This is a genomic window from Aliiroseovarius sp. S1123 (assembly GCF_023015885.1).
Classification (GTDB): Bacteria; Pseudomonadota; Alphaproteobacteria; order Rhodobacterales; family Rhodobacteraceae; genus Aliiroseovarius.
Window position 1 is genome coordinate 57672 of the sequence record NZ_JALKBE010000010.1, and the last position, 56975, is coordinate 114646.

The following is a 56975-nucleotide window of genomic DNA, read 5'->3' on the forward strand; positions in this document are numbered from 1 at the left end:
TCACATAATCGGCAAAGCCTGCATGGATCGCATCACCCGGTGCAAGGCGTGCGCCGGTCATACCGATATATTCGCCCAAGCGGCCCGGCGCATGGGCCAGGATCATCGACCCACCCACATCCGGCACCAGACCGATCCCGCATTCTGGCATCGCCATACGTGACGAGCGCGCCATGATCCGGTGCGAGCCGTGACAGCCAACGCCGACGCCGCCGCCCATTGTGAAGCCCTGCATGAAGCTGACCACCGGCTTGGGGAACTCGAACAGGCGCGCGTTCATGCGGTATTCGTCGCGCCAAAATTCCTGCGCACGGGTGTGATCGCCCGACAGGCCGATCTCGTAGATCTCGCGGATGTCGCCACCGGCGCAGAAGGCGCGGTCGCCCTCGGCATCAATCAGGATCAGCGCGACCTCGTCATCATCGGCCCACTTGATCAGGGCCGCGTCGATCTTAAGGCACATGTCATAGCTAAGTGCATTCAGCGCCTCGGGGCGGGTCAATGTGATCCGCCCAGCCTTGCCTTCCTTTCGAATATGAATGTCTGTCATTAGCCGCGGTCGCGTTCTACCAAAAGCTGACGCCCGACAATCAGGCGCATGATTTCATTGGTGCCTTCCAAAATCTGATGCACGCGCAAGTCGCGCACGATTTTCTCGATGCCATAATCAGACAGGTAGCCATAGCCGCCATGAAGCTGCAAACAGCCGTTCGCAACTTCGAAGGATACATCCGTCACCATCAGCTTGGCCATCGCGCAGAACTTGGACGCATCATGCGCGCCGTTGTCCAGCTTCCACGCCGCCTGACGCAGGAAGGTGCGCGCGGCTTGCAGCTTGGTTTCATATTCCGCCAGACGGAATTGAAGCGCCTGGAACTGGTCGATGGTTTTGCCAAACGCTTTGCGCTCGCCCATGTATTGCAGGGTCAGATCCAGCGCCTTTTGCGCGCCACCCAAGGCGCCTGCCGAGATGTTCAGACGTCCACCGTCCAGACCGGCCATCGCATAGGAAAAACCTTTGCCCTCTTCGCCCAGCAGGTTCTCATGCGGGACAAGGCAATCGTCGAACTGCACCTGCGACGTCGGCTGCGCCTTCCAGCCCATCTTGCGTTCATTGGCACCAAAGCTCAGACCCGGCGTGCCGTTTTCCACAACCACGGTCGAGATACCCTTGGGGCCATCGTCGCCGGTGCGGCACATGGTAACGTAAACGTCTGAATAGTTGCCGCCCGAGATGAACGCCTTGTTGCCGTTCATAACATAGCCCGCGTCGGTCTTTTCGGCGCGGGTTTTCAACGCCGCTGCGTCCGATCCCGATCCCGGTTCGGTCAGGCAATACGAGAAGACTTTTTCCATCGAGCACAGCGCAGGCAGCCATTTCTGTTTGTCTTCTTCCTTGCCGAATTTGTCGATCATGCCGCCGCACATGTTGTGGATCGACAGGAACGAGCCGACAGACGGGTCAGCCATTGCCAGCGCTTCGAAAATCAGTGTGGCATCAAGGCGCGACAGGCCCGAGCCGCCGTATTCTTCGGACACATAGACGCCGCCAAAGCCCAGCTCGGCCAGTTGCGGCCACAGCTCTCTTGGGATGGTGCCTTCGGCCTCCCATTTCTCGGAATTTGGTGCAATGTTTTCTTCGCCAAAGCTTTTGGCCATGTCGAAGATAAGGGTCTGCTCTTCGGTCAGCGCGAAATCCATCTGGTCCTCCCGTCCACGTGTCTAAGCACAGGTTATGGCGCAATCCTTACAGGAGTTTTTCAAGACCCGTCACTGTTCCAACGCGTCACGAGAAAACAACGGGCCTAACCCATCGAAAAACCACGCAGAAATCCCGAAGGGTCAAAGTCCGTCGTGGAAAGAATCGACTAGGTGGCGGACCACATCGCGCAGGGCCTCTTCTTTCGGTTTTTCGGCCTGAACGCTGTCTTGATACACCGCGCGTTGCCGGTCGGCTGCCGTTCCGCCTGACAGGATGGTGCGGGCGCGTTCGACCTCGGCCTCGCATCCCAGAAATTGTGCATCCTCGGCGATCAGCTCGATCATCTCGTCCATTAGGGCATCAAAGCCCACGATCTCGCCCAGTCCAAAATCGATCAGCCCGCCCGAGACGCCATAGCGCTGGGCGCGCCAACGGTTTTCTCCGATCAGGAAGTTGTCATATTGCCGCCAGCGCTGGTTCCGGGCTTTTAGCCGCCACAACATTCGGGTCAAACACTGGATCAAAGCGGCCAGCGACAGCGTGTCTTCCAGCCGGGGTTGGACGTCGCAAATACGCGCCTCGATCGTAGGGAAGCGGGCCGAGGGGCGCAGGTCCCACCAGATTTTCGAACTGTCCTCGATCACGCCGATATCCACCAGCGCCTGAACCGAGCGCTCATATTCTGACCAACTGCCCAGTTGCGGGGGCAAGCCGGTGCGGGGCAGGTTGTCGAAAACGGTCAGGCGATAGGATGCCAACCCCGTATCCTCGCCCTGCCAGAAAGGCGAACTGGCGGACATCGCCAGCAGGTGCGGCAGAAAATAGGACAGCTGATTCACAAGATCGATCCGCGTGTCGGGATCGGGAATACCCACATGCACATGCATTCCGCAAATCAGCATCCGACGCACAACGCCTGCCAGATCGCGGCGCAGGTCATTGTAGCGATCCTTGTTAACGTGGTGTTGATCTTTCCAGCTGGCAAACGGGTGGCACGAGGCTGCAATCGGGGCCAGCCCGTAATCCTTGGCGTGTTTGGCGACACCGGCGCGCAAGCGTTTCAAGTCGTCGCGCGCCTCGGTCACGTTGGCGCAGACACGGGTGCCGATCTCGATCTGGCATTGCAGATATTCGGGGCTGACCTGACCTTCCAGCTCTGCGCGGCAGGCCTCCATCATCTCGTCCGGGGCTTCGCGCAGGGCAAGGCTGTCGCGATCCACCAGAAGGTATTCTTCCTCGATCCCGATCGAAAATGTGGGGGCTGTTCGGGCCATGGCCTGTCCTCCTGTCAGCGTCGCGCGGGACCACTTTGGCAAGAGAATGCCGCAGGGACAAGCGGGCAGAGCCCTTAAACGCAAAACGCCCCGGCCAGTGACCGGGGCGTTTCGTGTAAATCGCGCGTGGGCTTAGTCCATGGCTTTGAAGTTGAACTCGCCACCTTCTTTGATGCCCGACGGCCAGCGCTGGGTCACGGTCTTGGTGCGCGTGTAGAACTTGAACGCGTCCGGGCCGTGCTGGTTCAGGTCACCAAAGCCCGACTTCTTCCAGCCGCCAAAGGTGTGGTAGGCCAGCGGAACCGGGATCGGAACGTTGATGCCGACCATGCCGATGTTGATCCGGTTGGCGAAGTCACGTGCAGTGTCACCGTCACGGGTGAAGATCGCGGTGCCGTTGCCGTATTCGTGATCCATGGCGTGGCCGATGGCCTCTTCATAGCTTTCAGCGCGAACCATCGACAGAACAGGACCAAAGATTTCCTGCTTGTAGATGTCCATGTCGGTGGTGACGTTGTCAAAGAGGTGCGGACCTACGAAGAAGCCGTCTTCATAGCCTTGCAGGCTGAAGTCGCGGTTGTCGACAACCAGGTCAGCACCCTGTTCCACACCCGAGTTGATCAGGCGCAGGATGTTTTCCTTGGCGGCCGAGGTCACGACGGGACCGTAGTCGACATCGTCGCCTGCGGTGTAAGGGGCGACTTTCAGCTTCTCGATACGCGGCACAAGGGCGTCGCGAAGCTTGTCTGCGGTTTCGTTGCCAACCGGAACAGCAACCGAGATCGCCATGCAGCGTTCGCCAGCGGCGCCGAATCCAGCGCCGATCAGCGCGTCAGCTGCTTGTTCGATGTCCGCGTCGGGCATGATGATCATGTGGTTCTTCGCGCCGCCGAAGCACTGCGCGCGCTTGCCGTTGGCGGTGGCACGCGAGTAGATGTAGTGCGCGATCGGGGTCGAGCCAACGAAGGCCACGCCCTGCACGGTTTCGTTGTCCAGAATGGCGTCAACCGAGTCTTTGTCGCCGTTCACAACCTGAAGTACGCCATCGGGCAGTCCAGCTTCTTTGCACAGCTCGGCCAGCATCAGCGGAACCGAGGGGTCACGCTCGGACGGCTTCAGGATCATTGCGTTACCAGCGGCCAAGGCCGGACCCATGCCCCACAGAGGGATCATGGCGGGGAAGTTGAACGGCGTGATCGAGGCCACAACGCCCAGAGGCTGACGCATCGAGTACATGTCGATGCCGGGGCCAGCGCTGTCGGTGAACTCGCCCTTCATCATCTGGGCAGCACCGATGCAGTATTCGATCACTTCCAGACCACGCTGAACGTCGCCTTTTGCGTCGGGGATGGTTTTACCGTGCTCGCGCGACAGGGCTTCGGCCAGCTTGTCCATGTCACGGTTCAGAAGGCCAACCAAGGCCATCATCACGCGGCCGCGTTTCTGCGGGTTGGTGGCGCCCCAGGCTTTCTGGGCTTCAGCGGCTTTGGCGACGGCGTCGTCCAGCTCGGCTTTGGTAGCCAGAGCAACCTGTGCCTGCACTTCGCCAGTGGCGGGGTTGTAGACGTCGGCGTAGCGGCCCGACGTACCTTCGACCATCTGGCCGTTAATCCAGTGTCCAAGTTTTTGCATGGTAAATCTCCCAAATTTCATGGGCAGGATAGTCTTGCAGAATTGCCGGGGAAAGGGGTAGTTTTCCAAAAGCGTTTTGCGTTTTTGCAATGATGCGTGTGTGGGTGAGAGATGGGGCAGGGGCTTTGCCCCTCGGCCTGACGGCCTCACCCCAAGGTATTTGGTGCAAGAGGAAGAGAGGGTGGCGGTGGATTGGGATGATCTGAAAGTGTTTTTGGCGGTCGCGCGTGGGGAAAGCCTGTCGCGCGCTGGGCGTATGTTGAAGCGGGATGCGGCGACCGTGGGGCGGCGAGTATCGAAGCTTGAGGCGGATCTGGGGCTGCCCTTGTTTACGAAGTCTTCGCAAGGGTATGCGCTGACCGATGCGGGGCTGCGCTTGTTGGCCCATGCGGAGCGGGCCGAGCAGGCGGTGATGTCTGGGGTGGACGAGTTGGCAGGGCAGTCTGGCCAGTTGTCCGGGCAAGTGCGGATCGGGGCCACCGATGGGGTGGCAAGTTTCATCCTGCCGCAGGTCTGCGCTGCGATTCAACGTGATCATCCTGAGCTGGAGTTGCAGATTGTGGCCCTTCCGCGCGTGATCAACCTATCAAAGCGCGAGGCCGATATGGCGATTACGGTTTCGCCACCGCAGACTGGGCGGATCACAGTTCAAAAGATCACGGATTATCATCTGCATCTTGCCGCGTCGCACAGCTATTTGGCGCAAGCGGCGCCCTTGGACAGTTTGGCCGATCTGCGCAATCATCCAGTGGTCGGGTATATTCAGGACATGATCTCGTATCCGGAGTTGGACTTCCTCGAGGATCTTGGGGTCGAGAAGACAGCGCTCGCATCGAACCTCGTGTCGGTTCAACTGGGGCTGGTGAAGCAGGGCGGCGGGGTTGGCGTGACCCATGATTTCATTCTGCCCTCGGCGCCAGAGTTGAGGCGCGTCCTGACAGATGAATTGTCGATCAAACGGTCATTCTATCTGGTGCGCCACGAAGGAGACGCGCGTATGGAGCGGTTCGCCCGCGTGGGCGAAGAGCTGTTGCGCGGCATCCGCGACGAAGTGGCCCGTCTTGAAGGAATGGTGCAAGTTTAGTGCTGCAGGTGCAAAGAGCTCTTGACATTTTGTTGCGCTAAGGGTGACGCTGGGGACAGAAAAATACAATACATACAGACAGGAGGGCGCCCATGCTCATTCACCAGATCCTCAAAGATAAAGACCTCGAGGGCGTTGCAACGGTCAAGCCGGGCAGCAAGGTGGCAGATGCAGCACAGCTTTTGTCTGAAAAGAAGATCGGCGCGGTCATCGTGTCTTCAGATGGCGTACATCCGGCGGGTATTCTGTCCGAGCGCGACATCGTTTCTGAGCTGGGCAAGGTCGGCACGGGCTGTCTGGATCAGCCGGTCGATGACCTGATGACGGCGAAGCTGATCACCTGTTCGCCGGGCGATCGGGCCATTCAGGTGCTGCAGACCATGACCGAGGGCCGCTTCCGCCACATGCCGGTGATGGAAGGCGACGAGATGGTCGGGCTGGTCTCGATTGGAGACGTGGTCAAAGCGCGTTTGGAGGAGCTTTCGCAACAGGCGGATGCGCTGAAAAACATGATCATGGGTTACTGACAGCCAATGGAAGCGTTTCGGGTTTGACCTGCGAAGGGAAAAGCCGAAACGCAGTGCTAGATATCCGTGTTGCGGGCGTTTCGAAACAAACTTGAGGCCCAAGTTTGCTCCGAAACGCTTTACGTAGGAATACGCTGCACTGCGGAAAAAGCTTGCATTTGGGCGCGCCATAATGTTGCGTGCGCCCACTGCAAGGAGACCAGATCATGCGCATCGGATTGTATCCCGGAACTTTCGACCCGATCACTTTGGGGCACACCGACATCATTCGTCGTGCCTGTGCACTGGTGGATCGGCTGGTAATTGGCGTTGCCATCAACACGGGTAAGGGGCCTTTGTTCTCGCTGGAAGAGCGCGTGGCGATGGTTGAAAGCGAATGCGCAAAGCTGGCCGCCGAAACCGGGACCGAGATTGTTGCCCACCCATTTCAAAACCTTCTGATTGATTGCGCCCATGATGTTGGCGCGCAGATCATCATTCGGGGTCTGCGCGCTGTGACGGATTTTGAGTATGAATATCAGATGGTTGGCATGAACCGCGCGATGGATGACAGCGTCGAGACTGTGTTCCTGATGGCCGAAGCACGCTATCAGGCGATTGCGTCGAAACTGGTGAAAGAGATCGCCAAGCTGGGCGGCGATGTCAGCAAGTTCGTCCCCGAAGATGTGCGCGGACAGCTTCTGGACAAGATCAACTAAAGCGCACTGGCGCTGGAGTGAAGGTGGTAAGTGGCGGCCCCACCGCAACCGTCGGGGTCTGAATTCCCGAGGACCTGTATATACAGGTGGGCGCCGGGTAAGTGGACCACGGCCCAAACAGAGCCAGCTCCCTCGGAATTGCTTAAGGCCACCGGAATTTTACCCGCATGTGACGCGAAGGGCAGAAGCCGCCTTTGCCTAGATAGGCGCATGGCGAGCAGGGCGCAAGGGCGCGCGCGAGTCTGTCTGATCCATTGACAATTTGTTCACGAAATGTTCGGGTGGATGTATGGCTGTAACTGACCAATCCTTGATGCCCGGACAATTGCTGGCGCGCGGCGTGTGCCGCCACATGCTAAGCCATGGGTTCGTGACGGTCGAAGAGCTGGTGCCCACGCGGGGTCTGCGGGTCGACGTGATGGCATTGGGGCCAAAGGGCGAGATCTGGGTGATCGAGTGCAAATCATCGCGTGTGGATTTCACGTCAGACAGCAAATGGCAGGGGTATCTGGAATGGTGTGACCGTTATTTCTGGGCTGTTGATTCCGATTTTCCGACCGAATTATTGCCCGACGACACAGGGCTAATCATTGCAGATAGCTATGACGCCGAGATTCTGCGTATGGGGCCGGAAGACAAGCTGGCACCGGCCCGGCGCAAAGTGATGGTGCAGAAATTTGCGACTCATGCCGCGCGCCGGTTGCAAGGTTTTCGCGATCCCGGCGTGGCGGCTTTGGTCAACGTCTAGAAAACGTTACTTTTTCGACTTGGCGCTGTCTGCCAGCGCACGTGCCTGTTTGGCAGCGGTCAACAGCTCTTCCGCGATTTCTTCGGCCTCTTCCGGTTCGAAATCCATCGGCAGTTCCACGCCGCCACCTTCCACATAAAGGCGCACCATTCCAATCGAGGTCGGCCCGATCTGAAGGTTTGCGTCGATGTCACTTTCGTCGTTGATGCCCATGTGTGGCCTCCTGAATTTCTTCTGATCGGGTTAGTGCGCTTTCGTACATTTTTCAACCCGCGACCTCTTGCAAAGCCCCGCAGGTGGGGGTAAACGCATCCAGCGTGCCGACATAGCTCAGTAGGTTAGAGCGCTTGATTGTGGATCAAGAGGTCCCCCGTTCGAGCCGGGGTGTCGGTACCATCCCCCCCTTTTGAAATTTGCGAATGGTTCAGCGCAGTTTGATGCGGTTTTGAAGCTGTCCGTCTGTACCGTAGATCAGAATCTCGTCCCCCGAGACGATACCGATCCAGTCGCGGCCCAGTGTGACAGCCTCTGCCGTCACGCCCTCTGGCAGGGTGATCTGATCTGGCAAGGGCAGAGGTGATGCCTCGGACGCGGTCTGAGAGAATCGCAGCACCACAACGGTGATCAGCACGATCATCCCCAGAATCGTTGCCACCGTCATTGCCGTGACAATCGTTTTCAGATAGCGCACGGTGCCAAGGCCCACGCTGTCTTCCAGGGCTGCGTCCAGTTCCTGTTCAGGAGTTTTATCCATGTCTACCTCGCACCGGATTGTCCGGGTCATCATAGCCGAGAACCCGCCCAAGCGTCTTGATAAGGCGATTGCGCGCGATGTGCCAGAGGAAGCAAACCTGTCGCGGTCCCGATTGGCCAAGCTGATTGCCGATGGGGCGGTCATGATGGACGGTCGGGTTATGGATGATCCGCGAGGGAAGCTGGCGGAAGGCGACGAATTGGAGATTCGGGTGCCCGAGGCCAATGAAAGCCATATTGGCCCCGAAGATATCCCGCTGGACATCGTCTATGAGGACGACGATCTGATCGTGGTGAACAAGCCTGCAGGCATGGTGGTACACCCCGCGCCCGGCACGCCCACGGGCACGCTGGTCAACGCGCTGCTGCATCACTTTGGCGGCAACCTGTCTGGCGTCGGCGGCGAAAAGCGCCCCGGCATCGTGCATCGGATCGACAAGGACACTTCAGGCCTGCTGGTGGTCGCCAAATCCGATGCGGCGCATCACGGGTTGGCCAAGCAGTTCGAAGCACACTCGGCCGAGCGGCATTATCTGGCCGTCACCCACGGCGCGCCGGATCAGGCGGACCCGCGTCTGGGCGGCATCAAGGGGACAAGCTTTGAGAAGGGCAACATCCTGAAGATCACCACCCAGTTGGCGCGGCACAAAACGGATCGCCAAAAGCAGGCCGTACTGTTTTCGGGGGGGCGCCATGCGGTGACGCGGGCACGGATCTTGGAAAGCTTTGGCACGCCGGTGCAAGCCGCGCTGATCGAATGCTGGTTGGAAACAGGACGGACCCACCAAATTCGTGTGCACATGGCCCATGCGGGACACGGGCTGATCGGAGACCCCACCTATGGCGGGCGGCGCAAGTTGAACGTGAAGGTGATTGGCCCCGACGCTGTCGAAGCTGCACGCACCTTCCCGCGCCAGGCGCTGCACGCAGCGACGCTGGGGTTCGTGCATCCGGTCTCGGGTGAAAAACTCAGCTTTGAAGCCCCAATTCCTGACGATATGCTGGAATTGATCGAAACCCTGCGCGCGGGCTGACCCTCGCACGCTTCGTAAGAGGTAAAGCGAGCATGTTCGAGATTTCCTGGGCACTTACCTGGGGCAGCACTTGGGCTGTCCTTCTGGTGCTTTTGGACATCGCAACCATTGCTCGTGCTGTGACCCGAGAACACCGCTCGGCGGCGTCGCGGCTGGCGTGGGTCGTTGTGATCATGTCACTGCCGCTGGTTGGAATCATCGCGTATTTCTTTCTTGGGGATACAAGTTCGGATCGTAGATCAGATAAGAAACTCAAAGACTTGCGGCGCGAGCTTCCCAAGCGCCCCAAGGGGGAGTTGCAACCACCAGAGCTGCCTTTGTTATATCGCCAATCTTTCGCGCGTGCGGCATCGGTCAATGGGTTTCGGCCGGTGGCGGGCAATCACGCCAAGGTCACGACGAATAGTGACGAAAGCATTGATTGGCTGATTGCAGACATCGAAGCGGCCCAAGATCACGTACATCTGCTGTTCTATATCTGGCTCACCGATCGCAACGGGACCCGCGTGGCCGAGGCCTTGATGCGCGCGGCTGCGCGCGGTGTAACCTGCCGTGTTATCGTGGACGGGCTTGGGTCGCGTGGCCTGCTGGCCGATCCTTTGTGGAAGAGAATGAAAGAGGCGGGGGTAGAAACCGTCGTGGCCTTTGCCTTCCGCTTCGCCCTTTTTGCAGCCTTCTTCCGCCGGCTTGATATCCGCAACCACCGCAAGATCATCGTGATCGACCATGACACGACCTATGTGGGCAGCCAGAACTGCGCCGACGCGGCCTTTCTGGTGAAGAAGAAATTCGCGCCCTGGGTCGATATCATGATGCGCATCACCGGCCCGGTGGCATGGCAGTCGCAACGGCTGTTTGTGTCGGATTGGATGGTGAATGGCGGGGCGGATATTTCGTCCGTTCTGCAGCGCGAAACGCCTGTGCGAGAAGGTGGGTTTCCGGCCGTGGTCGCCGGGACGGGGCCGAACATCAGCGTGCAGGGCGTACCGGATATGGCGCAGATGCTTCTGGCCTCGGCACAGGAGGAGGTGGTGATCACCACGCCCTACTATGTGCCATCCGAAGCCCTTCAGCAGCAGATTTGCGCCACAGCCGTCCGAGGCGTGCGGGTGCGGCTGAACGTGCCCGCCAATAATGACAGCCATTTCGTAGGATTCGCTTCGCGGAGCTTCTATCGTGCGCTGTTGAAAGCTGGAGTCGAGATCCATGAGTTCCAGCCCGGCCTTCTACACGCGAAGATCCTGACCGTGGACGGGCAGGCGGCTTTGGTTGGGTCCCCCAATCTGGACCGGCGGAGTTTTGATCTGAACTATGAAAACAGCATGATGTTGGCAGATCCGGCAACGGTCGGTGCGATCGTTGCCAAGCAAGAGCTGTTCCTGAAGGCCTCTCTGCCCGTGTCGCGAAAGAAGGTCGAGAGTTGGTCGATTTCCCGGCGGGTTCTGATCAACGCGGTCGGAATGATGGCCCCGCTGCTTTAATTTGCATTTGCAACTTTCTGCACGAAGACGTGAGGCAATGTGTCATCCTCTTACAATTGCCCTCATAGGTTCATACTCTGGTAACGAAATTCGACGACACCCTCTTGAAAACCGTGTTGTAGGGCTTATTTCGATGTTAAGCCCCTAAACATGAGGGGAGCGGACAGGAGACGTTTGCCACGATGAGCAACTATAAAAATTTACCGGCCCCGACGCCAGAAGGCGGTTTGAACCGTTATCTTCAGGAAATCAGGAAGTTCCCGATGCTGGAGCCGGAAGAGGAATATATGCTGGCCAAACGCTGGGCGGACCATGAAGATCGCGATGCGGCGCACCAGATGGTCAACTCGCATCTGCGTCTGGCGGCCAAGATCGCCATGGGCTATCGCGGCTATGGTTTGCCGCAGGCCGAGGTGATTTCCGAAGCGAACGTGGGCCTGATGCAGGCTGTGAAACGCTTTGACCCGGAAAAGGGCTTCCGCTTAGCGACCTATGCCATGTGGTGGATCCGTGCCTCGATTCAGGAATACATCCTGCGCTCGTGGTCGCTAGTGAAGCTTGGCACGACATCGGCCCAGAAAAAGCTGTTCTTCAACCTGCGTAAGGCGAAGGCGCGCATCGGTGCGCTGGAAGAGGGTGACCTGCGTCCCGAGAACGTTCAGAAAATTGCAGAAGATCTGAACGTGACCGAGGAAGAGGTGATTTCCATGAACCGTCGCCTGTCGGGTGGGGATGCGTCGCTGAACGCGACTGTCTCGAACGACGGCGAAGGAGCTATGCAGTGGCAGGACTGGCTGGAAGATGAAGATGCCGACCAAGCGGGCGACTATGCCGAAACCGATGAGATGAACGTCCGTCGCGAGCTGCTGGCCCAAGCCATGGACGTTCTGAACGACCGCGAGAAAGACATCCTGACCCAGCGCCGTCTGCAGGACAAGCCGGTCACGCTTGAAGACCTGTCGGGGGTCTATGACGTCAGTCGCGAGCGGATCCGTCAGATCGAAGTGCGCGCCTTCGAAAAGCTGCAAAAGCGCATGCAAGAGCTTGCCGCCGATAAGGGGCTGCTGGAACACGCATAATCTAGACGAGAAACGATAGAACGGCCCTAAGCAACCTGCGCGGGGCCGTTTTCATTTATGGGGTCAGCTGTTCAATCGACAACGGCCCAAGCGCGCTGAGCGCCTCTTGCACCAACCCGCGCACTTGAAGCTCGGGGCAGATTGCTTCGACCGGAAGATCGGGCAGACGAAGTGCAATACGCCGCCATTCATGCAGCAAAACCAGTCGAAGCGCGGCGCGATCCAGCGGGGGTAGGTCGTGCAACGCATCTAGTGGAAGGCGGTCAATTGTTTTTCGCAACTGATCCGAATCCATTTGCAACTTTAGCGGCGCGAGCGTTGCGATGACCCAACTGGGCAACTCGGCATTCGGATCGGAAAGATGCAGGGCGTCGGGGGTGGCTTGCGGGGCAGCGGTACCCAAGAATACGCCGGGCGTAAGCTCGCTGAACCCCTCAGCGATCAAGGTGTCAAAGCTGCCGTCATCCTCTGCCTGAGGCGGCAGGACCAGCAGGTGCCATTGAACAGGTGCGCGGCGGGCCGGGCCATAGATGCGATCGGCCACAGCCTTGGTCTGGGCCAGCCCGTCCGGTGTCAGGTGATAGACCGACCGGCGGCCGTGCCGCGTGCTTTCAATCCAGCCATCCTTGCGCAGCCGGTGCAGGGCCACGCGGGTGGCTTCGGGGCGGATGCCGAGGGCGGACATGACCTTGCCCAAAGCCTGACCGGAAACGCCGGACGCATCAGTATCCGGCGCACCCATAACGGTCAGATCCCCCATCAAGGTGACGATCACCGACCAGACGCGCAGATCACTGCTGTCGCGCAGGTGCGTCAGTGTATCCTGAAGCGGGTCGGTCAGTGTCATCGGGTCCTCAATAGGCGTTCATTGTCAGCAGCTCGTATTCTGCCACCAAGTCGTCATCCTGGTTGGTCAGGGTGACATGCCAGCGCACTTCACCATATTCATCCGTGCGGCGCGTTTTGGCCTTCACGGTCAGGCGCACTTTCATGCTGTCACCAGCCTCTACCGGCTTCATAAACCGCAGGTTGTCAAGTCCGGTATTGGCCAGAACGGGGCCTTCGTTGGGCTCGACAAACAGGCCAGCGGCGAAGGACAGCAGCAGATAGCCATGCGCCACGCGATCCGGGAAGAACGGATTTCGCTTGGCCGCATCGCTGTCCATATGGGCATAGAAGGTGTCACCGGTGAAATGCGCGAAATGCTCGATATCGTCCAACGTGATCTCGCGCGACTTGGTGTGCAGCGTCTCGCCAATCGACAGCTCACCATATTTGCGGGTGAACGGGTGGGCGGGGCCTTCGATTTCCGTCGCGCCAGGCACCCAGCGCCCGCCGATCGAGGTCAGGATGTCGGGGCTGCCCTGAATGGCGGTCCGTTGCATGTAGTGTAGTACACCACGGACACCGCCCATTTCCTCGCCGCCGCCAGCACGACCCGGACCGCCATGCACCATATGGGGCAGGGGAGAGCCGTGGCCGGTGGATTCTTTCATCGAGGTTGCGTTGTTGAAATACAGGCGACCGTGGAAGGCGCCGGCCCCCATAGCAACTTCGCGCGCTACGTCGCCCGATCCGGTGATAACCGAGGCGACCAACGAGCCTTCGCCCTTGTTTGCCAATTCGATGGCGTGGGCGATGTCTCGATAGCCCATGATGGTCGACACGGGGCCGAACGCCTCGCATTCATGCACAATGGTGGCGGTGTCGGGGTTTTCGCAGTGGAACAGCATCGGCTTCACGAAAGCGCCTGGATCAACGTCGCCTTCGAAATCGATGTCATCTGGGTTGCCATAGACCATCTTGCTTTCCGATCCGATCGCGGCGGCCTTCTGCAACACATCCGTTTTCTGTCCGGCCGAGACCAGTGCACCCATGCGCACGCCTTCTGCACGCGGGTCACCGATGACGGTTTTGTCAAGACGGGCCGACAGGGCCTCGATCACGTTCTGAACCTGTTCTTCCGGCGCGATGATGCGGCGGATGGCGGTACATTTCTGACCGGCCTTCGTGGTCATCTCGCGATGTACCTCTTTGATAAAGAGGTCAAATTCCGCGGTGTCCGGCGTGACATCCGGGCCCAAGATCGACGCGTTCAGGCTGTCCTGTTCGGCCACGAACCGCACCGAGTTCTTCAGGATGTTCGGGTTCGAGCGCAGCATCGACGCGGTCTGAGCCGAGCCGGTGAAGCTGACGATATCCTGCGGGCCAAGACGGTCCAGAAGGTCGCCTGTGCCGCCCGAGATCAGCTGCAGCGCGCCTTCAGGCAAGATGCCACTGTCCAACATGATGCGTACGGCGGCTTCGGTCACGTAAGATGTGGCCGTCGCGGGTTTTACGATGGCTGGCACACCAGCCAGCAGGGTCGGGGCCAATTTTTCCAACATGCCCCAGACCGGGAAGTTGAACGCGTTGATGTGGACGGCCACGCCTTGCAGCGGGGTTGCAATGTGCATGCCAAGGAAGGTGCCGTTGCGCGACAGTTGCTCGATCTCGCCGTCGATATAGACTTTACCGTCCGGCATCTCGCGTCGACCTTTAGAGGCAAAGACGAACACAGTGCCTACACCGCCGTCGATGTCGATCATGTGATCCGATTGCGTGGCGCCCGTGTCGAAGCTGAGGTCGTAGAGTTCCTGCTTGTGCTGACCCAATTCCATTGCCAGTGCTTTCAGCATCTTGGCGCGGTCATGAAAGCCCATTTCGCGCAGGGCTGGGCCACCCACATTGCGCGCATAGTCGATCATCGCCTGCATATCCAGATCCGCGCCGCCGGCTTCGGCAAGCGGCAGCCCGGTGATGGCCGAGGCGATGGGGCGGGCATTTGCGCCCGGTGCGATCCATTGACCAGCCGCGAAGCTGGAGACTTTCATCAGGGTCATTCTCTGTCCTCTGTTCGTATGCGGTCGGGCGGCGCTTAAGGCGCGCTCAGCCCAAGTTTGTCCAATGCGGTTGCCGCAGCGGCTTCCCATTCTTCGCGCAGTTCCGCATTCGAAGAATGGCGCAGCCCAAAGGCTTGCAACTGGCTGGCGCGGGTCGATACATCTTTACCGAAGCTTGCGGCGACGCGGGGCCACCAATAGTCGACGCTGGCTTGCAGGTCGGCCATACTGGTTCCAGTTTCCACAAGGCGTTCAATGCCCTCGGCGGCCAATTCAGCGTGACGGGCCTCGACCGGTGCAACGGCGCGGAAGGCTTCAGCCAAAGGCGCATAAGAGACGCGTTTGAACTCGCTCATCTGCACGCCAACGGCCAGACCCATAAGAAGGTTCATGACCACGGCATCCGACCAGCCCTGCATGGGATAGTTGAAGACCGACAGACGCATGTCCGTGTCGGTGCGCGAGGTGCCGATATCGGCGTCGCGCGCCACACGATCCGTCCACGGGTGGTGGTTGGCATAGCGTGCGGTGTTGGCGCCAAAATCGCCCATGATCGACAGAACCTTGTCGGCGTTGTCGGTCTTTTCCAGAACGATCTTGGCAGCCGCGATGCGTTCCTTGATGCCCGGACCTTCGTTGATGATGTCGGCGAAGCCAGCAGCGCCTGCCAATGCGCTGTCGACGAAAGTGGCCATCAGGCGCATCAGCTCGGCGCGATAGCGCGCCGGGACGTTTTCGGGATTGGTCAGGACACCGCCCTGAGCCAGATAATCGGTGATGCTCATATCAGACATTGGGGTCTCCTTACTGGTCGAAATCGACGACGACTTTGCCCGAGCGGGCATAGGATTGGCAGGAAAGGACATAGCCTTTCTCGACCTCGTAATCTTCCAGCGCGTGGTTGGTGATCATGTCCACGTCGCCTTCCAGAACCTTACAGCGACAGGTCGAGCAGACACCGGCCTTACAGGCATATGGCGCGTCCATGTCATTGGCCAAAGCCGCATCCAGGATCGAGGTCTCGCCGTCCATGGTGATGGTGCGGCTTGCGCCGTCCATGGCGATCACGGCCTCGATGCCTTCGCCAGAGACAGCAGCTTTGCTGGAGGCTTTCTTGGCCGCACGGCCCGGTTGGCTTGAGGCAAACAGCTCGAACTTGATCTGGGCATCGTCCAGCCCATGATCGCGCAGTGCCTTGGCAATGCCCAGCATCATTGGTTCGGGACCACAGATGAAAGCGGTGTCGACGGATTTGATGTCAATCCAGTTCTTGAAGAGAGCCGCGCATTTCGCCTCGTCCACCAGACCGGTGAACAGGTCGATTTCCTGCGCGTCGCTTTCCAGAATATGGATCACGTTGAAGCGGCCCATATAGCGGTTCTTCAGGTCTTCCAGTTCCTCGCGGAACATGATCGTGGTCACGGCCTTGTTGGCGTAGACCAGCGTGAATTCCGATTGCGGTTCGCGCGCCAGCGTGGTTTTGATGATCGACAGAACCGGCGTGATGCCCGACCCGCCTGCAAAGCCCAGATAATGGCGGTTGGTGGTCGCATCCAGCGGGATGTGGAAGTTGCCCATGGGGGGCATGGCTTCGATCATCGCACCCTCGGCCAGCTCTTCATTGGCCCAGGTCGAGAACGCGCCACCATCGACACGTTTGATGCCCACCTGCAGCTTGCCGTCGTCCAGACCCGAACAGATCGAGTAAGAACGGCGCAGTTCCTGCCCGTCAAAGTCGCGACGGAAGGTGAGGTATTGGCCTTGGGTGAAGTCGAAAGCTTCAGGGTCGTCAGGGGTGAGCGTTACAACCACCGCGTCACGGATGGTTTTCTGGATATCGGTCACAGTAAGATTGTGGAAGCGCGCCATGGGTGTCTCCTAGATGCACTTGAAGTAATCAAAGGGTTCAAGGCAGTCGCGGCATCGCCAGAGCGCCTTGCATGGGGTCGAGCCGAATTGGCTGGTGCGTTCCAGATCATGGCCACCGCAATTGGGGCAGCGATCGGGTTCGCCTTTGGGGGAAGGGGGGGCGATGCCGAATTTCTCCAGCGCCGCTTTGCCCTTGTCCGACAGCCAGTCGGTGGTCCACGGGGGGGACAGTTGCTGTGTCAGGGTCAGCTTCTCGATTCCGCGGTCGCGCAACGCGGTCTCGATATCGAAATTGATCACGGACGTGGCCGGACAGCCGGAATAGGTGGGGGTGACGGCGACCTTCAAGGTGTCGCCTTCCCACTTCACATCCCGGATGATGCCCAGGTCGACCAACGAGATCACGGGGATCTCGGGGTCGGGCACCTGGTCCAACCAGTCCCAGATCGTATCTACCGACGGCTGACCCATCTTACCAGGTCGCGCCGGGATAAGCGCGCTGCAACCACTGCATGGAGCAGAGCAGATGGCCCAGATGCTCGGTGTGCATATAGCCCGTGCGCCCACCCTTGTGGTGGAACGTGTCGGTCGGGATGGTCAGGGTTGCTTGGCCCAAAACCTTGCTCACCAGCGCGTCATATTCTTCGCGCAAGCTGGCGGGATCGGGGGCAATGCCTGCCTTGACCATGGCCGCGTCAACCTCGTCACCGTCGAACATTTCGCCCACATAGGGCCAGAGGTAATCGAGTGCCGCCTGCATGCGGGCGTGGCTTTCCTCGGTCCCGTCGCCAAGACCAACCACCGTGTCGCCCGAGCGTTCCACGTGATAGGCAACTTCCTTGGAGGCTTTGGCCGCGATCGCCGCCACACGTTCGTTCGACGACGTCATCAAGCGGCCCAGCATCACCGACGCCCATGCGTCATAAAGGAACTGGCGCATCAGGGTCCGGCCGAAATCACCGTTGGGCAGCTCACACAGCAGAACGTTGCGGTAATCCCAAGCGTCGCGCAGGAAAGCCAGATCGTCAGCCGAGCGGCCTTTGCCTTCGACTTCACCCGCAAGGCCCAGCCAGAATTGCGTCTGACCAATCAGGTCAAGCGCGGTGTTGGCCAGTGCGATATCTTCTTCCAGCACCGGCGAATGGCCACACCACTCGCTGACGCGGTGGCCAAGGATCAGGCTGTTGTCGCCCATCCGCAGCAGAAATTGAAAAAGAGCGTTGTCAGCCATTACATGTGCCCCACTTCTTCGGGGATGTCGAAGAAGGTCGGGTGACGATAGACCTTCGAGTTCGAAGGCTCGTAGAGCGGGCCTTTTTCTTCAGGCGACGAGGCTGCAATGTGCTGTGCTTCCACAACCCAGATCGACACGCCTTCGTTGCGACGGGTGTACACGTCACGGGCGTTCTTGATCGCCATTTCAGCGTCCGGTGCGTGCAGGCTGCCCACGTGACGGTGGCTCAGGCCATGCTGACCGCGGATAAATACTTCCCAGAGGGGCCATTCTTTCGACATGTGATCTCTCCTTATTCGGCGGCTGTGCGTGCAGCGGCTTTTTTGCGGCCATGGGCCAGAAGACCGTCGCGCACCCATGCGCCGTCTTCCCAAGCGTTGGTCCGGTCGTTCAGACGGTCCACGTTGCAGGGGCCTTTGCCTTTGATAACGTTGAAGAACTCGGTCCAGTCGGGGTCCGAATAGTCATAGTGACCGCGTTCTTCGTTCCATTTGATGCCGGGATCGGGCAGGTCCAGACCCAGATACTCGATCTGAGGAATGGTCTGGTCGACAAATTGCTGACGCAGGTCGTCGTTCGAACGCACCTTGATCTTCCAGGTCATCGACTGTTCCGAATGCACGCTTTCGCTGTCCGACGGGCCGAACATCATGATCGCGGGGAACCACAGGCGGTTCACGGCGTCTTGTGCCATGGCTTTCTGAGCAGGCGTGCCAAAGGCCATCTGCATGATCGCGTGATAGCCCTGACGTGCGTGGAAGCTTTCTTCCTTACAGATACGGATCATCGCGCGGCTATAGGGACCGTACGAGGTCCGCTGCAGCGCCACCTGGTTCACGATGGCCGCGCCATCCACCAGCCAGCCCACGGCGCCGATATCGGCCCAGTTCAGGGTGGGGTAGTTGAAGATCGACGAATACTTCATCTTACCTTCGTGCAGCAGCTCGACCAGCTCGTCGCGCGATACACCCAGCGTTTCCGCGGCCGAGTACAGATACAGACCGTGGCCTGCCTCGTCCTGAACTTTTGCCAGCAGGATCGCCTTACGCTCCAGCGTCGGGGCGCGGGTGATCCAGTTGCCCTCGGGCAGCTGGCCGACAACTTCCGAGTGCGCGTGCTGGCCGATCTGGCGGATCAGCGTTTTGCGATACGCCATCGGCATCCAGTCTTTCGGCTCGATCTTTTCGTCGCGGTCGATCCGCGCCTGAAACTCTTCAAGCAGCTTGGGATCCTCGTCCGAGGCCTCGGCTGTGATCATCTGTGCATACATCGTCAGATCCTTTCCAGAATAAGGGCAACGCCCTGTCCCACACCTACGCACATGGTGCACAGCGCATAGCGCCCACCGGTGCGTTGCAGTTGATATGCGGCGGTCAGTACAAGGCGCGCGCCGGACATGCCCAGCGGGTGGCCCAGTGCAATCGCACCGCCATTCGGGTTCACACGCGGATCATCATCCGCGACACCCAGTTCGCGCAGCGTGGCAAGACCTTGGCTTGCGAACGCTTCGTTCAATTCTATCACATCGATCTGGTCGATGGTCAGACCGGCCTTGTCCAGCGCCTTGCGGCTGGCCGGAACCGGGCCGATGCCCATGACGCGGGGCGCAACACCTGCCGCTTGCATGGCGACCACACGGGCCATCGGTTTCAGATTGTTTGCGTTGGCTGCGGCTTCCGAGGCGATCAGCATCGCGGCCGCCCCATCGTTCACGCCCGAGGCATTGCCCGCGGTGACCGTCAGGTCTGGACCGTTCACGCCGCGCAGGCCAGACAGCTTCTCAGCCGAGGTGCCGGGGCGGGGATGTTCGTCGGTGTCGACAACAATCGGATCGCCCTTGCGCTGTGGGATGGTCACGGGAATGATCTCGTCCGCGAAGGTGCCTGCCTCGTGCGCGGCGGCCCAGCGGGCTTGGCTGCGGGCGGCGAATGCGTCTTGGTCTTCGCGGCTGACGTTATAGTCCTCGGCCACGTTGTCCGCGGTTTGCGGCATCGAATGGGTGCCGTGCAGTTTGTCCATCTTCGGGTTTACGAAACGCCAGCCGATGGTGGTGTCGTAAACCGCATTGGCGCGGGTGAAGGCGCTGGTGGCTTTCGGCATCACGAAGGGCGCGCGGCTCATGCTTTCGACGCCGCCAGCGATACACAGGTCATAATCGCCCGCTTTCACGCCACGTGCTGCCATGCCGACCGCATCCATTCCCGAGGCACATAGACGGTTGATCGTCGTGCCCGGAACTTCGACCGGCAGACCGGCCAGAAGGGCCGCCATGCGCGCCACGTTGCGGTTGTCTTCGCCTGCCTGGTTGGCCGAGCCATAGATCACGTCATCAATCGACGCCCAGTCCACATCTGGGTTGCGCTCTTTCAAAGCGGCGATGGGCAGTGCGGCTAGGTCGTCGGCCCGAACGCTGGACAGCGCCCCGCCATATCGACCGATCGGAGTGCGCACCGCGTCGCAGATGAAAGCTTCCATATATCCCTCCCGGAATGTCCAAGCGCGGCGCGGGATAAGCTTGCGGCGGCTTGGAGTATTGCTGACCGTTTGGTCGAATATAGTCCGAATGACGATTCGCCACAATAGATATGTTACGAGAAATTATTCTCGTACTTCTATTGGTAACAATACCTAGGAAGGCAGGTGCAGAATGGATCAGGCAGCGCCCAAAAGGGCAAGCCAGCCCCAGACGGTAAAGATGGACAGCGCAGTGCCCACCAGTACCGTCGTGGCCGCCACGCGTTTGCCAACGCCATAGAGGTTCGCAAAGACATAGGCGTTTATGCCGGGGGCACTGGCGGCGGTCAGGATGGCGGATCGGAAGGCGTCCGTTTCCAACGCGAAGGTGCTTCCCAAGGTCCATGTGATGGCGGGGTGTACGATCAGCGAGATGAGGCAAAGGAACGCCACGATCTTCAGATCGCCCTCGGGCCGGTACAGGTACAGCACCCCCCCAAGGGCAAATAGTGCGGTCGGAAGGGCCGCGCGACCCACAAGGGCCAAGGCTTCGGCCAGCACGCCGGGCAAGGGGAAGCCGGTCAGGTTAACCACAAATCCTGCGGCAATCGCCATGACCAGAATGTTGCGCACCATCGCACGACCGATCTGGCGCAGCGTTTGCAGCGCGCCGTTTCCTTGCGCGCGTGCGATCTCCATCGCGGTGATACCAATCGCATAGCAAAACGGCGCATGCAGAGCGATGATCGCATAGTTCCCGGCCAAGGCATCAGGGCCGAAGGCGCGTTCGGTGATGGGCAGGCCCAGCAAAAGCGAGTTTGAAAAGAGCGAGACAAACCCGATGGCCACCGCGTCCGTCCAAGGTCGGCCAAACAGATACCGCGCGGCAAAGAGGCCTGCGAAGAATCCGGCCAATGCACCTGTGTAGAAGCTGAGAAGCAGGGGTGCATTGAACTCGGCTTTCAGATCCAAACGGGCAATCGCCAGAAACAGAAGGCAAGGGATGGCAACGCTTTGGGCGAACTTCATCAGCCCATCAATTGCACCATCCGACAACACATTGCGCCAACGCACGACATAGCCAAAACCGACCACCAGAAAGACCGGCAGGACGATGTCGATCAGAGCGTTCATGAATGCCGAATGGGCAGGACCATCCCGTCAAAGGCCACGGTCACATTGTCGGGCGTTTCCGCGAGGACCGTGTCATAGTCCAGATCAATATGCATATTGGTCAGCACGCCCTGTTTGGTCCCGCTGCGGGCAATCCAGTCCAGCGCATCATCCAGATTGAAATGGGTTGGGTGGGGCGAACGACGCAACGAGTCGATGACGAAGGTCTCAAGCCCTTGCAGCACATGGGTCACGTCCTCGGGGATCTCGCTGACATCGGGCAGATAGGCCAGATCGCCGATGCGAAACCCGAGCGAGTCCATATTGCCGTGGCGCACTTCGAACGGGGTCAGGCGGATCGGGCCACCTTCGCCGTCGATCACCACGTCTCCGTTAATCGTGTGCAGATCCAGAATGGGGGGATAGTTCGACCCTTCGGGCTGCACAAACGCATAACCAAAGCGCGACATCAGCGCGGTCTGCGTGGGGCTGTCGGCCCAGACCGGCACGCGTTTGCGCATGTTATAGACGATCATCCGCAGATCATCGATGCCATGCATATGGTCCGCGTGGCTGTGGGTATAGACCACCGCATCCAGCGCGCCGATGCCTGCATCCAAAAGCTGGCTGCGCATGTCAGGTGAGGTGTCGATCAGAACGCGTGTGGTGCCACCATCCTCGCCGACGCGAGTCACTAGTGCCGAACAGCGCGTGCGACGGTTTTTGGGGTTGTTGGGATCGCAATCGCCCCACTGGCCGCCCAAACGCGGCACGCCGCCAGAGGATCCACAGCCAAGAATGGTGAAATGGGTGCCGGTCGTAAGGTCCGTCATGCGGGCACCTCATATGCGGCCGCCTTGGCGAAGAGGCGCTCGAAGTTTGCCTCGGTCTGGGCGGCGAAATCTTCGTAGCTGAGGCCATATAGTTCGGCGCCCACTTTGGCCGTGTGCACGGTGTAGGCAGGTTCGTTGCGCTTGCCGCGGTAGGGCGGGGGCGCCAAATAGGGCGCGTCGGTTTCGACCAGAATGCGATCGACGGGTGCGGCCGCGAAAATCTCGCGCACCTCTTTGCTGCGCGGGAAGGCGGCGATGCCGGACATGGACAGATAAAACCCCAGATCCAGCGCGGCTTTGGCCAGGTCTGGGCCGGAGCTAAAGCAATGCATTACGCAGTCAAACGCGCCTTTGGCGTGTTCTTCGGTCAGGATGCGGGCCATGTCGTCATCTGCATCGCGCGAGTGGATGATCAGAGGCAGGCCCGTCTGGCGTGCGGCCTCGATATGGATCAACAGGCTTTCAATCTGCACGTCGCGGCTTTCGGCGGTATAGTGATAGTCCAGCCCGGTTTCCCCGATGCCGACGAATTTGGGATGAGCGGCAAGGGAGACCAGTTCGTCGACCGCGACCATCGGCTCGGACGCCACGCTCATCGGGTGGGTGGCGGCGGCGAAGAAGACCGGGGAGTGCGCCTCAGCAATGGGTTGCACCTGCGCCAGATTGGCCATTTTGGTGCAGATCGTCACCATGCGCGCAACGCCTGCTTCTGCGGCGTTGGCAATCACCTCGTCCAGACGACCTTCGAAATCGGGGAAGTCCAGATGGCAGTGGCTGTCGGTGATTTTTGGCGTGCTCATTGGGGGGCGTCCTTGCCTCAGGCCGCCAATTTCACGGCCGTGTCGTTGATCTTGAAAACCATATCAAGGATGAGCGCAGCCGGGTCAAGGTTCACTGCCCGCCCATGGCCTGCGCGGGCCGACAATTCCTGTTGCAGGCTTGCCCAAGAACGCGCCGCAAAGGGGTGAGGCGATAGGCGTGCAAGGCAAGCCGCTTCGCCCGGAGCCGCCTCGGCTGCGGGGTGAAATCCCGTCCCTTGGCGGGCCAATCGTGCCAAAAACAGGTTAAACAGATGCAGGATCAGTTCGTACCGTTCGGCATTGGCCTTGCCGGCAGCACTTTCCGCCAGTTTCAGCGCGCGGGGGCGGTCGAACTCGCGCGATTGAAAGATCTGAATCAGATCAGCGTAGGTGCCCAGACCGTTCAGATGGGTAAGGCGCAGTGCGTCGCCCGCCGATCCAGCGGCCAGCTCGTTCAGGCGAAGAACGTCTTCAGCAGAAGGCGTTTCGTCCAGCCCCGCCATGACCTCGGCAAGCGCATCAGGGGACAAAGGCGGCAGGCGCAACTCGCGACAACGCGAGCGGATCGTGGGCAGAAGGCGCGAGGGTTGATGGCTGATCAACAGCAGCACAGCGCCCTCGGGTGGTTCTTCCAGCAGCTTCAACAGCGCGTTGGCGGCGTTGGTGTTCATCTCGTCCGCCACGTCGACAATCACCACACGGCGTCCACCACCGGCAGCAGAGAGCGCGAAGAAGCTTTTCAGCTTGCGCACCTCGTCCACTGTGATCTCGCCCTTCAGGCGCTTGGCTTTCTCGTCCCATGGGCGGCGCAGCAGGAAAAGGCCGGGTTCCGACAGCGCCGCAATACGGTGTGCGATCGGGTGGTCCGGCGAAATGTCCAGCGTTTCGGGGGCGGGGGCGGCGAACATGCCACCATCATCCGGCGGGGTGGCCAGCAGGAAGCGCGCGATGCGCCACGCCAGCGTTGCTTTTCCCACGCCGCGCGGGCCAGTGATCAGCCAGCCGTGATGCATCCGGTCCGAGGTATAGGCCGTCAGAAATGCCTGTTCTGCCGCGTCCTGCCCGATCAGGCGCGTTGCTTCGCGCGGGTGCGGGGCGCCTTCGATCCGGTCGGGCTGGGGGATGTCTTCGGGATCGGTGCTCATGCGGTGCGGGCCTTGATTTCGTCCTGCGCTGTAGTCAGCACATCGGCTGCGACCACATTGATGTCGCGGGTGCCGTCGATCACGCGGAACCGGTCGGGGTGGTCCTGCGCCAGCTTCAGAAAGCCCGCGCGCATCTTGTGTTGAAGCTCGGCGCCGAAATCCTCGAACCGTTCTTCGGTGCCGCCGCGCCCCTTGGCGCGGGCGTGGCCCAGATCCGGGTCCATGTCGATCAGGAAGGTCACGTCCGGTTCGCAGCCGATCATCAGATCATGCAGCGCGTCAACCTGCGCACGTTTATCGCCCGAGCGCGTGCCCTGATACATGCGCGTGCTATCGGCAAATCGGTCGGTGATGACGATCTTGCCCTCGGCCAGCGCCGGGTTGATCAACCGTTCCAGATGGTCGCGGCGCGCTGCGGTGAAGAGCAGAAGTTCGGTTTCCGCGGACCAGCGGTCGGGGTCACCTTCCAGCACCAGCGCGCGGATTTCCTCGGCCCCGGCGGATCCGCCGGGTTCGCGGGTCAGGACCACGTCGTGACCGGCGTGCTGCAGCGCCTCGGCCAGCAGGCGCGCTTGCGTCGACTTGCCCGAGCCGTCGATGCCCTCGAAACTGATGAATAACCCGCCCATGTCAGGTCAGTTTGTGGCTGAGGTCACGCTGGAAGACGCCAGCGGGGGTGGGGCGTCGCCACCCATGACCAGTGTCAGAACCTTTCCGGCGGCCGTGGTCAGGCGTTTGGTGTAGCCCGCATTACCCACGCCGTGCTCTGCATAAAGCGGAATAACTGTGTCGCTCAGCCCATCGCGGCTGATCACCATCTGGGCCAGCTTCTGTCCCTGCGCAATCGGCGCCGGGATCGGTCCCGTCCAGTTGACTGTTGCGGTGATGGCGCCACGCTGTCCTGCCGGGATCAACAGGTTCACATCTTCGGCAGGAACCAGTCCGACCGTTGCGCTGGAACCCAACCAGACGGGGACCTCGGCCACGCGTTGACCGGCTTTGACGGTGGTTTTCATGGTGAACTGACGGAAGGCCCAGTTGACAATGGCCTCGGCCTCTTCGGCCCGTTCTTTCTCGGACAGCATACCCGAAATGACGAATACGATACGACGATCCCCCTGACGGGCTGACCCAACCAGACCATAGCCTGCTTCCTGCGTGTGGCCGGTCTTCAGGCCGTCCGCACCGATGCCAAGCCGCAAAAGCGGGTTGCGGTTGAAGCGGTTGTCCGGGGCGCGGTCTTTATAGTGATACTCAGTCTGCGAGAAATAGCGGTAGTAATCCGGGAACTCGACAATCAGGTGGCGCGCCAGAAGGGCCAGATCTTTCATCGACATGCGCTGCATCGGATGTGGCCAGCCCGAGGCATTCCCGAAGCTGGAGTTTTCCAGGCCCATATTGCGAGCGCGGTCGGTCATCATGCGGGCAAACGCGTCTTCCGTGCCTGCCAACCCTTCGGCAACAGCCACGCAGGCGTCATTGCCGGACTGTACGATGATCCCTTGCAACAGATCCTCGACCGTGGGGCGGTCGCCTTGGGTCAGAAACATTGTCGAACCGCCCATGTTGGCGACCCGGTCGGACACGCCAAAGGGTGTAGAGAGCGTCACCCTTCCATCTGCCAAAGCTTCGAACAGCATGTTGACCGTCATAAGCTTGGACATAGACGCAGGCGGCAAAGGAACTTCTGCGTTCCTCTCGAGCAGCACAGTGCCCGTGGTCACATCCAGCACATAGGCCGACGTGGCGCGCGTATCAAAAGCACGCGCGGGCAGCGCTGCAAGGAAAACCAACGCCACAAGGGCCGAAATGCGCAAGGTCAGGCGACGAAACATGGTCAGGTAGTGTCCTTTGGTTTCTCAATGGGGCCGTCTGGCCCAGGATCTGCTATCTAGCGTTAGTTGGTGACGGCATAGGCGTCGACGAAGCCAAGCCCTTTGATCTTCTTCAGCAAAGCTGCAAGATCGGCCTTGTTTGTCGCCGGTCCCGCAACCACCCGCCAGAATTCCTTGCCGTTGGAATTGCCCGGTTTGACGGTCGGTATGATGCCTATGCCGCGCAGAGACTCGGCCGCATTTTCCGCGTTCTTTTCAACCGAGAAGATGCCGATCTGGACGAAAGGTTTTGACAGGGTGCCCGAGGGGGCAGGGGCTTCTGGTTTGGCTGCGGCAACAGGTGCGGCTGCGGCAACAGGATTGGCAGTCGCAGGTTTGGCGGCAGGTTTGGGTGCGGGGCGCGTACCAACACGCGGCGTCGATTTCTCGGTACGATCCAGCGCGGCTTCAGCAGCAGCAATCGGATCATCGAGCGTCGATTGCGAGATCTTTTCAGGATCTTCAAGAACCGGTTCGGCCTCGGGCGGGGGCGCCACAGGGACCTTCTGTTTGCGCAGGGCCGTGACAGATAGTTCGGCAGGCGCACCGGCCAACAGTCCAAGCTCGGCCGCCGCTTCGGACGACACTTGCAGGCGTGGCCCCGGAATTTCACGTTCACGTCGGAAAAGCGCCGCCACAGCGGATTTCCCATTCGCCGGATTTCGGATGATAACGCGTTCCGGATCTTTCGCGCTGGGATGTGCGACCCAGACACCACCAAGGCTGGGGCGTCCATCCCAAAGGCCCTTCTCGGTCACTTGAAAAACCTCGGGCGCTTCGACATCACGCTCGATGACTTCCCCTTGGCGGGCGGTCGTTTGCGCACTTCTTTCGCCAGAGTTGGCGTTTTTCATGAAGCCGGGAAGGTTGGTGTCGTCGCACGCTGCAACAAGAATGGCACCTCCAAGTGCCATGGCCACTTTCAAGGTGGTCTTTATCGACATATCGCGCCCCTAGTTTCTCTGATTTAGGATCTTCGGATCCAGACTGCTCGGCCAGGGTATCCCCCGGATTTGCAGGCAGTCTAAACACAACATTGGCGCGAGAAAAGAGCAGCAATCGCTTCAATGTCACATGAGCACCTTCTCGCGTGAATTCTTCACTTTAAGAATCGCGCAAGGGAAGTTAAGCGTCACCTTGTCGGAGGAGTGGCAGAGTGGTTGAATGCACCGGTCTTGAAAACCGACGTAGGTGAAAGTCTACCGTGGGTTCGAATCCCACCTCCTCCGCCATGGCGCCTCTATAAGATGTTGAAATATAAAGAGCATCAAGGGGATTGAGCGTATTGTTCCCACATGCGTACCCACACTTGGCGCGAGTTTGATTTGGAAAAATCCGCCGCATTCCTCATTCGCTTTCACCTGTAATCAGTCGCCTTTGGTCATCTCGGCTGATTTGTCCGTAGCTTCGTAGCGTGGTGAGCGGGTCAGTGTGGCCAAGGTTCTGGGCGTTGGCGATGAACTCTGCCACTGTTTTGCTGTTTTTCGCAGCATGACGGGCCAGCATATGACGGAATGCGTGTGGGCCATAGGCGGGCAAGCCTACAGTCTCGAAGGCTGTGTTGACGACCCTGCGCACGGGTTCAGTGGTCTTCCAATGGGCGCGGGTGTGCTTGAACTGTTCGGTCAGAAAAACGGTGGTCCGAATTCGAGCGAAGCCCTGGAAGCGGCAAGTGACAGCTTCCAGGTGATGGTTATGGCCAATGAAACAGCTACTGATGCGTATCGCGACCTGATGGAAAAGCAGATGCAAATTTTTCGTGACGTGACCAGCGAAGCAACCGCACTCCTCCAAGCCGATCCAACCAAAGATCCAGCCGTGACGTATCAGCAAGCAGTGCAGCGCGCACTTGCGATAATGGCTGAACTGTCCACTGCGACCAATCAAGCCAATCAGCAGGCCTATAACGCAATCAAGAGTCAGGTTGATTTGGCACTCAAGGAAATGCGTAAAAAAGGGTGACAGGGGGTGCTTGTCCGTCGTCAGAGTTTTTGGACCCAAGAGCGGCGTAAACTAAGTGAGTGTTCGGCTCATCTGGTCGGATTGATTATGCTGCGCGTTTGCGGTTTGCTTGCGCGTCCAGAAGATCACTCACCTGGGCAGGAGTGTCCTGATCCAAGACCGATTTCTTGATCAACGCAGCCTGTGTTTCGGGCGCCAAGCCTCCGCTGGGGGGATCTGTGTCGAGGTTTGTTGGGAACGAGTAGCCTTCAGCCGAGGCCGCGATCACCGCATCCAGTTCAGCCGACGACAGCTGCCTTTCACGCCACTTTGCCGAAAGCGGGGCAAATAGTTTTTTGCACATGCCCAACCGGTCCACGCTCTCCATCGCCCGTCCAAAGGCCGACGAGATTTGAAGCAGGTTGACCATTCGATGCACATCACTGCTGTAGTTCTCGCCCGCCGCGTGAAATAGCGCTGGATTGAAGAAAAGCGCGTCACCTTTTTCCAAGGGCAGTTGGACGTGATGCGCTTCGAAATAAGCGCGGAAATCCTCTCGGCGCCAAGCAGCATAGCCCGGTTTGTAGAGTTGCGAGAACGGAAGCAGCTTGGTTGGGCCGCTCTCGATCGGGATGTTGCAATGTGCGATCCCACCCTGCAGCGTCATCAGCGGTGACAGGTCGTGAACGTGGGCCGGGTAGGTGGCGCTGACTTCAGCCGTTTGGAACCCAAGGTGATAGTCGCGATGGGCTTGCTGGGCTTGGCCGCCGGGACGGACCAGATTGATTTGCGCTGTCATCTGATAGTTCGGGCCAAGCCAGCTTTCGGCAGCTGCATCGATGGCAGGCGCGGCGAAATAGGGGATAAAGACGTCTGGACTGGCAAAGCACAGCTTTTGCAGCGAGTTCCAGATCCGATCGTTGCTGCCTGCGGGCGCGAAATGGTCTGCTGCCTCTCTGCTCTGTGCCTTCTCGTCCTCGATGATCCGCTCATAGGCTGCGGAAGCCGCATCAATGGCATCGTGATCCGGTTGCGCCTGTTTCAGCACAAACACGCCTGCGCCAGACTGCAGGATCGTTGCCCACTCGGCCATGAGGGCGCGACGCATGTCCGGGTTAGACAGGTGCGCGGTCAGCGCGGAGACATCATAGATCGGGATGTTCTTCTGGATCGTTTGCGCGTGGGGCACCTGTTCGGGAACAAGTTCGCGCGCGGTCAGCGCTGCAAATTCCTCCAGGCGACAGGCGTCGGCAGAATAGAAGCCAGTTTCGGGCAGCATATGGGTGTTCATCGGGGGTCCTCCTGTTCGTCAGTCGTAAATTACAGGCGCCCTGCACTTGATTGTGGTTGAAAACACATCAATAAACCATCAAATGACACATCGCTTCCCCATCAAGGAAATCGCGCGACAAGCTGGGCTTGGAACGGCCACGGTGGATCGGGTGCTGAACGATCGCGCTCATGTTAGTCCACAGACCCGCGCGCGGGTCGAGGCTGCCCTGGCCGAACTTGAGACGCAGGAACGTCAGCTTACTGCGCGGGGGCGGCGGATGTTCGTCGACGTGGTTGTCGAGGCCCCGCATCGGTTCAGTCGCCAAGTTCGCGCCGCCTGCGAGGCGGTGTTGCCGGATGTGACCGAGGCGGTGTATCGACCGCGTTTCCTGTTGCAGGAAACTATGACGGAAGACGAGATCGTCGCGGCCCTTGCGCGCATCAAGAAGCGCGGAAGTCAGGGTATCATTCTGAAGGCGCGGGATGTTTCCACGGTGGCCGGTGCGGTGAAAGACCTTGAGGCAGCCGGCATTCCTGTCGTGACTTTGGTGACGGATATTCCGCAGTCCGATCGCTCGGCCTATGTGGGGATCGACAATACCAAGGCCGGGTTCACTGCCGCCTATCTGTTGGCCAATCTGCTTCCTGAACCGACCGGAACAGTTCTAACTTCGCGCAGTCAAGAGACATTTCAGGGCGAAGCGGAAAGGTTTTTCAGCTTCCGAGAGCAGTTTCTGTCATTGCGTCCGAACTACGAGGTTCTGGAGGTCACGGGCGGGGCGGGGCTTTCCATGAAGACGAAGCGGCGGTTCGTGGAGGGATTGGAAAATGTGGCCTCGGTGGACGCGGTCTATTCGATGGGGGGTGGCAATCGCGCGATCCTTGACGCGCTCAAGGACACCGGGTTCGCACCACGGCATTTCATTGCCCATGACCTAGATGCGGATAACCTTTCGCTGCTTACGCAAGGCGAAATCGGGTTCGTTTTGCATCACGATTTGCATCACGACATGCGCCAAGCCTTCCGCGCAATTTCGGCGCGTCACGGGCTGTTTCCACCGGCGGATTTGCATCTGCTGAGCGATGTGCAAATCATCACGCCCTACAATATCCCGGGGCTGATCGGCTGAAGGGAAGCGTACTGCCTTCAGCCTTCTGGGTCAGGTCAGATCAACCGGACCGCCTTCAGCAAGCGATTGCGCGGCAGCGTCGGCCAAAAGTTGTGCCTGCAACCCGTCGAACAGGTTCGGAGACGGCGTGTTTCCCGTCACGATCGCATCGACGAAATGGCGCATCTCGGCCTGATAGGCCGCTTCATAGCGTTCCAAGAAGAAATGCTGTGCAGGGGCGCGTGTGAAGCCGGATGCGGTTGCCATCTCGACGGTGTTTTCATGGACGTTGTCTGCGCGCAGCATGCCACCTGACCCGTGCACCTCGATCCGTTGATCATAGCCATAGCTGGCACGGCGCGAGTTGGTGATCTGGCAGATTTTGCCGCTGGCAGTCGTCAGCGTGACCGCAGCGGTATCAACGTCGCCAGCCTTGCCAATCTCGGGATCCACAAGCGAAGACCCGACGGCATAGACACGCACCAGTTCCTCGCCCAGCAGGAACCGCGCCATGTCCAGATCGTGGATCATCATGTCACGAAACAGCCCGCCAGAGCTTTCGATATAGCTGACCGGGGGCGGGGAGGGGTCGCGCGATTGGATCGTCACGATCTCGACCTCGCCAATTTGTCCTTGGCGCAGACGGGTTTGAAGGTCCGCGAAGTTCGGGTCGAAGCGCCGGTTGAAGGCGGTCAGAAACGGCACGCCAGCGCTTTCGACAACCTTGATGCAGTCGCGGATACGATCAGACGACAGGTCCACAGGTTTTTCACAGAAGATGGCCTTGCCCGCGCGGGCGGCGGCGTGGATCAGATCGTAATGCGTGTCTGTCGGGGTGCCGATAACAACCGCGTCCACGTCCGCGCTTTCGATCAGTTCTAAGGGTTCCAGCACCTTGGCTCCGGTGCGATCCGCCAAAGCTTGCGCGGGTTCTGCAAAGGCATCCGCGACTGCGGTAACTTTGGTGCCTTCGATCTGGCTGATCGAGCGGGCATGTACTTGGCCAATCCGGCCACAGCCCAGAAGTCCGATCCGTGTCATCTTAGGCTCCTTTAAACGCTTGTAAGACACGGCGGGTTGCAGCCATCACCGGGTCGTGGGTTTCTTTCAGGATTTGCACGCGGTCAAAGCGCGCCGGGTCGGCATTGACCGCCTCGCGCAGGGCGTTTCCGAAGGCCATGCGCAGCTCGGTGCCGATGTTGAACTTGCAGATCTTCGATCCGCGGGCAAGCGCGGTGCGCTGGGCGACTGGCACGCCGGATCCACCATGGATCACCAAAGGCACATCGGTCACGGCCTCGATCGTGCGGATGCGGTCGATGTCCAGACCGCCTTCCTTGTCCTGCTGCAAATGCACGTTCCCGACCGAGATCGCCATTGCATCCACACCGCTGTCGCGGGCGAAAGCTGCGGCCTCTTCCGGGTCGGTGCCCGCAGATCCTTCGCCGCCGGAATAGCCGACAAAGCCGATCTCGCCTTCACAGGAAACACCTGCTGCATGCGCCATTTCGGCAATCGCGGCGGTTTCGTCGATGTTTTGTTGTAGCGGCTTGCGCGACCCGTCGAACATCACCGAAGTGAACCCGCTGTCGATTGCCTCGCGGCATTCATCGAATGTGTACCCGTGGTCAAGGTGGGCCACGACCGGGACGGACGCGGCTTCGGCCAAGTGGCGGAACATCTTGCCGAGCACCGGCAGGGGGGTGTGTTCGCGGCAGGACGGACCCGCCTGCAGGATGACCGAGACGCCTTCGGCCTCTGCCGCCGCCACATAGGCGCGCATTTCTTCCCAACCCAGCGTGACCAGACCGGCCACGGCATATCCTTCCTTCAGCGCGGGCTGAAGGACATCTTTCAACGTTACAAGGCTCATTTGAACTTCGCCACCATGTCCATGATGCCGGGAATGGTGTGAAGCTGTGCTTCATGCGTCGGCTGGAAATACTGCTTCAGCGACCGCTGGCTGAGGCCGCCCAGAATGGTGAAATAGTACATCTGATAGCCGGGAAGAACCGCGCAGGGGTGATAGCCCTTGTCCAACATGATCGTGGAGCCATCCATGATGTGATAGGCGTCACCCGGCTTGTTGTCCTCGCGCTGCAGCATCTGTACGCCCGAGCCGTAGTTCGGCTTGAAGCGGAAGTTGTAGGTCTCGTCATGGCGGGTTTCGATCATTCCACCATCGGGGTCGGGCCGGTCGGTGTCATGCTTGTGCGACGGGAAGCCAGACCAGCCGCCTTCACCCACGGTGTAAAGTTCGCTGACCAGAAGGCGCCCCACACGGTCATGGTGGTTCGCGCCAAGGATGTGCTTGATCTTGCGGTGGGTCTTGGTGTCGTCCGATCCGTACTGCACGACGTCCAGTTCGGCCTCGCGCACGTCGAAGGGCTCTAGCACCTTGTCGTATTTCGCACCGGCGATGAAGGTTTCGGTCGCGTCCGTCTTGCAGGTGATGCGCACCTTGGCGCCGACCGGAACATAGACGCCCTCGGGCTCGCCATCCCACACGTCTTCGGTGCGGTTGCCAAGGTCGGGATAAACCGCGCCCTCGACATCCACATCGACCGTACCAGTGGCGGGCACCACGCATGTTTCATAGCCGGGCACGGCGTATTCGAAAACCTCGCCCTTCTTCAGCTTGACGATGTTAAAATAGTTCAGCGGGACCAGTGCGTTATCCGCATCCACGATGGGTTTGTTCTGGTTGTCATGAGGCGCAATATGCATTGGGCTCTCCTTTCATTCCGTTGGGCCGGGATGCGAGGCCAGGAAGGCCTCAAGCTCGGCGGTTGTGGGCATGGCATTGGCGCAGCCGGGTTTCGAGACGACGATGGATGCGCAGGCCGAGCCGCGCAGGACGGCATCGCGCAACGTGTGACCCGCGGCGATCGAGGCCAGCAGCCCCGCCATGAAGCTGTCGCCCGCGCCATTGGGTTTGACGGCGGTGACGGGATAGATGCCGGTGCGAATTTCTTCCCCGTCGATCAGGGTAATCGCGCCTTCGTGGCCCATCTTGTAGACCACCATGCGCCCTTCGGCAGCGAGGGCGCGGGCCTTGTCGAGCCCTTTGTCGATGCCGCCGGCCATGAACCCGAATTCCTCGTCATTGCCAACGATCAGGTCGCTGGCTTCCCCTGCACGGGACAGGACGTCTGCTGCGACTTCGGGCGAGGGCCAGCTATAGGGGCGGTAGTCAATGTCGAAGATCACCGGCAGCCCGGTTTTGCGGGCATTGTCGAAGGCCCGGAAAGTGGCCGAGCGTGAGGGTTCGGCGGCAAACACCGTGCCTGCGGTGATCAGTGCCGTAAAGGCCGCGTAGTCGACCGCATCCATGTCCGCTTCGGTGACTTGGAAGTCGGCAGCGCCGTTGCGATAGATGACGTTCTGGAAATCTTCGATGCAGCTTTCATAGACGGCCAGCGATGTGCGGGCCTCGCCGCCCACGGCGCGGACGTATCGCGTATCAACGCCATACTCCTTCAGGCGGTTCACGCAGAACCGTCCGACCGCGTCATCCGAAACCGATGTCACCAGCGCGGCTTCAGAGCCAAGCTTCACCAGCCCCGCGCAGATATTGGCGGACGAGCCGCCCAGATCGGCGCGGAATGTGGTCGCGTCTTCGCTTTTCACGCCCACGGGGGCGGCGAACATGTCCATGCCCGCACGCCCGAAGACGGCAAAGCGATTGCCCTTGATACCTTCGATCAACGCCATCATACGCCTCGACGCTGTTTTGAGCGGGAGGCTTCCCAGTCGATATGCGCCGCGCGCACGCGGTCATCTTCGGTGATATGCGGCGTGCCGACTTCCCACCAGGCGTGGCCTTCGGTGGTCCAGCCCTCATATGGATCGACATCCATCACGATCACATAGGTTTTGTCGGATGCCTTTGCGCGTTTGAACGCCTCGCCAAGCTCGGCAGGGTTCGAGACCTTCTCGGCCGTTGCACCCATGCTGGTGGCATGCGCCACGAAGTCGACGCCGAAGGGTTGCGGGATCGTCGGGCAGTCTTCCAGCAGGTTGTTGAAGCTTTCATTCCCGGTGTTGTTCTGAAGCTTGTTGATGACCGCGAAGCCGCCATTGTCCAGCACCATGACGATCATCTTCTTGTCCGACAGGACACTGGAATAGATGTCCGAGTTCAGCATCATGTACGAGCCGTCGCCGCAGAAGGTGATCACGTCCTGATCAGGCTCCATCTGGGCCTGCGCGATGCGCGCGCCCCAAGCACCCGCAATCTCGTAACCCATGCAGGAGAAGCCGAATTCGACATCAACGGTGCCTATGTCCAACGTGCGCCAGTTGGCGGTTACCTCGGCAGGTAGGCCGCCAGCCGCGGCAACCACACGGTCGCGCTTGTCACACAGGGCGTTCACCACACCGATGGCCTGCGCGTAGGAATTTGGACGGTTACCGTAAGAGACGTTCTTTTCTACGTAGTCGTCCCAGCTTTTCCGCTCGGCCTGCGCGAATGCCACCCAGTCTGCGGGGGCTTTGTAACCGGTTGCTGCATTCAGCGCTTCAAGGCTCAGCTTCGCGTCCCCCACAACGGGCAGGGACATGTGCTTGCCCGCGTCATGCCGCGCGGCGTTGATCGAGATGAACTGTGCGTCTTTATCAAAGGCGGTCCACGATCCGGTTGTGAAGTCCTGAAGGCGGGTGCCGACGGCGACGATGACATCTGCTTTCTCGGCAATCGCGTTGGCGCTATCCGACCCGGTGACACCGATGGGGCCGATGTTCAGCGGATGCTCGGCAAGCATGTTGGCGCGTCCGGCGATGGTTTCGACCACGGGGATTTGATGGGCTTCGGCAAAGGCGGTCAGTTCGTTGACAGCGCGCGAGTATTGCACGCCGCCACCGGCGATGATCATGGGACGTTCGGCGCTAGCAAGCGCAGCGACCGCATCGGCGATTTCGGCTTCATCCGCAGATTGGCGACGAATGCGATGCACTTTCTTGTCGAAGAATTTGACCGGATAGTCATAGGTCCAGCCCTGTACATCCTGCGGCAGGCCAAGGAAGGCCGGACCGCAATCGGCAGGGTCCAGCAGGGTGGCGATTGCTGCGGGCAGGGACTGGATCACCTGCGCCGGGTGGCTGATACGATCCCAATAACGGCTTACCGGCTTGAACGCGTCGTTCACGCCGAAGGTCGGATCATAGAAGTTTTCCATCTGCTGCAACACGGGGTCGGGCAGGCGGGTCAGGAACGTGTCGCCACATAGAAGCAGCATGGGCAGGCGGTTGGCATGGGCCAACCCGGCAGCCGTAAGAAGGTTCGCGGTGCCCGGCCCAGCACTTGCCGTGCAGAACATAAAGCGTTGACGCAGCCACGCCTTGGCATAGCCCGCCGCGGCGAAACCCATGCTTTGTTCGTTCTGTCCGCGATACAGCGGCAGCTCGTCACGTACGGTGTTCAGGGCCTCGCCCAGACAGGTCACATTGCCATGTCCAAAGATGCCGAAGCCGCCGCCACACAGGCGCATTTCTTCTCCGTCTATTTCGATGAACTGGTTGGAAAGCCAGCGAATGATCGCCTGAGCGGTTGTCAGGCGGATGGTGTCGTCTTGCGCAGACATGTCAGCGTATCTCCCACGGGAAAAATCAGTGCGGTGCCGAATGCGGCTTGCGGGGTTTCGATTCTCAGGATACAGTTTTTGCAACCGGTTGCAAATTGTTTTCAAACGAAAGGGGCATCCTCGTGATTCAGATCGGCATTGGCATCCTTGGTGGCGGCTACATGGGTAAGGCACATGCAGTGGCCATGTCCGCCGTCGGCGCGGTGTTTGGGACCACGTTGAGGCCGCGCTTGGAAATGGTCTGTGCGTCGTCCCCGGAAAGCGCCGAACGCTACCGCGCGGCTTATGGTTTCGCCCACGCGACAGACAACTGGCGTGCGTTGGTCGAAGATGACGCGGTCGAGGCGATTGTCATTGCGACGCCACAAGAAACGCATCGGCAAATAGCCGAGGCTGCCTTTGCGCTGGGTAAGCCGGTTTTTTGTGAAAAGCCGTTGGGTGCGTCGCTGGAAGACAGCGCGGCGATGGTGGCTGCGGCCGAAGCCTCGGGCGTGACGAATATGGTTGGGTTCAACTATATCCGCACCCCCGCCAGCCAGTACGCGCGCGCCATGATCGAAGCAGGCGAAATCGGGGACATCACCTGGTTTCGTGGCGAGCACACCGAAGATTTCTATGCGGACCCGCAGACCCCGGCCAGCTGGCGCACCAGCGGGATGGCAAACGGGACGATGGGGGACCTTGCGCCGCATATGGTGAACGCCGCACTCGCGCTGATGGGACCGATTTCACGCGTCATGGCCGAAGTTGAAACCGTTCACAGTGACAGACCGGGCGGGCGCGTCACCAATGACGACCACGCCCAGATGATGTGCCGCTTTGAAAACGGTGCGATGGGGCAGATGTATTTCAGCCGCATCGCGACCGGGCGCAAGATGGGCTATGCTTATGAAATCACCGGCACCAAAGGCGCGATCCGCTTTGATCAGGAAGATCAGAATGCGCTGTGGTTGTACCGGATGGACGATCCCGAACCCGAGCGTGGCTTTCGCAAGATCCTGACCGGCCCCGCCCATCCCGACTATGAGCCCTTTTGTCAGGGGCCGGGGCACGGCACTGGGTATCAGGACCAGATCATTATCGAGGCACGCGACTTTCTGCGTGCCATCGAAACCGGCGCGGATGTGTGGCCCACTTTCCGCGACGGGCATGAAGTAAACCGGGTGATTGCGGCGGGGCTTGCCTCGTCCGACAGTCAATCCTGGAAAGATATCAACGACTTCTGAGCATCGGAGACACTAAAAGATGAGCATCAGAATTGGCAATGCGCCCTGTTCCTGGGGTGTTGAGTTTGCGGATGATCCGCGCAACCCGACTTGGCGATCCGTCCTGAAGGACTGCGCCGAGGCGGGCTATAAGGGCATCGAATTGGGCCCTGTGGGGTTCATGCCCGAAGACCCTGTCGAGCTGGGCGAGGCTTTGGCCGAACATGAACTGGAATTGATTGGGGGCGTTGTTTTCCGCGCCTATCACGACCCTGACGCATGGGGCGATGTTCTGGACGCCACGCACCGGACGGCGCGTGCGCTGAAGGCGCATGGCGCGCAGCATCTTGTGCTGATCGACTCGATCTCGCCGCGTCGTGCACCAACTGCTGGCCGGGTCGCCGAAGCCGAGCAAATGGACAAGGCCGAGTGGGTGGCCTATCGCGACCGGATCGCGGAAAGCGCCCGGATCGGGGCCGAAGAATATGGCCTGACCGTCGGCATCCACGCCCACGCTGCTGGCTTCATGGATTTCGAGCCAGAGCTTGAGCGGCTGCTGGATGAAGTCGATGAAAGCCTATTGAAAATCTGCTTTGATACCGGTCACCACTCCTATGCAGGGTTCGATCCTGTGGCGTTCATGAAGCGCCATGTTGGGCGGATTTCCTATATGCATTTCAAGGATATCGACCCGAAAGTGAAGGCCGATGTGATCGAGAAACGCACCGGTTTTTATGACGCGTGCGGGCAGGGGATCTTCTGCAATCTGGGCGAGGGAGACGTGGATTTCCCCGCCGTCCGCCAAGTGCTGTTAGATGCAGGGTTTGAGGGTTGGTGCACGGTCGAGCAAGACTGCGACCCGACACTTGACCCGGATCCGGTGGGGGATGCCCGCAAGAACCGCGAATATCTGGAATCCATCGGCTTCAAGTAAGGAGATACCATCATGACGAAATTGAAATGGGGCATGATCGGTGGCGGCGAAGGCAGCCAGATTGGTCCGGCACACCGTCTTGGTGCCCTTGCAGACGGTCGCTTCGCGTTTACAGCAGGCGCCTTGGATCACCGCCCCGATGTGGGGCGCGAATACGCGCAACGTCTGGGCATCGCAGCGGATCGCGCTTATGGCGATTGGGAGGAAATGTTGGCGGGTGAGAAAGATCGTGATGACAAGGTCGATCTGGTCACCGTCGCTACGCCCAACGCCACGCATTTCGAGATCACCAAAAGCTTTCTGGAAGCTGGCTTTAACGTGCTGTGCGAAAAGCCGATGACCATGACGGTTGAAGAGGGCGAAGAGATCGTGAAGATTGCCGAGAAGTCGGGAAAGATCTGCGCGGTGAACTACTGCTATTCGGCCTATCCGATGGTGCGTCAGGCGCGAGCAATGGTGCGCGCTGGTGAAATCGGCAAGATCCGTCTGGTTGTTACAAGCTTCAGTCATGGGCATCACGGCGATGCGACGGATGCCGACAATCCGCGCGTCCGTTGGCGCTATGATCCTGAAATGGCTGGGGTTTCCGGGCAGTTCGCCGATTGCGGCATTCATGCCCTGCATATGGCGAGCTTCATCTGTGACGACGAGGTTCAGCGCCTCTCGGCCGACTTCGCCTCGACCATTCCGTCACGGGTTCTGGAAGATGACGCGATGGTCAATTTCCGCATGGAAGGCGGTACGGTTGGGCGGCTTTGGACGTCGTCCGTGGCGATCGGTCGCCAGCACGGGTTCGACATTCAGGTGTTTGGCGAAACCGGCGGTTTGCGCTGGGCGTCCGAGCAGCCCAACCAGCTGGTCTATACCCCGGTTGGCGGTCGTACCCAGATCATCGAGAAGGGCGAAGGCGGTTTGCATGAAGACGCGCAGCGCCTAAGCCGCGTGGCCATCGCTCATCCAGAGGGCTTCCCGCTGGCAGTCGCCAATATTTACTGTGATTTGGCGGATGCCATTTCCGGTGCGGATCGCGACGGGTTGCCTAATGCGGCGGACGGTGTGCGGTCGATGGCGGCGGTTCACACGGCAGTGGCGTCGGCCAAGGGTGGCGGCTCATGGATGGACGCGCGTCCGCCGATGTTCCGATAAGTTTACGGGGCGGGGCGCAGCGTGCCCCGCTCGACGACCGAACAGGGGAAGATCCGCGCCTCGGGATAGCGGTCCGGTTCGTTCAACATCGCGACCATCAGTTCGATGGACGATGTCACGATCTGCCGGATTGGCTGGTGGATCGTAGTCAGGCCGATGTTTTCCCAGCGCGCCATTTCCATGTCATTCAAGCCGATGATCCCAATGTCCTCGGGGACACGCAGTTTGCTGTCTTCGATGGCAGATAGGGCGCCGATTGACAGTACGTCATCGCCGCAAAAATAGGCTTGCGCGGGATTGGCGTCGATCAGCCTTAGCATCTCTTTCCGCCCGGCTTCGAACGAGTATGCCTCGGCGAAAGAATGACTGGCCTGGATGTCCGGATGCTTGACCATCTCTGACTTGAAGCCGGCAAAACGGTCTTGGGTCGAGGTGGCATCCTCGGGTCCGCCCATGAAGGCTACATGGGTGTAGCCGCGCGCGATCAGGGCCTGTGCGGCCATGCGTCCGCATTCCACGTTGTCGATGCCGACCACATGCACCTGCGGGGCCGAGGAATACCGGCCAAAGCTGTGCACAACTGGAACGCCCGCGTCGCGGAAGGCTTTGGCAAAGCCCGGTGGCAATGTGGAGGACGCAACGACTACGCCATCGACGGAATACTGGCGCAACATCCGCACCGAGTTTTCAGGGTCCGTTTCGTCGGTCAGGTTGACCAGAAGGGGGCGCAGGCCACGTTCTTGCAGACCGCGCGTGAACAGGTCGAAAACCTCAAGGAAGATCGGGTTGTGGAAGTTGTTCGAGACAAGGCCGATCAATTTTGTGCGTCCCGTGGTTAGGGACGAGGCCAAGGCATTCGGGCTGTATCCAAGCTCGCGCGCGGCCTTTTCGACTTTGCGGCGCATCTTGTCAGAGACCGAGGCGCCATCAGTAAATGTGCGCGATACGGCAGAGCGGGATACACCCGCGCGTTCTGCAACCTCTTTCAACGTAACGGCCATGCTGTGTTTGCCTTCTTAACTTGCCTCTGCGATCCTTTTAGCGGGTTTCAGCGGTCTTGGCAGTATGAAATGCGCCCCGTCATTTTGCAACCGGTTGCAAAATGACGTCAGATGTGTTTAAACTCGAGTCGGAGAGGCGGAGAAGACCGCTCTCGCACCGTGAATAGGTGAATTTTTGGGAGGAAATCATGACTTCACTTACGAAGAAACTCGCGCTTGCGGCTGCCGTGGCTGCTGCGCCGCTGATGGCGGCGACCTCTGCCTCGGCCGAGGGCGAGAAATACATTCTTGTCAGCCACGCGCCTGACAGCGACAGCTGGTGGAACACCATCAAGAACGGCATCGCACTTGCCGGTGAGCAGATGGGCGTAGAGGTTGAATACCGTAACCCGCCCACCGGTGACCTGGCGGACATGGCCCGCATCATTGAACAGGCTGCGGCCTCGGGTCCGAATGGCATCATCACCACGCTGGCGGACTATGACGTCCTCTCTGGTCCGATTAGGTCGGCGGCAGACAGCGGAGTAGATGTAATCATCATGAACACTGGCACCCCCGATCAGGCCCGCGAAGTTGGCGCCCTGATGTATGTGGGTCAGCCGGAATATGACGCTGGGTATGCCGCAGGTCTGCGTGCCAAGGGCGATGGCATCGGTTCGTTCCTCTGCGTGAACCACTATATCGTGCAGCCGTCCTCGCAAGAGCGTTGTCAGGGCTTTGCTGACGGTCTGGGCATTGATCTGGGCGACCAGATGATCGACGCAGGGCAGGACCCGGCGGAAATCAAAAACCGCGTGCTGGCCTATCTGTCGGCCAACCCTGATACAGACGCTGTTTTGACGCTTGGGCCGACGTCGGCCGATCCGACCATCCTTGCGCTGGAAGAAAACGGCATGGCTGGAGACATCTATTTCGGCACCTTCGACCTTGGTGGTGAAATCGTCAAAGGCATCAAAGCTGGCGTGATCCAGTGGGGCATCGACCAACAACCCTTCCTGCAGGCCTACCTGCCGGTGGTCGTGATGACCAACTTCCATCGCTATGGTGTTCTGCCCGGCAATAACATCAACTCGGGCCCCGGTTTCGTAACCGCTGACGGTCTTGAGAAGATCGAGATGTTTGCAGGCGAATACCGCTGATTTTCTTTCAAGGGCGGCCGGAGTGATTTGGCCGCCCGTATTTTATCTTGATTAAGGACACAGAGGCTTACCATGTCCAATGCACCCACCGAAAATGCGGTCGACGAAAGGATCAAGACGCGATCCCGCTTCCGCGAAGCGATGATCCGTCCCGAACTGGGCGGAATGGTCGGCACTGTCGCCGTCTTCACATTCTTCCTGTTGTTTGCCTTCGACAGTGGCATGTTCAACAGCCAGGGCATCATGAACTGGTCAACCGTATCGGCCCAATTTATGATTATTGCCGTGGGGGCTTGCCTTCTAATGATTGCGGGCGAGTTTGACCTTTCCGTCGGCTCTATGATCGGTTTTGCCGGTATGATGGTCGCGATCTTCAGCGTGACACTCGGCTGGCCGGTTTGGCTTGCGATCCTGCTTACATTTGTCATGTGTATCGCCATCGGTGCCTTGAACGGGTACATCGTGATCCGCACCGGATTGCCAAGCTTTATCGTGACGCTTGCCTTCCTGTTCATCCTGCGTGGCTTTGCGATCTTCCTGCCGCAGGTGATCGAGCGCAAAACCATCATCGGTGGGATCAAGGATGTCGCCGAGGGGGATTGGCTTGCGCCGTTCTTTGGCGGCAAGATTTTAACCGGTCTGTTCCAGTGGATGGGTGACGCGGGCGTCATCGCCGTGTTCGAGCGTGGCACGCGCAAAGGGCAGCCAGTGGTTGATGGCATTCCGATGCTGATTATCTGGGCCATTGTCCTTATCATCTTTGGTCATGTGCTGCTGACCAAGACCAAATTCGGCAACTGGATTTTCGCCGCAGGGGGCGATGCCGAGGCGGCCCGCAACTCGGGTGTGCCGGTCAATAAGGTCAAGATCCTGATGTTCATGTTTACCGCATTCTGCGCAACCGTATTTGCAGTCTGTCAGGTGATGGAGTTCGGATCAGCCGGTGCCGACCGCGGGCTTCTCAAGGAGTTCGAGGCGATCATCGCCGTGGTCATCGGTGGCGCTCTGCTGACAGGTGGTTACGGGTCGGTTCTTGGCGCAGCCCTTGGCGCGCTGATCTTTGGTGTCGTTCAGCAGGGTTTGTTCTTTGCGGGTGTCGAAAGCAGCCTGTTCCGCGTGTTCCTGGGGGTAATCCTTCTGGGCGCGGTGATCCTGAACACCTATATTCGTCGCATCATCACGGGGGAGCGTTGATATGAATCCGGAAAAAGCTCCAATCATCCAGATGAAGAATATCGAGAAGCATTTTGGCAGCGTGATCGCGCTGGCGGGTGTCTCGCTCGAGGTCTTTCCCGGAGAATGCCACTGCCTTCTCGGCGACAACGGTGCCGGTAAGTCGACCTTCATCAAAACCATGTCCGGCGTTCATCAGCCGACCCATGGCGAGATCTATTTCGAAGGCAAACCGATGAGCTTCGCCGATCCGCGTGATGCGATTTCGGCAGGGATTGCAACGGTGCACCAACACCTTGCGATGATCCCCCTAATGTCGGTTAGCCGTAACTTCTTCATGGGCAATGAGCCGGTGAAGAAAGTCGGTCCGCTAAACTTCTTCGACCATGATCATGCCAATCAGGTCACCATGGACGAAATGCGCAAGATGGGCATCAACCTGCGTGGACCGGATCAGGCTGTGGGTACATTGTCAGGTGGCGAGCGCCAGACGGTTGCCATTGCACGTGCAGTGCATTTCGGCGCCAAGGTGCTGATCTTGGACGAACCGACCTCGGCCTTGGGTGTGCGCCAGACGGCGAACGTACTTGCCACGATTGACAAGGTCCGCAAGCAGGGGATCGCCGTGGTCTTCATCACGCACAACGTACGCCACGCACTTGCCGTCGGAGACCGGTTCACGGTGCTCAATCGCGGTCAGACGCTGGGCACGGCACAGCGCGGGCAGATTACGCCGGAAGAGTTGCAAGATCTGATGGCAGGCGGTCAGGAACTTGTCGCCTTGGAAGGTAGCCTGGGAGGCACCGTTTAAAGGACGATGAGTTTAAAACAGGGCATCTGAAAACATGGAAAGGCGGAGCTGTTGGGCTTCGCCTTTTTTGTTTGGCATCGCCAGCTGGACGTGCGCGTGAGGTACGTCTGGTCGGCTCGGTTGACACGCGCCCGATAGCCGGCTTTGCTACTTTCGATATTTACGGCGAAGAGGGAGGCGTGAAAATGCACCTAAAAGTTCTTGTGTTTTTCGTCGTGGGAACGTTGGCAGGGGCACTTCAGGGATGCGTGGAAGCCGAGGCCCACAAGACATCAATTGTTGCCCAGGAAGACCAACGCGTTGCCGGAATTGGGGATGCCGTTCTGTCGGCACATGGGGCAGAGCGTTCGCCCAATGCGCGCGGTGACGCAGGCGCGACTGGCGGCGCCGGGGCCACGGGGACAACCACGTTTTACTTTGCGGGGGCGAATGCAGGGAAAGCGCTTTTCGTCCGGCGTGATGTTCTGGTGCAGATAGGTCAGACGACGATCAACCCTAATAGCCGATCATATTTTGACCAGCAGGGTGGTGCTATTCCCTATTCGGGTGTGGCAAGCGTGAACGCCTATCCGATTGTCGTACCCCCCAATTTGCCTCATCACCGGATTGTCAGTGTGCACGATCAGAAAGTCACGGTTGCCATGGGGAAATCGATTGTTCTTTCGGGCAGGACCTTGACCGTGATTAATGCGAGCGCAAATCAACTCACCTTTGCGCTTCAGTAAAGGTAAAGCCCTCAGATCGGGTCTGATTTTGTGGAGGCGAGAAGGTTCTGAACGACGCCTGACTTCAAACGTACCCACGTCATTTCCTTGACGCGATAGAGGGGAGACGGCCACCGGTGAGTGGTACCGGTGGCTGAAAACCATTAATCCCCTCACTCATACATGCGCATTTATAAAACAATATTTGTCAAAACTTTGGCACTGGTGGGGTGACCTAACGTAAGCGTAAGTTATGATTTTTCGCGGCTATCAACCGTGTGCGGGTATGTCTGCTCTATTGCCCCATGCCCCGGATGTTCTGCGCGACGACCGTGTCTACCCGGTCGACGATTGCCTCAATCTCGGGATTGGGACATCCATGCTTGGTCATCAACTGCCAGATTATACGGTCCATCCGCTCGACTTTCGTGGCTGACTGAAACAGGGCCCGCGCGACGGATGACGGTGCCGTAAGCTGACGCGCTGCTGTGCAATAGGTTTCAAACGGAACCAAATCTTGCGGTGCGGCCCCCCGCTGAAGGCAAAGCCCCTGTACGCTTTCGTAAATCCGGCGCGAGGCACCTTCGTCCTGCGTGACAGCATCAGAGATCGAGCGTAGCCCCTCATCGCTAAGACAGCGATAGTTGCCAGTGATCAGCATGGGCCATTTGGCCAGAGGCGTGAACGCAGACGCTGATGCAACCAGCAAGACGGGCGGGCGTAGGTCCGGATGTTTCAGCATCGGTGCGCGGTTCGCGCTGCGGCAAATCTGGCGCAGCATGTCGTTCGACCCGGCATCTGCAAACGGCGCGATCTTGAAGTTCGATGGCAGCGAGACTTTCATGTGGTGGCTCAGGGCAGGATCTATGCGCACGGCCTGCGGGTCAGGGCTGCTGTGAGTGAAACGGTCGGGCGAGAACGAATCCCACAGATCGGGTGCGTGATAGGCCCGCGCCAGATCGGTGTTCCATACCCTTTCTAGTCGTTTCAGATAGGGCGGCAGCGCCATGTTCATGATCGAGATCACAGGCCGCCCACTATTCGCGATCCGAAAGGCGAGCGCGCGAATGTCGGGTGCGGCGAACTGAGGCTCCTGCATCGCAAGGACGATCAGGTCATGTTGGGAGGGATCCACTGCCTCCGGGGTGACCGCAACCACGTCAAGGTCCGCCGTGTCGCGCGACACAAGGATTGGCATACCCGCCTTTCGCGTCGCCACGTGAATGAACGGTCCCTCGGCGTTGATTTGCCGCGCTTCAGCATCGCGGCAGACCACGGTGACATGATGCCCGCCCAACGCGGCCCGCACGGCGAACACGAGCCCGTAAGAGGCGCCAAGGACCAAGATACGGTAAGTGGTGGCCTGCATTACCCGGCTTTCTTTGACATGGGGCACACCCGATTTCTGGCGTCTTCCAAACGGTCGGCGACCCGCGCGCAGAAGCACGGCGCGAAGCGAGAGCTGAAATACTGGCCGTGGCCGCCGGGAACGATGTCCCAGGTCACCGCAGCGAACTGTTTTTGCCATTTCAGCTCGGGCCGCGCCTCGCTTAGGAAGGGATTGAATTGCTGGCTTTCGCGGCCATAGAACAGCCCGACATTCAGGTCGAGCTTGGACATCGGCTGATAGTCCAGCATCAACAGCTGTGCGATCTCAGCCCCGCGTCGTAACAACTCGGCTGCAATGAGTTCGGAAATGCGCGCGGATTGGCAGTTGCCGCCAAGGTAGTAGGGGCCGTCTGGCTGCAGCCGGGTGATCTCGTCCACATAGGAGCGGGCCAGTTCCGCGTTGAACCCCTGTTTGTCGCTGCGTTGGACGACGGCTTGCATCGATCGTAACCCGTATAAAGGTTGGTTCAGACCCAATTCCCTAGCCATCACGGCAGGTTCATGCGCCCCGTTGAAGCACCAAAATAGTGGTGGACGCGCGCCGTCGCGGTTGAAATGCATGACGGGCAGGTGCGCGCCGACCTGCTCACCGGGCCAGGCATTCGACGTCAGCATCATCCGGCGGCGGACCTCTTCCCACGGGGTGTCAGCGCGCGCCAGAACCGTTTCGTCCTCAACCGTTTTGCGATCGGCTGTCTTTGTCGGACGAGAGCGCTGAGCCAGTTTTCCCATCTTCCTGAGAACGCGTTTGATCGGTTGCGGCTTCGGTTTTTCTGCGGGCTTGGATTCGGGTTCAATCGTGGAAGACACGACCTGCGCCAGATCCTGCAGGCGGGCCAGGTCTCCGATTGTGACCAAGGGTATGTGACAGGCGAATTCGGCCTCAAGCAGCAGGATCATCTGCACAAAAGACAGCGAGTCCCCACCGATCTCAAAGAAATCATCATGCCGCCAGACCTTATCCAGATCCAGCACCCGTCGCCAAATGCGGGCCAGTGTCGCCTCGACGGGGCTTTCAGGGGGCTCCATCTGGCGGCTGGAGTCGGAAGTGACCTCGCCGAAATCTGCGGCGCGCGCGGCCAGCGTGCGGCGGTCGGTCTTGCCATTGTGTAATAGCGGGATCTCGTCAACACGCTGGAACAGGCCGGGCACGATCCCGCGCGCCAGGATCCGTTCCGCGGATCGCCTAAGCTCGGCTGCGGGAATGTCAGTGTCGGCAACATAGAAGGCCGCCAGCCGAGTATCGGGCTGGTTGATCGCCACGACGGCGCATTTGATCACCGCCGGGTGATAGCTGACGCCTGCCTCGACCTCGGCCAGTTCGGTGCGTACCCCGTTGATCTTGATCTGGTCATCAGTTCGACCATGATGGACCAACACACCCTGTGCGTTGTAGCGACCGAGATCGCCAGTTCCGTACATCAGCCCGCCGTCGCGGAACGGATCAGCAATGAACTTCTTGGCCGTCAGGTCCGGGCGGTTGAGATATCCCTTTGATAGCTTGATGCCGCCAATGTAGATCTCGCCCACCAGCCCATCCGGAAGAACATTGCCCGCTTGGTCCAAGATATAGATGGAAACGCCGTTACCCACGCCTCCGATGGGGACAGCCAGATCCGAATCCGCCTTGGCGTCAAACACATGTGCGGTCGAGGCCATTGTGGCTTCGGTCGGACCATACCAGTTCTGCAACGAGACGGCGGGCCCAAACGCCCGAACCGCCCTATGCGCCAGTTCCGTGGTCAGGACCTCGCCTATGCTGATGATGCTGCGCAGGTTTTCGATCGTCCAAATCCTGTCGCTCAGCAGCCTCAGCTGTGAAGGTGTCACCGCTATGCCATCGACGCGGTCGTCGCGAATTGCGTCGATCAGGGACATGCCGGTCAGCGCATCCGGTGCGTCATAGGTCACGATGGTTCCGCCCGTCGTCAGTGCCATGAAGGATCGGAAAGCGGATTCGAACGACAACGTCGTGGCCAACGCCCAGTTCAAGGGCTGACCTGATGACAGCAGGTTCCCCGCCCAGTGATCATAGATTGCGAAGCTGCGATGGGAGACTTCAATGCCCTTAGGTTCATTCGTCGAGCCGGAGGTGAACATCACATACATGGTGCCATCAGGGTCGATGTCAGGCAGATCCGAGGCTGCATTCTGCCCTTCCGCCAAAAGCGTGTCTGGATCAACCAGTTCCGCCCCGCCATAGCGGGTGTCAGCGCCATCCGTTTCGGACGAAACCACCAATCTTGCGGCCGTTTGCTGGAACAGTTTCAGGGTCTTTTCCATGGGCTGACGCGTGTCCAGCGCGAAATAGGCAGCAGAGGTGCGCAAGATGCCAAGGATCGTGGCGATTAAGATCGCGGAGCGTGGCAGTTGGATTGCAACCAGCTCGCCGGCCTGAATGCCGCGTGCAACAAGGGCCGACGCAATGTGGCGCGATTGCAGCTCAAGTTGGGCATAGGTCATGCTGGTGGCGCCGTCCTGTACGGCAATCGCGTCCGGTCGACGGGACACCTGCTGCAAGAACCCCTCCACAAGAGATAGATAGGGGGGCAGGGGGGCATTGGTCGCGACTGCTGCTCGCGCGATGGCTTTCTTGCGGTCTTCGGGCCCACCCAGCGCGATATCCGAGACCCTGCAATCGGGCGTTTTAACCAACGTATCGAAAATACGAAGGTAGACGGACGCCAGGACGTCCACGGGAACAGCTCTCGCAATGTCCTCGTTCACCTGAAACAGGATGCGGACATCCCCCTCGGAATCTGCCGCACGCACTGTGATGTTCAGATCTTGTGAAAGCGCTTCAATCCGGCGCTCTCGGATCAGCTCTCGTGACTTTACCCCCTCGAAATCTGGCAGCGTTTCCGGAATGAAGTTGACCGTGGCGCCAACGTGATCCCCAACGACTTTTTCGCCGCGACGGATCTTGCGAAAGGCGGTCTGGCGTGTGGTTTTGACGGCGGCCAGAAGGTCGCGGCAGGTCCATTCATCTTGAATGTCCAAAGACAGCGGCAGATTTCGGATTAGGGGGCCCGCGATCATGTCGCTTCCACGCTGGAACCGCCCATGAGACACGCTTCCCAAGGCGATGTGGTCCTCGCCGGACACGCGGTGCATGAAGGCGAAGGTCGTAGCGACGATGGTTTCGAACAGACCTGCCACATAGCGCGGGCCGTCATCATCTGGGCCTAATCCAAGACTGGTACGCAGCGCGATCAGCCGCTCTTTTCCAAGATGAATTTCCCGAAGGATGATCTGCTTGGGATGCGGCAGGCGTGTTGCTTCCTGCATCGCCGCCGGGTGAAGACGTGGAGGTCTGGAACCGGTCATTTGGATCTGCTTGGGGTCAGGCATGTGATCCGTCAAGAACTCCAGGAACGAGGGGTAATCCGGCGTCTCGTCCATCCCTTTTCGGCGCAGGGCATATAGCTCGGCAAGTCGGCCGACCAGCAGCATCGACGATGTGTAATCGGTGATGACATGATGTTGGTTGAGGGACCAAATCCAATGCCCGTCCCCAACTTTTGCCAAGGCCGTGGTGAACGCGCAGGTCGTCAGGTCGAAAGGCTCCAGCTCAAGCCCGGTTAGCCACTCCAACGCCTCTTCAAGGGGATCCGCACCGTCCGAGAAGTCGCGAACGGGCATGTCCCATGCACAGGCGTCTGCGGCGTATTGATATGGGACACCATCCAGTTCGGTAAACCGAAGTCTCAGGGCATCATGTGCGTGAACCAAGTCCTTAAACACGGCCTTGAACAGGGCCGGATCAAGATCGGTTTTCCACGCGACCTTCATGGAGCGGTGGTTGATCGGGCGCTCGGGAAAACTCCGCCATGCACGCCAGAACGCAAGTTGAGTATCCGTCAGCTGAACGTACAAACCTCTGCCCTCACTCCAACCCAATTTAGCAATCAAAACTGACTGTCAGGCCTCGAAATCGACCTGAACGTGTCCCACCACGTTATCTGCATAGAACTGCGGTTAGGTTTCGGTCAACCGATCCTGTGATCTATTTTCACCGTTCAAGAGAGCTGGGCACGGGCAGTTCTTGTTATTTGATAAGAAACCGTTTTTCAGTCTGCTATGTCAGGTTGATTGCGCTGAGTGCGAATTAACCATAGCGCCACTCGAAGTAGCGTTCTTTCACAGCTTCCCAGTAATACACGGTGTCAGCTGCAAGAGGACCGAATGCAGACCCGTTCCATGTCAGGCCGTAGGGGTCCAGAACCGTATGGCGCTTGCCATTATCGACAATCGCTTCGGCGATCAGGCGCCCAAAAAGGGGCCCGATATTTACGCCGTGACCGCCAAGACCGGTGGCCGCCCAAATGCCGTCATGCATCTCGCGCAGATAGGGCATGCGGTGGCGCGCATAGCCCAGAAGGCCGCTCCACGTTGCGTCTGTTTTGACCTCCGCGAGCCGCGGGAAGACCGACGTGAAGGCGCGACGCATCTGCTGTTCAAGGTCGGCAGGCTCCTTGGCGTTTCCCGTCATGCCGCCACCCCACAGCAGCCGCCCGTCCGGTGTGATGCGGAAATAGTCGCAGGCCATCCGCGTATCGACAATGGCAGCTGTCGTGTTGACGATCTCGTCTGCCAGATCGCCAAGAGGTTCGGTGACTGCCACAAAAGTGCCGATGGGCAACAGGTAACGCTGCAAGCGCTTGTGAAACCCGTCCACCATCCCGCCTTGGCACAGGATGACAGTCTTGCACAGCACCGATCCCGCCTGCGTGGTGACCAGATGATCCGCCCCCTGTCGCGACATAGACAACGCGCGCGTATTCTCAAAGATACGGCCGCCCAAGCGCTGGGTTTCTCGGGCAAGGCCAAGGCAGTAATTCAACGAATGGGCGTGAAACCCCTGCGGGTCATAGACTCCGTCAAAATAGCGCTCCGTGCGCACCATCTCGCGCAGCGTGTCAGTCGGGACGTACTCCACCGGATAGCTATAGGTGTCTGACTTGTGCCGGACATAGTCTTGCATCCCCTGCGCGCCGCGATAGCGCGAGACTGACAGCGATCCGGGGCGGATGTCGACGCCGGGCAGGTCCAATTTTTTGGTATACTCTTGGAAGATCTCGACCCCTTCACGGGACAGGTCAAAGATTTGCACTGCTGTTGCCAGCCCCAGTTTCTTTTCGATGGCTGCACCGTCCGCCGCAAACCCCGGCCCTACAATGCCGCCGTTACGACCGCTGGCCCCCCAGGCAATCTGATCGGCCTCAAGCAATATCACGGACATTCCAGCCTTCGTCAGTTCATAGGCGCAACTGATGCCCGCGATGCCGCCGCCGATGATACAGATATCGGCTTCGACGCGCTCTGGCAGAGGATTTGCATCCAGCGGCGGCTCCATCGTGCGCGTATAGTAGGTGTCGCGGTATGATGGGCAGACCTGCTCCGAAGGGGGGTGCGTCATTGGGTGTTGTCCTGCTGATCCAAGGGCCACGTTGGGCAAGCTTGCGTCGGGTGTGCGGGCGGCTCAAGCTTAAAAGCAGCGCGGTGTTAGTTTTTGAAACGGCCAATCTGTCGCGTCCTTGTGCAGGCCGGGACAGTGGCCATTCCGTGTTCGGTCAGGTATCGCCTAGGATAACAATTGCTAAGGTGATCTGTGATGCAATCTCAGCCGGTTCTGACAAAAGACCTTGTAATGATCGGGGGTGGTCATGCCCACGCGCTGGTGCTGCGCATGTGGGGGATGAAGCCCTTGGCAGGCGCGCGGCTGACGCTGATTAACCCGGCTCCGACAGCGCCGTATTCGGGTATGCTGCCGGGCCACATTGCAGGCCACTATTCGCGCGCGGCGTTGGACATTGATCTGGTCAAGCTCGCACGGTTTGCGGGGGCGCGGTTGGTGATCGGCCACGCGACCGCGATTGATCTGGTGTCAAAGACGGTCACCGTCGAGGGCGGGCGCGAGATCGGGTATGATGTGGCCTCGGTCGACATCGGGATCCATACGCAGATGCCTGATATCGAAGGGTTTTCCATGCATGCCTGCGGGGCGAAACCCTTGGATGTCTACGCGGCGAAATGGCAGGATTTCCTGTGCGCAGTCGCGGACGGTCAGGCGGCGCCTCATGTGGCGGTGATCGGGGCAGGTGTCGCTGGGGTCGAGCTTGCTTTGGCGATGGCACATGCGTTGCGGCACCACACAGACAGGAAAGTGCATCTGATCGAGGCAGGCGACGACATCACGGCCCGCGCCAAGGCCGCGCGTGGTCCGTTGCGGGCGGCGCTGCAGGATTTGGGGGTGGAGCTGCATGTAAAGGCCTCGGTTGCGCGGATTGAAGCGGATCATGTGGTGTTGGGAGATGGGGCGATACTCGATAGCCAGTTTACCGTGGGGACTGCCGGGGCGTTTGCCCATAGCTGGCTGCAACAGACCGACCTGCCATTGACGCCAGAAGGGTTCATTCCGGTCGGGCCGGAGTTTCAGGTGCAGGGGCATGATGGGCTGTTTGCCGTGGGCGATTGCGCCGAGATGCTGCACGACCCGCGCCCCAAAGCTGGGGTGTTCGCGGTGCGGGCGGCTCCGGTTCTGGCGCACAATCTGCGCGCCGCGTTGACGGGTGGGACCATGAAACCCTTCAAGCCGCAACAGGATTATCTGAAGCTGATCTCGCTGGGTGGCAAACAGGCCTTGGCCGAGAAATGGGGGCGCGCGATTGCGTTGCCGGGCCTGTGGCGCTGGAAGGACAACATCGACCAGAAGTTTATGCAGAAGTTCCGAGAGCTTCCGGCCATGGCGCAGGCCCCGGAACCGCGCGAGCGTGCGCTGGGCGGGATTGACGCAGACGCGGCGCCGCTGTGTGGTGGCTGCGGATCGAAGGTTGCTCCGGGCAGTCTTTCGCTGGCGTTGTCCAAGCTGGATAACCCCATGCCAGAAGAGGTTCTGACAGGTCCGGGGGATGATGCGGCGGTGATGCGCGTGGGTGGGGCGCTTCAGGTTCTGACGACGGACCACCTGCGCGCCTTCACGGAAGATCACGGCACGCTTGCTCGGATCGCGGTGAACCATGCGATGGGGGATATCTGGGCGATGGGGGCGCAGCCCAAGACTGCGATGCTGTCGGTCATTCTGCCGCGCATGAGTGCCGCCCTGCAGACCCGCACGATGGATGAAGTTCTGGCGCAAGTGGCAGCGTTCCTTGCGGAAGAACAGGTGGCCCTGATCGGCGGGCATTCCAGCATGGGGGCCGAGATGACGATCGGCGTCTCTATGACGGGCCTTTTGCCCGAGGGCGCACAGGCATTGTCCACAGCTGGGGCGCAGCCGGGGGATCGGTTGATCCTGACCCGCCCCATCGGGTCCGGCACTTTGCTGGCGGGTGAAATGCAGGGGCGGGCAGACGGGCGTGACGTGGCGCAGCTGTTGCGCCGCATGGCACGCTCGCAAGGGGGCGAGGCGCGCTTATTGCTGCCCCATGCGACGGCCATGACTGATGTGACCGGGTTCGGCCTGGCCGGACATCTAATGGCCATCTGTCGTGCCTCGGGCGTGTCCGCCGCGTTGGACCTGAACGCCATTCCGACCCATCCGGGGGCCGAGGCTTTGGTCGAGGGTGGCGTGCGATCAACCATCCACGGCGCCAATCGCGACGCGGCACGGGTTTTCGGTGCAGAGGGGGCAAAGGGGGTGCTGTTGCATGACCCGCAAACGGCAGGGGGCTTCTTGGCCTCAGTGCCCGCGCGGGATGTGCAAACAGTGCTGCAGGCCTTCGCGGCACAGGGCCACATGGCCTATGTTATCGGCGACGTGCAGGCGGGCAGCCCGAGTATTCACTGCCGCTAGGGCGCTGCGTCGTCTGCTTGTGTGATCAGGTTTGCGGCGGTCTGGGCCAAGGTGGCGTCTGACAGATCGGGCAGTGCAATCCGCATCGGCTTGGGTGCATCCTTACGGGTGATGCGCCGATAACGCGGATCGTAATGTGTTTCGATCAATCCCGCCGCAAGGGTGCACATATCGCCACTGTGTGCCATCTCATGCCAAAGGTCGACCTGAGCGTGACCATGATACGAAACGAGCTGTTCCAGAATGTCCGCCAGCCGGGTGGGATCCTCAATCAGGTCTTCATAGTCGCGCGCCAAATGCGCGGCGCGGGCAGGCAGGGGGGCCGTTAGTTCAAAGCGCGGCGCGCAGATCATCTTTTGCCACAGGCTGGGGGGCACGATCAGGCGGCCGATCTTGTTGCTCTCGGCCTCGACAAAGACAGGGCGGGACGGGTCGAAACGGCTGAGTGTCATCGCAACTTGGCTTTCAAACCATTTCTGGCTGGGCTGCGCTGGGCCAACCAGCCCGAAAAGCGACCCGCGATGGCTGGCAAGGCGTTCGAGGTCCAGAACCTGCGCGCCAGCGGTGTCCAAAGCCTCAAGTAGACGGGTCTTGGCGGTGCCGGTGCCTCCGTCGATTAGGACCAGTCGGTGCGGAAGTGGCGCATCATAAAGCAGCGCCTTCACCAGACGACGATAGGATTTGTATCCGTCTTCCAGCTGTTGGGCGCGCCAGCCGATCTGAGACAGGATCGACACGACCGAGCCCGAGCGCTGACCGCCGCGCCAGCAATAGACCACAGGTTTCCAGCCGCCCGGACGCTCGGCCAGTTCGGTTTCAAGGTGGGTCGCCACGTTGCGGGCCACCAACGCCGCGCCGATCTTGCGCGCCTTGAAGGGGCTGTCCTGTACATAGATCGTGCCAACGCGGGCGCGTTCGTCATCGCTGAGTGCGGGCAGGTTGATGGCGCCGGGGATGTGATCCTCGGCGAACTCGGACGGCGCACGCACGTCGATGATGTCATCCGCGTCCAACGCTGAAAGGTCTGCCAAAGTCTCAAGCTTCAGGGGCATCTGGATCCTCGTGTCTCGGTGCTGCGGTGGTAAACCAGACCGCCGCTTGGCACCAGAGGGTTGATGGGTGTTGGCGCGTCCGGGTGCTTTTCCTAACAAAAACAACATGAATTGTACGCACCTGACAAAAAATACTCTGATAATCGGGCTGCGATAGAAACTTACGAGGTTCCCATGATCCGTAAATCCCTTCTGGCCGCCCGTGTCCCTTACCAGCCGCCCGGGGGCTTCCGCTTTGGAAACCCGAACGTGGATGATTGGGAGGGCAAGGTGAACGCGTGGCCGTTGGGTGATGGGCTGATTGATTATGTCGCTGCCGAATTTTGGTGCGAATGACGAGAACCCGTTTTCGGCCGCGAATGTCATTGCCAGACCCAAGCTGAGCGTGTGTGGGGCGATGATCGACGCCACCACCATCACGCCCGACCTGCTGGAAAGTCTGCACGAGGTTGAGGGCATCGAGGCCAACGTTGCCACTGGATACCACGCTATCGCGTTCCTTTTGTGGGCGCAGGATCTGTTGGGCACGGATCATGGCGCGAGGATGCGCCCCGCGACCGACTATGACACTGCGAACTGCACGGGCGGCAATTGTGGCCACCGTGCGCAATATCTTATGGCTGCCACAGACCTGCTGTTCTCGGATCTGGAAAATGCGGTGCAAACTGGTTCGAGGACGGGCAGGGCCGCATTGACGTGATGACGGATGTGTCGCAGGGCATCTCTATGGCGCAGACCGGCATCGGGTCTCTGTCTATGGTGAACAGGCTGGCGAGCGTATGAAGCTGGGTCTGCTGCTGAACGACCCTGAAGAGGAGCGACTGCTTCTCGGACAACACCCGCAACTCGCACAATTTCGACGGGTTGGGCATAGGTAACGTCTGTACGGGCCGCTATGTCCGCATGGATGGGGCGGTTGTCAGAGGGGCGTCCTTTTTCGTCTGCCCGATTGACATTTCCTGGCCCATGCCTGACCTCTGTCTGACGGATCAGGGAGGCGCGCATGTCGGACAGCAAGTGGGAGTTCTGGGTGGATCGTGGCGGCACGTTCACCGACATTGTGGCGCGTGACCCAGAAGGCGGACTGCAAAGCCATAAGCTCCTCAGTGAAAACCCCGAACGCTACCCGGACGCTGCTGTGCAGGGTATCCGCGAGTTGTTGGGGCTTGAGCCCGGTCAGCCGATCCCGGACGGGGCGATTGCCTCGGTCAAGATGGGGACGACGGTGGCGACCAATGCGCTTTTGGAACGTAAGGGCGACGACACGCTGCTTCTGATTACCAAAGGCTTCGGAGATCTGCTGCGCATCGGCTATCAGACCCGTCCGCGCCTGTTCGACCTACATATCAAGCGCCCAGACCTGCTGTATGCAGAGGTCGAGGAAGTGGACGAGCGGTTGGACGCGGATGGCAATGTCTTGCGCGCCATTGATGAAGGCGCCGTTCGCGCGGTGCTGCAACGCCATTTCGATGCGGGAATTCGTGGTGTCGCCATCGCCTTCCTGCATGGCTATCTGAACCCGACCCACGAGGCGCAGGTGGCTCAGATCGCGTGCGAGATCGGCTATACGCAGGTGTCGGAAAGCCACGCGGTCTCGCGCCTGTCGAAGCTGGTCAGCAGGGGTGATACAACGGTGGTCGATGCTTATCTATCTCCCATCCTGCGCCGCTATGTGGATCAAGTCGCGGGGGCATTGGACATCGGCACGGCCTGTGACCGGCTTCTGTTTATGCAGTCGAACGGTGGCCTAACCGATGCCGCTATGTTCCAGGGCAAAGACGCGATCCTGTCTGGCCCGGCGGGTGGGATCGTCGGCATGGTCAAGACGGGCGAGGTTGCCGGGTATGATCACCTGATCGGGTTCGACATGGGCGGGACCTCGACCGATGTCAGCCACTACGCGGGCAGCTATGAACGCAGTTTCGAGACCGAGGTTGCGGGCGTGCGTATGCGCGCGCCTATGATGGAAATCCATACGGTTGCGGCGGGTGGTGGCTCGATCTGTCAGTTCCGCGATGGGCGCTTTCAAGTTGGGCCGGAAAGTGCTGGTGCCAATCCGGGGCCAGCCGCGTACCGTCGCGGCGGACCGCTGACGGTGACGGATTGCAACGTCATGCTGGGCCGCTTGCAGCCCGCTCATTTCCCGCATGTCTTCGGACCGAATGGCGATCAGCCGCTGGACGCGGATGTTGTGCGCCATAAGTTCGAAGCGCTGGCGCAAGACATCGCCACCGAGACCGGCCAACCCGCCCAGTCGCCCGAGGACGTGGCGCGTGGTTTCCTGCGCATTGCCGTCGACAACATGGCCAACGCGATCAAGAAAATCAGCGTCGAACGCGGCCATGATGTGACGCGTTACGTGCTGCAATGTTTTGGCGGGGCCGGTGGGCAGCATGCCTGTCTGGTTGCCGATGCGCTGGGTATGAAGACGGTATTCCTGCACCCCTTCGCGGGCGTCTTGTCCGCTTACGGCATGGGGCTGGCTGAAATCCGCGCCCTGCGGCAA

At 59.8% G+C, this 56975-nt stretch carries 51 protein-coding genes, 2 tRNA genes and 1 pseudogene (2 of these 54 cut by a window edge); 21 read left to right on the top strand and 33 right to left on the bottom strand.

Translation table 11 applies throughout. The features are described 5' to 3' along the window. The 4 genes from MWU53_RS15135 to MWU53_RS15150 form a co-directional block, all read right to left on the bottom strand. On the bottom strand, positions 1 to 550 hold the 5' portion of the coding sequence (locus MWU53_RS15135) for an enoyl-CoA hydratase/isomerase family protein (RefSeq protein ID WP_247094488.1). Its footprint begins 479 nt before the window's first position; the window shows 550 of its 1029 coding nt (coding positions 1-550); the start codon lies at positions 548 to 550; the stop codon falls past the left edge of the window. Next, positions 550 to 1701 (bottom strand): acyl-CoA dehydrogenase family protein, encoded by a 1152-nt coding sequence (locus tag MWU53_RS15140; RefSeq protein ID WP_247094489.1) that lies wholly within the window; start codon positions 1699 to 1701, stop codon positions 550 to 552. Before MWU53_RS15140 ends, MWU53_RS15135 begins: the two co-directional genes overlap by 1 nt. Before the next feature lie 141 nt (positions 1702 to 1842). Continuing rightward, on the bottom strand, positions 1843 to 2976 hold the full coding sequence (locus tag MWU53_RS15145) for a carboxylate-amine ligase (RefSeq protein ID WP_247094490.1): 1134 nt from the start codon (positions 2974 to 2976) through the stop codon (positions 1843 to 1845). 132 nt (positions 2977 to 3108) lie between these two features. Beyond that, a complete protein-coding gene (locus tag MWU53_RS15150) occupies positions 3109 to 4608 on the bottom strand; it encodes a CoA-acylating methylmalonate-semialdehyde dehydrogenase (protein ID WP_247094491.1) in 1500 nt (499 codons plus the stop codon). A gap of 181 nt (positions 4609 to 4789) precedes the next feature. Here MWU53_RS15150 and MWU53_RS15155 point away from each other — a divergent pair, with 181 nt between their 5' ends. The 4 genes from MWU53_RS15155 (at position 4790) to MWU53_RS15170 (ending at position 7665) form a co-directional block, all read left to right on the top strand. Beyond that, positions 4790 to 5692 carry a LysR family transcriptional regulator gene (locus MWU53_RS15155; protein WP_247094492.1) on the top strand — a complete coding sequence of 301 codons (903 nt, stop codon included), beginning with the start codon at positions 4790 to 4792 and terminating at the stop codon, positions 5690 to 5692. A 92-nt stretch (positions 5693 to 5784) separates the two neighbouring features. Then, positions 5785 to 6219 carry a CBS domain-containing protein gene (locus tag MWU53_RS15160; RefSeq protein WP_247094493.1) on the top strand — a complete coding sequence of 145 codons (435 nt, stop codon included), beginning with the start codon at positions 5785 to 5787 and terminating at the stop codon, positions 6217 to 6219. Between the two features lie 206 nt (positions 6220 to 6425). Then, positions 6426 to 6917: a pantetheine-phosphate adenylyltransferase gene (gene coaD / locus MWU53_RS15165; RefSeq protein ID WP_163038450.1), complete on the top strand. Its 492-nt coding sequence runs from the start codon at positions 6426 to 6428 to the stop codon at positions 6915 to 6917. A 289-nt stretch (positions 6918 to 7206) separates the two neighbouring features. Then, positions 7207 to 7665, top strand: coding sequence for an MmcB family DNA repair protein (locus MWU53_RS15170; protein WP_247094494.1), 459 nt, complete (start codon positions 7207 to 7209; stop codon positions 7663 to 7665). 6 nt (positions 7666 to 7671) lie between these two features. Here the strand turns inward: MWU53_RS15170 and MWU53_RS15175 are convergent, their stop codons facing one another. Further along, the gene (locus tag MWU53_RS15175) at positions 7672 to 7878 is read right to left on the bottom strand and encodes a DUF6324 family protein (protein ID WP_163038448.1); all 207 of its coding nucleotides are present in this window, start codon (positions 7876 to 7878) and stop codon (positions 7672 to 7674) included. Positions 7879 to 7984: 106 nt separating this feature from the next. Here MWU53_RS15175 and MWU53_RS15180 point away from each other — a divergent pair. Further along, positions 7985 to 8061 (top strand) — tRNA-His (locus MWU53_RS15180). A 28-nt stretch (positions 8062 to 8089) separates the two neighbouring features. Here the strand turns inward: MWU53_RS15180 and MWU53_RS15185 are convergent. Further along, positions 8090 to 8419, bottom strand: coding sequence for a DUF6476 family protein (locus MWU53_RS15185; protein ID WP_247094495.1), 330 nt, complete (start codon positions 8417 to 8419; stop codon positions 8090 to 8092). On the opposite strand from MWU53_RS15185, the gene MWU53_RS15190 reads away from it, so the two are divergent. From MWU53_RS15190 to rpoH, 3 genes are all read left to right on the top strand, one after another. Then, positions 8418 to 9452: an RluA family pseudouridine synthase gene (locus tag MWU53_RS15190; RefSeq protein WP_247094496.1), complete on the top strand. Its 1035-nt coding sequence runs from the start codon at positions 8418 to 8420 to the stop codon at positions 9450 to 9452. The two genes, MWU53_RS15185 and MWU53_RS15190, sit on opposite strands and share 2 nt — an antisense overlap. A gap of 32 nt (positions 9453 to 9484) precedes the next feature. Beyond that, on the top strand, positions 9485 to 10933 hold the full coding sequence (gene cls, locus MWU53_RS15195) for a cardiolipin synthase (RefSeq protein ID WP_247094497.1): 1449 nt from the start codon (positions 9485 to 9487) through the stop codon (positions 10931 to 10933). Between the two features lie 182 nt (positions 10934 to 11115). Beyond that, complete coding sequence (gene rpoH / locus MWU53_RS15200; RefSeq protein WP_247094498.1) at positions 11116 to 12012, top strand: RNA polymerase sigma factor RpoH; 897 nt, start codon at positions 11116 to 11118, stop codon at positions 12010 to 12012. 55 nt (positions 12013 to 12067) lie between these two features. Here the strand turns inward: rpoH and MWU53_RS15205 are convergent, their stop codons facing one another. The 16 genes from MWU53_RS15205 to MWU53_RS15280 all read right to left on the bottom strand — a co-directional run bounded on the left by MWU53_RS15205 (position 12068) and on the right by MWU53_RS15280 (position 27160). After that, positions 12068 to 12859: a PaaX family transcriptional regulator gene (locus MWU53_RS15205; RefSeq protein ID WP_247094499.1), complete on the bottom strand. Its 792-nt coding sequence runs from the start codon at positions 12857 to 12859 to the stop codon at positions 12068 to 12070. A 7-nt stretch (positions 12860 to 12866) separates the two neighbouring features. Continuing rightward, positions 12867 to 14894, bottom strand: a complete 2028-nt coding sequence (paaZ, locus tag MWU53_RS15210) for a phenylacetic acid degradation bifunctional protein PaaZ (protein ID WP_247094500.1) — start codon at positions 14892 to 14894, stop codon at positions 12867 to 12869. A 35-nt stretch (positions 14895 to 14929) separates the two neighbouring features. Then, positions 14930 to 15688 (bottom strand): Phenylacetic acid catabolic protein, encoded by a 759-nt coding sequence (locus MWU53_RS15215; RefSeq protein ID WP_247094501.1) that lies wholly within the window; start codon positions 15686 to 15688, stop codon positions 14930 to 14932. A 10-nt stretch (positions 15689 to 15698) separates the two neighbouring features. Next, positions 15699 to 16763, bottom strand: a complete 1065-nt coding sequence (locus MWU53_RS15220) for a 2Fe-2S iron-sulfur cluster-binding protein (RefSeq protein WP_247094502.1) — start codon at positions 16761 to 16763, stop codon at positions 15699 to 15701. A 9-nt stretch (positions 16764 to 16772) separates the two neighbouring features. Beyond that, positions 16773 to 17234, bottom strand: a complete 462-nt coding sequence (paaD, locus tag MWU53_RS15225) for a 1,2-phenylacetyl-CoA epoxidase subunit PaaD (protein WP_247094503.1) — start codon at positions 17232 to 17234, stop codon at positions 16773 to 16775. Between the two features lies 1 nt (position 17235). Further along, on the bottom strand, positions 17236 to 17994 hold the full coding sequence (gene paaC / locus MWU53_RS15230) for a 1,2-phenylacetyl-CoA epoxidase subunit PaaC (protein WP_247094504.1): 759 nt from the start codon (positions 17992 to 17994) through the stop codon (positions 17236 to 17238). Further along, positions 17994 to 18278: a 1,2-phenylacetyl-CoA epoxidase subunit PaaB gene (paaB, locus tag MWU53_RS15235; RefSeq protein WP_108856777.1), complete on the bottom strand. Its 285-nt coding sequence runs from the start codon at positions 18276 to 18278 to the stop codon at positions 17994 to 17996. The genes paaC and paaB overlap by 1 nt, the downstream gene beginning before the upstream one ends. 11 nt (positions 18279 to 18289) lie before the next feature. Next, positions 18290 to 19267 carry a 1,2-phenylacetyl-CoA epoxidase subunit PaaA gene (gene paaA, locus MWU53_RS15240; protein ID WP_247094505.1) on the bottom strand — a complete coding sequence of 326 codons (978 nt, stop codon included), beginning with the start codon at positions 19265 to 19267 and terminating at the stop codon, positions 18290 to 18292. A gap of 2 nt (positions 19268 to 19269) precedes the next feature. Continuing rightward, positions 19270 to 20472, bottom strand: a complete 1203-nt coding sequence (gene pcaF / locus MWU53_RS15245) for a 3-oxoadipyl-CoA thiolase (protein ID WP_247094506.1) — start codon at positions 20470 to 20472, stop codon at positions 19270 to 19272. A gap of 177 nt (positions 20473 to 20649) precedes the next feature. After that, the gene (locus tag MWU53_RS15250; protein ID WP_247094507.1) at positions 20650 to 21585 is read right to left on the bottom strand and encodes an AEC family transporter; all 936 of its coding nucleotides are present in this window, start codon (positions 21583 to 21585) and stop codon (positions 20650 to 20652) included. Continuing rightward, positions 21582 to 22397: an MBL fold metallo-hydrolase gene (locus MWU53_RS15255; protein ID WP_247094508.1), complete on the bottom strand. Its 816-nt coding sequence runs from the start codon at positions 22395 to 22397 to the stop codon at positions 21582 to 21584. Before MWU53_RS15255 ends, MWU53_RS15250 begins: the two co-directional genes overlap by 4 nt. Next, positions 22394 to 23197 carry a TatD family hydrolase gene (locus MWU53_RS15260; protein ID WP_247094509.1) on the bottom strand — a complete coding sequence of 268 codons (804 nt, stop codon included), beginning with the start codon at positions 23195 to 23197 and terminating at the stop codon, positions 22394 to 22396. The genes MWU53_RS15255 and MWU53_RS15260 overlap by 4 nt, the downstream gene beginning before the upstream one ends. Before the next feature lie 17 nt (positions 23198 to 23214). Next, positions 23215 to 24342, bottom strand: coding sequence for a DNA polymerase III subunit delta' (locus MWU53_RS15265; RefSeq protein ID WP_247094510.1), 1128 nt, complete (start codon positions 24340 to 24342; stop codon positions 23215 to 23217). Further along, positions 24339 to 24971 (bottom strand): dTMP kinase, encoded by a 633-nt coding sequence (tmk, locus tag MWU53_RS15270; protein ID WP_247094511.1) that lies wholly within the window; start codon positions 24969 to 24971, stop codon positions 24339 to 24341. The genes MWU53_RS15265 and tmk overlap by 4 nt, the downstream gene beginning before the upstream one ends. Positions 24972 to 24977: 6 nt before the next feature. Then, positions 24978 to 26177 (bottom strand): D-alanyl-D-alanine carboxypeptidase family protein, encoded by a 1200-nt coding sequence (locus tag MWU53_RS15275; protein WP_247094512.1) that lies wholly within the window; start codon positions 26175 to 26177, stop codon positions 24978 to 24980. A 62-nt stretch (positions 26178 to 26239) separates the two neighbouring features. Next, the gene (locus tag MWU53_RS15280) at positions 26240 to 27160 is read right to left on the bottom strand and encodes an SPOR domain-containing protein (RefSeq protein WP_247094513.1); all 921 of its coding nucleotides are present in this window, start codon (positions 27158 to 27160) and stop codon (positions 26240 to 26242) included. 198 nt (positions 27161 to 27358) lie between these two features. On the opposite strand from MWU53_RS15280, the gene MWU53_RS15285 reads away from it, so the two are divergent. Both MWU53_RS15285 and MWU53_RS15290 read left to right on the top strand, forming a co-directional pair. Beyond that, positions 27359 to 27448: transfer RNA gene (locus MWU53_RS15285), tRNA-Ser, on the top strand. A 199-nt stretch (positions 27449 to 27647) separates the two neighbouring features. Then, on the top strand, positions 27648 to 28178 hold the full coding sequence (locus MWU53_RS15290; protein ID WP_247094514.1) for a hypothetical protein: 531 nt from the start codon (positions 27648 to 27650) through the stop codon (positions 28176 to 28178). 85 nt (positions 28179 to 28263) lie between these two features. Here MWU53_RS15290 and MWU53_RS15295 read toward each other — a convergent pair whose 3' ends face one another. Further along, entirely contained in the window at positions 28264 to 29448 is a 1185-nt protein-coding gene (locus MWU53_RS15295; protein WP_247094515.1) for a phytanoyl-CoA dioxygenase family protein, read from the bottom strand. An 82-nt stretch (positions 29449 to 29530) separates the two neighbouring features. Between MWU53_RS15295 and MWU53_RS15300 the strand changes: the two genes are divergently transcribed. Beyond that, positions 29531 to 30559: a LacI family DNA-binding transcriptional regulator gene (locus MWU53_RS15300; protein ID WP_247094516.1), complete on the top strand. Its 1029-nt coding sequence runs from the start codon at positions 29531 to 29533 to the stop codon at positions 30557 to 30559. Positions 30560 to 30589: 30 nt separating this feature from the next. On the opposite strand, the gene iolG is transcribed toward MWU53_RS15300, so the two are convergent. Genes iolG through iolD form a run of 5 tightly spaced genes read right to left on the bottom strand, consistent with a single transcriptional unit; the run spans position 30590 to position 36120 of the window. Then, positions 30590 to 31579: an inositol 2-dehydrogenase gene (gene iolG / locus MWU53_RS15305; protein WP_247094517.1), complete on the bottom strand. Its 990-nt coding sequence runs from the start codon at positions 31577 to 31579 to the stop codon at positions 30590 to 30592. 1 nt (position 31580) lies between these two features. Continuing rightward, positions 31581 to 32411 carry a class II fructose-bisphosphate aldolase gene (locus MWU53_RS15310; RefSeq protein WP_247094518.1) on the bottom strand — a complete coding sequence of 277 codons (831 nt, stop codon included), beginning with the start codon at positions 32409 to 32411 and terminating at the stop codon, positions 31581 to 31583. After that, positions 32408 to 33265 (bottom strand): 5-deoxy-glucuronate isomerase, encoded by an 858-nt coding sequence (locus tag MWU53_RS15315; RefSeq protein WP_247094519.1) that lies wholly within the window; start codon positions 33263 to 33265, stop codon positions 32408 to 32410. Before MWU53_RS15315 ends, MWU53_RS15310 begins: the two co-directional genes overlap by 4 nt. A 12-nt stretch (positions 33266 to 33277) precedes the next feature. Further along, on the bottom strand, positions 33278 to 34252 hold the full coding sequence (gene iolC / locus MWU53_RS15320) for a 5-dehydro-2-deoxygluconokinase (RefSeq protein WP_247094520.1): 975 nt from the start codon (positions 34250 to 34252) through the stop codon (positions 33278 to 33280). Continuing rightward, positions 34252 to 36120: a 3D-(3,5/4)-trihydroxycyclohexane-1,2-dione acylhydrolase (decyclizing) gene (iolD, locus tag MWU53_RS15325; RefSeq protein ID WP_247094521.1), complete on the bottom strand. Its 1869-nt coding sequence runs from the start codon at positions 36118 to 36120 to the stop codon at positions 34252 to 34254. Before iolD ends, iolC begins: the two co-directional genes overlap by 1 nt. A gap of 122 nt (positions 36121 to 36242) precedes the next feature. Here iolD and MWU53_RS15330 point away from each other — a divergent pair, with 122 nt between their 5' ends. Genes MWU53_RS15330 through MWU53_RS15340 form a run of 3 tightly spaced genes read left to right on the top strand, consistent with a single transcriptional unit; the run spans position 36243 to position 39405 of the window. Next, the gene (locus MWU53_RS15330) at positions 36243 to 37346 is read left to right on the top strand and encodes a Gfo/Idh/MocA family oxidoreductase (protein WP_247094522.1); all 1104 of its coding nucleotides are present in this window, start codon (positions 36243 to 36245) and stop codon (positions 37344 to 37346) included. A gap of 19 nt (positions 37347 to 37365) precedes the next feature. Beyond that, positions 37366 to 38259 (top strand): TIM barrel protein, encoded by an 894-nt coding sequence (locus MWU53_RS15335; RefSeq protein ID WP_247094523.1) that lies wholly within the window; start codon positions 37366 to 37368, stop codon positions 38257 to 38259. Between the two features lie 12 nt (positions 38260 to 38271). Further along, the gene (locus MWU53_RS15340; RefSeq protein ID WP_247094524.1) at positions 38272 to 39405 is read left to right on the top strand and encodes a Gfo/Idh/MocA family oxidoreductase; all 1134 of its coding nucleotides are present in this window, start codon (positions 38272 to 38274) and stop codon (positions 39403 to 39405) included. A gap of 2 nt (positions 39406 to 39407) precedes the next feature. Here MWU53_RS15340 and MWU53_RS15345 read toward each other — a convergent pair whose 3' ends face one another. Continuing rightward, positions 39408 to 40406, bottom strand: a complete 999-nt coding sequence (locus tag MWU53_RS15345) for a LacI family DNA-binding transcriptional regulator (RefSeq protein WP_247094525.1) — start codon at positions 40404 to 40406, stop codon at positions 39408 to 39410. A gap of 188 nt (positions 40407 to 40594) precedes the next feature. On the opposite strand from MWU53_RS15345, the gene MWU53_RS15350 reads away from it, so the two are divergent. From MWU53_RS15350 to MWU53_RS15365, 4 genes are all read left to right on the top strand, one after another. Continuing rightward, positions 40595 to 41545 (top strand): sugar ABC transporter substrate-binding protein, encoded by a 951-nt coding sequence (locus tag MWU53_RS15350; protein ID WP_247094526.1) that lies wholly within the window; start codon positions 40595 to 40597, stop codon positions 41543 to 41545. 72 nt (positions 41546 to 41617) lie between these two features. Then, positions 41618 to 42739, top strand: a complete 1122-nt coding sequence (locus tag MWU53_RS15355) for an ABC transporter permease (protein WP_247094527.1) — start codon at positions 41618 to 41620, stop codon at positions 42737 to 42739. Between the two features lies 1 nt (position 42740). Continuing rightward, entirely contained in the window at positions 42741 to 43529 is a 789-nt protein-coding gene (locus MWU53_RS15360; RefSeq protein ID WP_247094528.1) for an ATP-binding cassette domain-containing protein, read from the top strand. A 185-nt stretch (positions 43530 to 43714) separates the two neighbouring features. Beyond that, entirely contained in the window at positions 43715 to 44254 is a 540-nt protein-coding gene (locus tag MWU53_RS15365; RefSeq protein ID WP_247094529.1) for a hypothetical protein, read from the top strand. 274 nt (positions 44255 to 44528) lie between these two features. Here MWU53_RS15365 and MWU53_RS15370 read toward each other — a convergent pair whose 3' ends face one another. From MWU53_RS15370 to MWU53_RS15380, 3 genes are all read right to left on the bottom strand, one after another. After that, positions 44529 to 45602, bottom strand: coding sequence for a hypothetical protein (locus MWU53_RS15370; protein ID WP_247094530.1), 1074 nt, complete (start codon positions 45600 to 45602; stop codon positions 44529 to 44531). Beyond that, positions 45602 to 49498: an amino acid adenylation domain-containing protein gene (locus MWU53_RS15375; RefSeq protein WP_247094531.1), complete on the bottom strand. Its 3897-nt coding sequence runs from the start codon at positions 49496 to 49498 to the stop codon at positions 45602 to 45604. The genes MWU53_RS15370 and MWU53_RS15375 overlap by 1 nt, the downstream gene beginning before the upstream one ends. Positions 49499 to 49730: 232 nt before the next feature. Continuing rightward, positions 49731 to 51041, bottom strand: coding sequence for an FAD-binding oxidoreductase (locus MWU53_RS15380; RefSeq protein ID WP_247094532.1), 1311 nt, complete (start codon positions 51039 to 51041; stop codon positions 49731 to 49733). Positions 51042 to 51236: 195 nt separating this feature from the next. On the opposite strand from MWU53_RS15380, the gene selD reads away from it, so the two are divergent. Further along, complete coding sequence (selD, locus tag MWU53_RS15385; protein ID WP_247094533.1) at positions 51237 to 53417, top strand: selenide, water dikinase SelD; 2181 nt, start codon at positions 51237 to 51239, stop codon at positions 53415 to 53417. Here selD and mnmH read toward each other — a convergent pair. Next, the gene (mnmH, locus tag MWU53_RS15390) at positions 53414 to 54469 is read right to left on the bottom strand and encodes a tRNA 2-selenouridine(34) synthase MnmH (protein WP_247094534.1); all 1056 of its coding nucleotides are present in this window, start codon (positions 54467 to 54469) and stop codon (positions 53414 to 53416) included. The two genes, selD and mnmH, sit on opposite strands and share 4 nt — an antisense overlap. A 180-nt stretch (positions 54470 to 54649) precedes the next feature. Here mnmH and MWU53_RS15395 point away from each other — a divergent pair. Together MWU53_RS15395 and MWU53_RS15400 are read left to right on the top strand one after the other, a co-directional pair. Next, positions 54650 to 55402 (top strand): annotated as a pseudogene (locus tag MWU53_RS15395) (imelysin family protein); the annotation flags it as partial. A 70-nt stretch (positions 55403 to 55472) separates the two neighbouring features. Continuing rightward, positions 55473 to 56975: the 5' end (the start) of a hydantoinase B/oxoprolinase family protein gene (locus tag MWU53_RS15400; protein ID WP_247094535.1), read on the top strand. It continues 2088 nt past the right edge of the window; the window shows 1503 of its 3591 coding nt (coding positions 1-1503); it begins with the start codon at positions 55473 to 55475; its stop codon lies beyond the right edge, outside the window.

Coding starts and splice junctions, on each gene's coding strand:
- MWU53_RS15140 (WP_247094489.1), bottom strand. CDS start 1,701: ATGGATTTCGCGCTGACCGAAGAGCAGACCCTTATCTTCGACATGGCC.
- MWU53_RS15145 (WP_247094490.1), bottom strand. CDS start 2,976: ATGGCCCGAACAGCCCCCACATTTTCGATCGGGATCGAGGAAGAATAC.
- MWU53_RS15150 (WP_247094491.1), bottom strand. CDS start 4,608: ATGCAAAAACTTGGACACTGGATTAACGGCCAGATGGTCGAAGGTACG.
- MWU53_RS15160 (WP_247094493.1), top strand. CDS start 5,785: ATGCTCATTCACCAGATCCTCAAAGATAAAGACCTCGAGGGCGTTGCA.
- coaD (WP_163038450.1), top strand. CDS start 6,426: ATGCGCATCGGATTGTATCCCGGAACTTTCGACCCGATCACTTTGGGG.
- MWU53_RS15170 (WP_247094494.1), top strand. CDS start 7,207: ATGGCTGTAACTGACCAATCCTTGATGCCCGGACAATTGCTGGCGCGC.
- MWU53_RS15175 (WP_163038448.1), bottom strand. CDS start 7,878: ATGGGCATCAACGACGAAAGTGACATCGACGCAAACCTTCAGATCGGG.
- MWU53_RS15190 (WP_247094496.1), top strand. CDS start 8,418: ATGTCTACCTCGCACCGGATTGTCCGGGTCATCATAGCCGAGAACCCG.
- MWU53_RS15185 (WP_247094495.1), bottom strand. CDS start 8,419: ATGGATAAAACTCCTGAACAGGAACTGGACGCAGCCCTGGAAGACAGC.
- cls (WP_247094497.1), top strand. CDS start 9,485: ATGTTCGAGATTTCCTGGGCACTTACCTGGGGCAGCACTTGGGCTGTC.
- rpoH (WP_247094498.1), top strand. CDS start 11,116: ATGAGCAACTATAAAAATTTACCGGCCCCGACGCCAGAAGGCGGTTTG.
- MWU53_RS15205 (WP_247094499.1), bottom strand. CDS start 12,859: ATGACACTGACCGACCCGCTTCAGGATACACTGACGCACCTGCGCGAC.
- paaZ (WP_247094500.1), bottom strand. CDS start 14,894: ATGACCCTGATGAAAGTCTCCAGCTTCGCGGCTGGTCAATGGATCGCA.
- MWU53_RS15215 (WP_247094501.1), bottom strand. CDS start 15,688: ATGTCTGATATGAGCATCACCGATTATCTGGCTCAGGGCGGTGTCCTG.
- MWU53_RS15220 (WP_247094502.1), bottom strand. CDS start 16,763: ATGGCGCGCTTCCACAATCTTACTGTGACCGATATCCAGAAAACCATC.
- paaD (WP_247094503.1), bottom strand. CDS start 17,234: ATGGGTCAGCCGTCGGTAGATACGATCTGGGACTGGTTGGACCAGGTG.
- paaC (WP_247094504.1), bottom strand. CDS start 17,994: ATGGCTGACAACGCTCTTTTTCAATTTCTGCTGCGGATGGGCGACAAC.
- paaB (WP_108856777.1), bottom strand. CDS start 18,278: ATGTCGAAAGAATGGCCCCTCTGGGAAGTATTTATCCGCGGTCAGCAT.
- paaA (WP_247094505.1), bottom strand. CDS start 19,267: ATGTATGCACAGATGATCACAGCCGAGGCCTCGGACGAGGATCCCAAG.
- pcaF (WP_247094506.1), bottom strand. CDS start 20,472: ATGGAAGCTTTCATCTGCGACGCGGTGCGCACTCCGATCGGTCGATAT.
- MWU53_RS15250 (WP_247094507.1), bottom strand. CDS start 21,585: ATGAACGCTCTGATCGACATCGTCCTGCCGGTCTTTCTGGTGGTCGGT.
- MWU53_RS15255 (WP_247094508.1), bottom strand. CDS start 22,397: ATGACGGACCTTACGACCGGCACCCATTTCACCATTCTTGGCTGTGGA.
- MWU53_RS15260 (WP_247094509.1), bottom strand. CDS start 23,197: ATGAGCACGCCAAAAATCACCGACAGCCACTGCCATCTGGACTTCCCC.
- MWU53_RS15265 (WP_247094510.1), bottom strand. CDS start 24,342: ATGAGCACCGATCCCGAAGACATCCCCCAGCCCGACCGGATCGAAGGC.
- tmk (WP_247094511.1), bottom strand. CDS start 24,971: ATGGGCGGGTTATTCATCAGTTTCGAGGGCATCGACGGCTCGGGCAAG.
- MWU53_RS15275 (WP_247094512.1), bottom strand. CDS start 26,177: ATGTTTCGTCGCCTGACCTTGCGCATTTCGGCCCTTGTGGCGTTGGTT.
- MWU53_RS15280 (WP_247094513.1), bottom strand. CDS start 27,160: ATGTCGATAAAGACCACCTTGAAAGTGGCCATGGCACTTGGAGGTGCC.
- MWU53_RS15295 (WP_247094515.1), bottom strand. CDS start 29,448: ATGAACACCCATATGCTGCCCGAAACTGGCTTCTATTCTGCCGACGCC.
- MWU53_RS15300 (WP_247094516.1), top strand. CDS start 29,531: ATGACACATCGCTTCCCCATCAAGGAAATCGCGCGACAAGCTGGGCTT.
- iolG (WP_247094517.1), bottom strand. CDS start 31,579: ATGACACGGATCGGACTTCTGGGCTGTGGCCGGATTGGCCAAGTACAT.
- MWU53_RS15310 (WP_247094518.1), bottom strand. CDS start 32,411: ATGAGCCTTGTAACGTTGAAAGATGTCCTTCAGCCCGCGCTGAAGGAA.
- MWU53_RS15315 (WP_247094519.1), bottom strand. CDS start 33,265: ATGCATATTGCGCCTCATGACAACCAGAACAAACCCATCGTGGATGCG.
- iolC (WP_247094520.1), bottom strand. CDS start 34,252: ATGGCGTTGATCGAAGGTATCAAGGGCAATCGCTTTGCCGTCTTCGGG.
- iolD (WP_247094521.1), bottom strand. CDS start 36,120: ATGTCTGCGCAAGACGACACCATCCGCCTGACAACCGCTCAGGCGATC.
- MWU53_RS15335 (WP_247094523.1), top strand. CDS start 37,366: ATGAGCATCAGAATTGGCAATGCGCCCTGTTCCTGGGGTGTTGAGTTT.
- MWU53_RS15340 (WP_247094524.1), top strand. CDS start 38,272: ATGACGAAATTGAAATGGGGCATGATCGGTGGCGGCGAAGGCAGCCAG.
- MWU53_RS15345 (WP_247094525.1), bottom strand. CDS start 40,406: ATGGCCGTTACGTTGAAAGAGGTTGCAGAACGCGCGGGTGTATCCCGC.
- MWU53_RS15350 (WP_247094526.1), top strand. CDS start 40,595: ATGACTTCACTTACGAAGAAACTCGCGCTTGCGGCTGCCGTGGCTGCT.
- MWU53_RS15355 (WP_247094527.1), top strand. CDS start 41,618: ATGTCCAATGCACCCACCGAAAATGCGGTCGACGAAAGGATCAAGACG.
- MWU53_RS15360 (WP_247094528.1), top strand. CDS start 42,741: ATGAATCCGGAAAAAGCTCCAATCATCCAGATGAAGAATATCGAGAAG.
- MWU53_RS15365 (WP_247094529.1), top strand. CDS start 43,715: ATGCACCTAAAAGTTCTTGTGTTTTTCGTCGTGGGAACGTTGGCAGGG.
- MWU53_RS15370 (WP_247094530.1), bottom strand. CDS start 45,602: ATGCAGGCCACCACTTACCGTATCTTGGTCCTTGGCGCCTCTTACGGG.
- MWU53_RS15380 (WP_247094532.1), bottom strand. CDS start 51,041: ATGACGCACCCCCCTTCGGAGCAGGTCTGCCCATCATACCGCGACACC.
- selD (WP_247094533.1), top strand. CDS start 51,237: ATGCAATCTCAGCCGGTTCTGACAAAAGACCTTGTAATGATCGGGGGT.
- mnmH (WP_247094534.1), bottom strand. CDS start 54,469: ATGCCCCTGAAGCTTGAGACTTTGGCAGACCTTTCAGCGTTGGACGCG.